At 73.7% G+C, this 56,973-nt stretch carries 56 protein-coding genes (2 of these 56 running past the window's edge); 32 read left to right on the top strand and 24 right to left on the bottom strand.

From position 1 onward, the window contains the following. The 3 genes from BJ968_RS11375 to BJ968_RS11365 all read left to right on the top strand — a co-directional run. Positions 1-315, top strand: partial view of a beta-ketoacyl synthase N-terminal-like domain-containing protein gene (locus tag BJ968_RS11375; RefSeq protein WP_179751899.1) — the 3' portion only. It extends 909 nt beyond the left edge of the window; the window shows 315 of its 1,224 coding nt (coding positions 910-1,224); its start codon lies beyond the left edge, outside the window; the stop codon is at positions 313-315. 83 nt (positions 316-398) lie between these two features. Next, positions 399-1,259: a hypothetical protein gene (locus BJ968_RS11370; RefSeq protein ID WP_179751897.1), complete on the top strand. Its 861-nt coding sequence runs from the start codon at positions 399-401 to the stop codon at positions 1,257-1,259. 106 nt (positions 1,260-1,365) lie between these two features. Next, positions 1,366-2,160, top strand: a complete 795-nt coding sequence (locus BJ968_RS11365) for an LGFP repeat-containing protein (RefSeq protein ID WP_179751895.1) — start codon at positions 1,366-1,368, stop codon at positions 2,158-2,160. A gap of 17 nt (positions 2,161-2,177) precedes the next feature. Here BJ968_RS11365 and BJ968_RS11360 read toward each other — a convergent pair whose 3' ends face one another. The 6 genes from BJ968_RS11360 to BJ968_RS11335 all read right to left on the bottom strand — a co-directional run bounded on the left by BJ968_RS11360 (position 2,178) and on the right by BJ968_RS11335 (position 8,284). Next, positions 2,178-3,062: an alpha/beta fold hydrolase gene (locus BJ968_RS11360; protein WP_179751893.1), complete on the bottom strand. Its 885-nt coding sequence runs from the start codon at positions 3,060-3,062 to the stop codon at positions 2,178-2,180. A gap of 65 nt (positions 3,063-3,127) precedes the next feature. Continuing rightward, positions 3,128-4,735 (bottom strand): alpha-amylase family glycosyl hydrolase, encoded by a 1,608-nt coding sequence (locus BJ968_RS11355; protein WP_179751891.1) that lies wholly within the window; start codon positions 4,733-4,735, stop codon positions 3,128-3,130. Continuing rightward, on the bottom strand, positions 4,732-4,956 hold the full coding sequence (locus BJ968_RS11350) for a hypothetical protein (RefSeq protein WP_179751889.1): 225 nt from the start codon (positions 4,954-4,956) through the stop codon (positions 4,732-4,734). The genes BJ968_RS11355 and BJ968_RS11350 overlap by 4 nt, the downstream gene beginning before the upstream one ends. 23 nt (positions 4,957-4,979) lie before the next feature. Beyond that, complete coding sequence (locus BJ968_RS11345) at positions 4,980-5,882, bottom strand: carbohydrate ABC transporter permease (protein ID WP_246314103.1); 903 nt, start codon at positions 5,880-5,882, stop codon at positions 4,980-4,982. Between the two features lies 1 nt (position 5,883). Further along, positions 5,884-6,900: a carbohydrate ABC transporter permease gene (locus BJ968_RS11340; RefSeq protein ID WP_179751886.1), complete on the bottom strand. Its 1,017-nt coding sequence runs from the start codon at positions 6,898-6,900 to the stop codon at positions 5,884-5,886. Positions 6,901-6,979: 79 nt separating this feature from the next. Beyond that, the gene (locus tag BJ968_RS11335) at positions 6,980-8,284 is read right to left on the bottom strand and encodes an ABC transporter substrate-binding protein (RefSeq protein ID WP_179751884.1); all 1,305 of its coding nucleotides are present in this window, start codon (positions 8,282-8,284) and stop codon (positions 6,980-6,982) included. Between the two features lie 355 nt (positions 8,285-8,639). Here BJ968_RS11335 and BJ968_RS11330 point away from each other — a divergent pair, with 355 nt between their 5' ends. Further along, complete coding sequence (locus tag BJ968_RS11330; RefSeq protein WP_218885004.1) at positions 8,640-9,632, top strand: LacI family DNA-binding transcriptional regulator; 993 nt, start codon at positions 8,640-8,642, stop codon at positions 9,630-9,632. 10 nt (positions 9,633-9,642) lie between these two features. Here the strand turns inward: BJ968_RS11330 and BJ968_RS11325 are convergent, their stop codons facing one another. Then, positions 9,643-10,266, bottom strand: coding sequence for a TetR family transcriptional regulator (locus BJ968_RS11325; RefSeq protein ID WP_179751880.1), 624 nt, complete (start codon positions 10,264-10,266; stop codon positions 9,643-9,645). 113 nt (positions 10,267-10,379) lie between these two features. On the opposite strand from BJ968_RS11325, the gene BJ968_RS11320 reads away from it, so the two are divergent. Then, a complete protein-coding gene (locus BJ968_RS11320; protein WP_179751878.1) occupies positions 10,380-12,380 on the top strand; it encodes a glycoside hydrolase family 3 protein in 2,001 nt (666 codons plus the stop codon). A 51-nt stretch (positions 12,381-12,431) separates the two neighbouring features. Here the strand turns inward: BJ968_RS11320 and BJ968_RS11315 are convergent, their stop codons facing one another. From BJ968_RS11315 to BJ968_RS11285, 7 genes are all read right to left on the bottom strand, one after another. Further along, positions 12,432-13,214: an SDR family oxidoreductase gene (locus BJ968_RS11315; protein WP_179751876.1), complete on the bottom strand. Its 783-nt coding sequence runs from the start codon at positions 13,212-13,214 to the stop codon at positions 12,432-12,434. A 63-nt stretch (positions 13,215-13,277) separates the two neighbouring features. Further along, complete coding sequence (locus BJ968_RS11310) at positions 13,278-13,829, bottom strand: NADPH-dependent FMN reductase (protein WP_179751874.1); 552 nt, start codon at positions 13,827-13,829, stop codon at positions 13,278-13,280. Further along, entirely contained in the window at positions 13,829-14,353 is a 525-nt protein-coding gene (locus tag BJ968_RS11305) for a flavin reductase family protein (protein ID WP_179756565.1), read from the bottom strand. The genes BJ968_RS11310 and BJ968_RS11305 overlap by 1 nt, the downstream gene beginning before the upstream one ends. Positions 14,354-14,385: 32 nt before the next feature. Continuing rightward, entirely contained in the window at positions 14,386-14,670 is a 285-nt protein-coding gene (locus BJ968_RS11300; protein ID WP_179751872.1) for a hypothetical protein, read from the bottom strand. 62 nt (positions 14,671-14,732) lie between these two features. After that, positions 14,733-15,251, bottom strand: a complete 519-nt coding sequence (locus BJ968_RS11295) for a riboflavin kinase (protein ID WP_218885003.1) — start codon at positions 15,249-15,251, stop codon at positions 14,733-14,735. Positions 15,252-15,337: 86 nt separating this feature from the next. Then, a complete protein-coding gene (locus tag BJ968_RS11290) occupies positions 15,338-16,648 on the bottom strand; it encodes an NtaA/DmoA family FMN-dependent monooxygenase (protein WP_218885002.1) in 1,311 nt (436 codons plus the stop codon). 2 nt (positions 16,649-16,650) lie between these two features. After that, a complete protein-coding gene (locus BJ968_RS11285; RefSeq protein WP_218885001.1) occupies positions 16,651-17,958 on the bottom strand; it encodes an NtaA/DmoA family FMN-dependent monooxygenase in 1,308 nt (435 codons plus the stop codon). Positions 17,959-18,330: 372 nt separating this feature from the next. Here BJ968_RS11285 and BJ968_RS11280 point away from each other — a divergent pair, with 372 nt between their 5' ends. Genes BJ968_RS11280 through BJ968_RS11225 form a run of 12 tightly spaced genes read left to right on the top strand, consistent with a single transcriptional unit; the run spans position 18,331 to position 33,004 of the window. Beyond that, on the top strand, positions 18,331-19,134 hold the full coding sequence (locus tag BJ968_RS11280) for an ATP-binding cassette domain-containing protein (RefSeq protein WP_218885000.1): 804 nt from the start codon (positions 18,331-18,333) through the stop codon (positions 19,132-19,134). After that, positions 19,131-20,249, top strand: coding sequence for an ABC transporter permease subunit (locus BJ968_RS11275; protein WP_218884999.1), 1,119 nt, complete (start codon positions 19,131-19,133; stop codon positions 20,247-20,249). The genes BJ968_RS11280 and BJ968_RS11275 overlap by 4 nt, the downstream gene beginning before the upstream one ends. Beyond that, positions 20,246-21,133, top strand: a complete 888-nt coding sequence (locus tag BJ968_RS26600) for an ABC transporter permease subunit (RefSeq protein ID WP_179751866.1) — start codon at positions 20,246-20,248, stop codon at positions 21,131-21,133. Before BJ968_RS11275 ends, BJ968_RS26600 begins: the two co-directional genes overlap by 4 nt. A gap of 44 nt (positions 21,134-21,177) precedes the next feature. Continuing rightward, positions 21,178-22,854: an ABC transporter substrate-binding protein gene (locus BJ968_RS11265; protein WP_179751863.1), complete on the top strand. Its 1,677-nt coding sequence runs from the start codon at positions 21,178-21,180 to the stop codon at positions 22,852-22,854. Next, on the top strand, positions 22,851-24,179 hold the full coding sequence (locus BJ968_RS11260; protein WP_218884998.1) for an NtaA/DmoA family FMN-dependent monooxygenase: 1,329 nt from the start codon (positions 22,851-22,853) through the stop codon (positions 24,177-24,179). The genes BJ968_RS11265 and BJ968_RS11260 overlap by 4 nt, the downstream gene beginning before the upstream one ends. 11 nt (positions 24,180-24,190) lie before the next feature. After that, positions 24,191-25,501, top strand: coding sequence for an NtaA/DmoA family FMN-dependent monooxygenase (locus BJ968_RS11255; protein WP_179751861.1), 1,311 nt, complete (start codon positions 24,191-24,193; stop codon positions 25,499-25,501). Between the two features lie 23 nt (positions 25,502-25,524). Then, positions 25,525-26,817, top strand: coding sequence for an NtaA/DmoA family FMN-dependent monooxygenase (locus tag BJ968_RS11250; RefSeq protein WP_179751859.1), 1,293 nt, complete (start codon positions 25,525-25,527; stop codon positions 26,815-26,817). 5 nt (positions 26,818-26,822) lie between these two features. Continuing rightward, positions 26,823-28,223 carry an MFS transporter gene (locus BJ968_RS11245; RefSeq protein ID WP_179751857.1) on the top strand — a complete coding sequence of 467 codons (1,401 nt, stop codon included), beginning with the start codon at positions 26,823-26,825 and terminating at the stop codon, positions 28,221-28,223. A gap of 28 nt (positions 28,224-28,251) precedes the next feature. Continuing rightward, positions 28,252-29,541: an NtaA/DmoA family FMN-dependent monooxygenase gene (locus BJ968_RS11240; protein ID WP_179756554.1), complete on the top strand. Its 1,290-nt coding sequence runs from the start codon at positions 28,252-28,254 to the stop codon at positions 29,539-29,541. Between the two features lie 12 nt (positions 29,542-29,553). Beyond that, positions 29,554-30,792 (top strand): LLM class flavin-dependent oxidoreductase, encoded by a 1,239-nt coding sequence (locus BJ968_RS11235; protein WP_179751855.1) that lies wholly within the window; start codon positions 29,554-29,556, stop codon positions 30,790-30,792. Then, positions 30,789-31,715, top strand: coding sequence for an LLM class flavin-dependent oxidoreductase (locus BJ968_RS11230; RefSeq protein ID WP_179751853.1), 927 nt, complete (start codon positions 30,789-30,791; stop codon positions 31,713-31,715). Before BJ968_RS11235 ends, BJ968_RS11230 begins: the two co-directional genes overlap by 4 nt. After that, positions 31,715-33,004 (top strand): NtaA/DmoA family FMN-dependent monooxygenase, encoded by a 1,290-nt coding sequence (locus BJ968_RS11225; RefSeq protein WP_218884996.1) that lies wholly within the window; start codon positions 31,715-31,717, stop codon positions 33,002-33,004. The genes BJ968_RS11230 and BJ968_RS11225 overlap by 1 nt, the downstream gene beginning before the upstream one ends. A 16-nt stretch (positions 33,005-33,020) precedes the next feature. Here BJ968_RS11225 and BJ968_RS11220 read toward each other — a convergent pair whose 3' ends face one another. Next, complete coding sequence (locus BJ968_RS11220; protein ID WP_179751850.1) at positions 33,021-33,863, bottom strand: GntR family transcriptional regulator; 843 nt, start codon at positions 33,861-33,863, stop codon at positions 33,021-33,023. Between the two features lie 125 nt (positions 33,864-33,988). Here BJ968_RS11220 and BJ968_RS11215 point away from each other — a divergent pair, with 125 nt between their 5' ends. Continuing rightward, complete coding sequence (locus BJ968_RS11215; RefSeq protein ID WP_179751848.1) at positions 33,989-34,864, top strand: ATP-binding cassette domain-containing protein; 876 nt, start codon at positions 33,989-33,991, stop codon at positions 34,862-34,864. Between the two features lie 28 nt (positions 34,865-34,892). Here BJ968_RS11215 and BJ968_RS11210 read toward each other — a convergent pair whose 3' ends face one another. After that, a complete protein-coding gene (locus BJ968_RS11210) occupies positions 34,893-35,813 on the bottom strand; it encodes a serine/threonine dehydratase (protein WP_179751846.1) in 921 nt (306 codons plus the stop codon). 176 nt (positions 35,814-35,989) lie between these two features. Between BJ968_RS11210 and BJ968_RS11205 the strand changes: the two genes are divergently transcribed. From BJ968_RS11205 to BJ968_RS11175, 7 genes are all read left to right on the top strand, one after another. Beyond that, positions 35,990-37,576, top strand: coding sequence for an APC family permease (locus BJ968_RS11205; RefSeq protein WP_179751844.1), 1,587 nt, complete (start codon positions 35,990-35,992; stop codon positions 37,574-37,576). Next, positions 37,573-38,400, top strand: a complete 828-nt coding sequence (locus tag BJ968_RS11200; protein ID WP_179751842.1) for an urea amidolyase associated protein UAAP1 — start codon at positions 37,573-37,575, stop codon at positions 38,398-38,400. Before BJ968_RS11205 ends, BJ968_RS11200 begins: the two co-directional genes overlap by 4 nt. Further along, a complete protein-coding gene (locus tag BJ968_RS11195) occupies positions 38,397-39,077 on the top strand; it encodes an urea amidolyase associated protein UAAP2 (protein ID WP_425491488.1) in 681 nt (226 codons plus the stop codon). The genes BJ968_RS11200 and BJ968_RS11195 overlap by 4 nt, the downstream gene beginning before the upstream one ends. Beyond that, the gene (gene uca / locus BJ968_RS11190; protein WP_179751840.1) at positions 39,074-42,679 is read left to right on the top strand and encodes an urea carboxylase; all 3,606 of its coding nucleotides are present in this window, start codon (positions 39,074-39,076) and stop codon (positions 42,677-42,679) included. The genes BJ968_RS11195 and uca overlap by 4 nt, the downstream gene beginning before the upstream one ends. Beyond that, a complete protein-coding gene (gene atzF / locus BJ968_RS11185) occupies positions 42,676-44,355 on the top strand; it encodes an allophanate hydrolase (protein WP_179751838.1) in 1,680 nt (559 codons plus the stop codon). Before uca ends, atzF begins: the two co-directional genes overlap by 4 nt. Continuing rightward, entirely contained in the window at positions 44,352-45,059 is a 708-nt protein-coding gene (locus BJ968_RS11180) for a TetR family transcriptional regulator (RefSeq protein ID WP_218884995.1), read from the top strand. The genes atzF and BJ968_RS11180 overlap by 4 nt, the downstream gene beginning before the upstream one ends. Before the next feature lie 144 nt (positions 45,060-45,203). After that, complete coding sequence (locus BJ968_RS11175) at positions 45,204-45,497, top strand: hypothetical protein (RefSeq protein WP_179751836.1); 294 nt, start codon at positions 45,204-45,206, stop codon at positions 45,495-45,497. A 2-nt stretch (positions 45,498-45,499) separates the two neighbouring features. Here the strand turns inward: BJ968_RS11175 and BJ968_RS11170 are convergent, their stop codons facing one another. Further along, a complete protein-coding gene (locus BJ968_RS11170) occupies positions 45,500-45,925 on the bottom strand; it encodes a hypothetical protein (RefSeq protein WP_179751834.1) in 426 nt (141 codons plus the stop codon). A gap of 293 nt (positions 45,926-46,218) precedes the next feature. Here BJ968_RS11170 and BJ968_RS11165 point away from each other — a divergent pair, with 293 nt between their 5' ends. Both BJ968_RS11165 and BJ968_RS25665 read left to right on the top strand, forming a co-directional pair. Continuing rightward, complete coding sequence (locus BJ968_RS11165) at positions 46,219-46,374, top strand: hypothetical protein (protein ID WP_179751832.1); 156 nt, start codon at positions 46,219-46,221, stop codon at positions 46,372-46,374. Between the two features lie 188 nt (positions 46,375-46,562). Then, positions 46,563-46,691, top strand: a complete 129-nt coding sequence (locus tag BJ968_RS25665) for a hypothetical protein (RefSeq protein ID WP_281372706.1) — start codon at positions 46,563-46,565, stop codon at positions 46,689-46,691. Between the two features lie 193 nt (positions 46,692-46,884). Here BJ968_RS25665 and BJ968_RS11160 read toward each other — a convergent pair whose 3' ends face one another. Then, positions 46,885-49,149: an NB-ARC domain-containing protein gene (locus tag BJ968_RS11160; RefSeq protein WP_179751830.1), complete on the bottom strand. Its 2,265-nt coding sequence runs from the start codon at positions 49,147-49,149 to the stop codon at positions 46,885-46,887. Between the two features lie 813 nt (positions 49,150-49,962). Here BJ968_RS11160 and BJ968_RS11155 point away from each other — a divergent pair. Both BJ968_RS11155 and BJ968_RS11150 read left to right on the top strand, forming a co-directional pair. Next, complete coding sequence (locus BJ968_RS11155; protein WP_179751828.1) at positions 49,963-50,193, top strand: FitA-like ribbon-helix-helix domain-containing protein; 231 nt, start codon at positions 49,963-49,965, stop codon at positions 50,191-50,193. After that, positions 50,120-50,572: a type II toxin-antitoxin system VapC family toxin gene (locus BJ968_RS11150; protein ID WP_343077964.1), complete on the top strand. Its 453-nt coding sequence runs from the start codon at positions 50,120-50,122 to the stop codon at positions 50,570-50,572. The genes BJ968_RS11155 and BJ968_RS11150 overlap by 74 nt, the downstream gene beginning before the upstream one ends. Positions 50,573-50,725: 153 nt before the next feature. Here BJ968_RS11150 and BJ968_RS11145 read toward each other — a convergent pair whose 3' ends face one another. The 3 genes from BJ968_RS11145 to BJ968_RS11135 all read right to left on the bottom strand — a co-directional run bounded on the left by BJ968_RS11145 (position 50,726) and on the right by BJ968_RS11135 (position 52,805). Next, a complete protein-coding gene (locus tag BJ968_RS11145) occupies positions 50,726-50,980 on the bottom strand; it encodes a hypothetical protein (RefSeq protein ID WP_179751824.1) in 255 nt (84 codons plus the stop codon). A gap of 112 nt (positions 50,981-51,092) precedes the next feature. Then, complete coding sequence (locus BJ968_RS11140; protein WP_179751822.1) at positions 51,093-51,467, bottom strand: VOC family protein; 375 nt, start codon at positions 51,465-51,467, stop codon at positions 51,093-51,095. A 297-nt stretch (positions 51,468-51,764) separates the two neighbouring features. Further along, positions 51,765-52,805 carry a substrate-binding domain-containing protein gene (locus BJ968_RS11135; protein WP_179751819.1) on the bottom strand — a complete coding sequence of 347 codons (1,041 nt, stop codon included), beginning with the start codon at positions 52,803-52,805 and terminating at the stop codon, positions 51,765-51,767. A 133-nt stretch (positions 52,806-52,938) separates the two neighbouring features. On the opposite strand from BJ968_RS11135, the gene BJ968_RS11130 reads away from it, so the two are divergent. From BJ968_RS11130 to BJ968_RS11120, 3 genes are read left to right on the top strand one after another with little or no spacing between them, the layout of a single operon-like run. Beyond that, positions 52,939-53,793, top strand: a complete 855-nt coding sequence (locus tag BJ968_RS11130; RefSeq protein WP_179751817.1) for a phytanoyl-CoA dioxygenase family protein — start codon at positions 52,939-52,941, stop codon at positions 53,791-53,793. Continuing rightward, positions 53,790-55,229, top strand: a complete 1,440-nt coding sequence (locus BJ968_RS11125; protein WP_179751815.1) for a sugar porter family MFS transporter — start codon at positions 53,790-53,792, stop codon at positions 55,227-55,229. The genes BJ968_RS11130 and BJ968_RS11125 overlap by 4 nt, the downstream gene beginning before the upstream one ends. Positions 55,230-55,287: 58 nt before the next feature. Then, positions 55,288-55,719: an arsenate-mycothiol transferase ArsC gene (locus tag BJ968_RS11120; RefSeq protein ID WP_179751813.1), complete on the top strand. Its 432-nt coding sequence runs from the start codon at positions 55,288-55,290 to the stop codon at positions 55,717-55,719. A 43-nt stretch (positions 55,720-55,762) separates the two neighbouring features. On the opposite strand, the gene BJ968_RS11115 is transcribed toward BJ968_RS11120, so the two are convergent. The 3 genes from BJ968_RS11115 to pknB all read right to left on the bottom strand — a co-directional run. Beyond that, complete coding sequence (locus BJ968_RS11115) at positions 55,763-55,960, bottom strand: hypothetical protein (RefSeq protein ID WP_179751811.1); 198 nt, start codon at positions 55,958-55,960, stop codon at positions 55,763-55,765. 85 nt (positions 55,961-56,045) lie between these two features. Next, positions 56,046-56,867, bottom strand: a complete 822-nt coding sequence (locus BJ968_RS11110) for a metallophosphoesterase (protein WP_179751809.1) — start codon at positions 56,865-56,867, stop codon at positions 56,046-56,048. Then, positions 56,864-56,973, bottom strand: partial view of a Stk1 family PASTA domain-containing Ser/Thr kinase gene (gene pknB / locus BJ968_RS11105; RefSeq protein WP_218884993.1) — the final stretch only. The gene runs 1,879 nt beyond the window's last position; the window shows 110 of its 1,989 coding nt (coding positions 1,880-1,989); the start codon falls outside the window, past its right edge; its stop codon occupies positions 56,864-56,866. Before pknB ends, BJ968_RS11110 begins: the two co-directional genes overlap by 4 nt.

Genomic DNA, 56,973 nt, shown 5'->3' with positions numbered 1-56,973 from the left:
ACCTCCACCCAGCTCAACGACGCCGCCGAGGCCCGCGCGCTGCGCACCCTCCTGGGGCGCTCGCGCACCCCCGTGACCAGCGTCAAGGGCGTCACCGGGCACGCCTTCGGGGCGGCCGGCGCCGTCGAGGCCGTCGCCGTCGCCCTCAGCGTCCGCACCGGCCTCATCCCGCCCACCGCCGGGCACGAGCACCTCGAGGACGGGCTGGACGTCGACGTCGTCACCGAGGCGACGGAGTGGGTGCCGGCCCCCGTGCTGTCCAACAGCTTCGGCTTCGGCGGCCACAACGGCTGCCTCGTCCTCAGCCCCGCCTGACCCCCGGCCGGTGTGGCGCACCGGACACCCCCCGCACCCGCGCGGGCCTCGCGCCCACCAGCCGGTCGCAGGACGATGGACCCGTGGCGGTCGACGGGTCGGCGGGTGGTTCTGCCGGGCCCGCACGGGCGCAGGACGGTTTCGGCGTCGGCGCGCTGCGGTGGTGGCGCCGGGCGGCGGGCGCCGGGCTGGTCGCCCTGGCCGCGCTGGCCCTCGGCGCCCTGGCCACCGGTGAGGACGGCACCGACCGGGACGCGGGGTTCTGGGCGCTGCTGGTGCTGGCCTGCACCTGGGTGGGTGTCGCCGTCTCCGCCGCCGTCTCCGGGCGGGCCCGCGGCCGCGCGCTCGTGGCCCGGCACGCGGCCGCCGGCGCGGGGGTCGGCCTGCTGCTCGCCGCGGCCCTGACGGTGTGGTTACGGGACCCCGGCTGGCTGTTCCTCTGGCTCCTGGTCTGCCTGCCGGCCGGCGCGCTCGCCGGCGCGGTGACGGCCGCGGCGGCGCTCGCGGTCCCCCGGCGGGCGGCCCCGGCCGTGGCGCTGCTCGGCGTCCTGGCCACCGCGGCCCTGGGCTGGCTGACGTTCCGCCCGCAGCCGCCGTACGACCTGCTCGCCGTCGACGCCACCGGGCCCGTGGTGGCCGCGGGCGGGGCCGCCGGGCTGGCCGACCGCGTCGCCGGGGCGGTGCGGGAGGCCGGGGCCGGGGGCGACCTGCGCGCGGCGCCGGTGTGGGAGGCCGCCGCGACCGGGGTCTTCGACGGGTTCGCCGACGCCCGCCCGCACGTGACCTCCACCGCCGCGCAGGATCTCCCGACCTCGGCCGCCTCCGGTGAGCGGGTCCGGGCCGTCACGGTGCGGGTCCGCGGCGGGGGTTCGGCGTGCCTGGTCGTGGGGGCCGGCACCACCCGGGTCAGCGACGGCCCCTGCGACGGGCTCGTCCGGTCCTGAGCCGCCCGGCGCTGCCGGCGTTGACCTGAACGGGGCCCCCACCGGTCGTTCGCCGGACAGGAGCGCCTGCCCTGGCTAGGTTCGGCAGCCACGTGGAGTGCGAGCTGTGGGGGAGATCGTGAGGAAGTTCTCGACGGTGCTGGTGTCAGCGGCGCTGCTGCTGGGGGTGGCGTCACCGGCGCAGGCCGACCCCCGGGTGGGCGGGGAGATCGGGTACGCCTACGACTACAGCTACGGAGGTTCCGGGGGGTTCCTCGGCAACCCCACCACGGGGGAGGTCCGCACGCCCAACGGCAAGGGCGCGTACGTGGTCTTCCAGGGCGGGTCCGTCTACTGGTCGCCGTGGACGGGTGCGCACGAGGTGCACGGGGAGATCCGCAACGGCTACGCCCGGACGGGCTGGGAGAACGGTCTGCTGGGGTTCCCCGTCACCGACGAGCTGACGTCGGACTCGCGGCGGGCCAAGTTCCAGCGCTTCGAGGGTGGCGTGGTGCTGTGGACGCCGTGGACCGGTGCGCACGAGATGCACGGGGCGATCCGTGCCGCGTACAACGACTTCTACACCTACGGCGAGGGCTACGACGTCGCGGAGGCCGAGGACGTCCTGGGTTTCCCGACCTCCGACGAGATCCGCACCCCCGACGGGCGGGGGGCCTACAACACCTTCCAGTGGGGGTCGATCTACTGGTCGCCCGGCAGCGGGGCGCACGCCGTCTACGGCGCCATCCGGGACGCGTGGGCGGGCCAGGGCTACGAGAACGGCAGGCTCGGTTTCCCCCTCGAGGACGAGTACGTCTACGAGGAGGGGATCGTCGTCCAGAACTTCGAGGGCGGTCTGATCGCCTTCGACCCCTTCGAGGGACGGGCCCACGTCTTCCCTGGTGAGCACCTCTGGGACTGAGGTCCCCCGCCCGGACCTCAGCCGGCCGTGCGCGCCCGGGCGGCGTGCGCGTCGAGCCACTGCACGACGCGGCGGGTGACCTCGTCGCGGTTGGTCTCGTTGAAGACCTCGTGCCGGGCGCCGGGGTGGACCTCCACCTCGACGTCGCGCACGCCCGCGTCCCGGTAGCGCCGACCGAGCAGTTGCAGCAGCTCACCGCCCCCGGCCAGCGGGTCGTCGCTGCCGCTGACGACGAGCAGCGGCAGGTCCGGGGAGATGCCCGCGAGCGCCTCGGGGTCGCCGGTCCGCTGCAGGGAGAACAGGGCCGCCATGACCTCCGGCGCGCTGTCCTGCCCGCACAGCGGGTCGGCGACGTAGGCGTCGACCTCGGCCTCGTCGCGGCTGAGCCACTCGTACCCGGTGCGGTGCTCGAACCCGGCGTTGAAGGCCGACAGGTCCCCGCCGCTGCCGTCCTGCGGTGCCGGGGCGCTCGCGGCGAACACGTCGAGGGCGGTGGAACCGGTCAGGACGACGCCGTCGTAGCGCGCGGAGTGCTCCAGCAGGACGACCTGCACCGCGAAGGAACCCATCGAGTGCGCGACGACGAAGTGCGGCAGGCCGGGCCGCCGCGCCTCGACGAGGGCGGAGAACTGCGTGACGTCCGAGAGCAGCCCGTCCCAGCCGCCGGCGCCGAAGCTGACGTGCGGGGTCCGGTCGTCCACCGACGCCCCGTGGCCCCGGTGGTCGTGGGCCCACACGTCGTACCCGGCCGCCACCAGTTCCCGGGCGAGCCGGTCGTAGCGCGGCGCGTGCTCGCTGAGGCCGTGCACGACCTGCACCGTGGCGCGGGGTTCCGGCGCCGGCCAGTGGTAGCCGTGGACGACCAGGCCGTCGGCGTCGGAGGGGAACGTCAGGTGCTCCATGGTCACTTCCTCGTCGTCGGGGGGTGCGGCGACAGCCCAGGACCGCCGCCGCCGGCGCCGGGCCGTCAGGTCCGCGACCAGACGGTGCTCTCCCCGGGCACTTCCCGCAGCCCGGGACCCCCCGGGTCGCCGTCGCTGCACAGCACGACCTCGCCGGGCGGCAGCGGCACGGGGGACGTCGTGAAGTTCGTGACGCACACCCAGCCCCCCGGGCGGCGGAACGCCACGACGCCCTCGGGGGTGTCGAGGAACTCCAGCCCCTCACCGGACTGCAGTTCCCGGCGGCGGGCCAGCGCCCGCCGGTAGAAGTTCAGCGTGGAGGTCGGGTCGGCGTCCTGGACCTCGACGGCGTACCGCGCGAACCACGACGGCTGCGGCAGGTGGGCGGGCAGCCCGCCGGGCGGCCCGAAGCCGAAGGTGTCGCCCCCGGCGGTCCACGGCAGCGGGACCCGGCAGCCGTCGCGGCCCTTGGCGGTGCCGAGGGAGCGGATCCAGGTGGGGTCCTGCAGCACGACCCCCGGCAGGTCCGCGACCTCGGGCAGCCCGAGCTCCTCGCCCTGGTACAGGTACGCGCTGCCGGGCAGGGCGAGCAGGAACCCCGTCGCCGCGCGGGCCCGGCGCAGCCCCTGGGCGAGGTCGAGCTGCGGTTCGGTGCCGTCGGTCCGCAGCCACTCCACGTACGAGGTGCCGTCCGGCAGCCCGTAGCGCGAGGCGTGCCGGACGACGTCGTGGCTCGAGAGCACCCACGTCGACGTCGACCCGGCCCGGGCGGCGAGGTCGAGGTTGCGCTCGACGACCCGGCGGAACTGCCGGGCGTCGAAGTCGGCTTCGAGGAGGTCGAAGTTGAACGCCTGCCCCAGGCCCGCCGCCGACGCGTACGCCGGGCGCCGGTGCGTGCGCACGACGGCCTCCGCGACGGCCGCCTTCGGCGGGTCGTACTCGTCGAAGACCTTCCGCCACGACCGGTAGATCTCGTGGACGTCGTCGCGGTCGTCGAAGGGGTGCAGCCCCTCGGGGCAGTCGGCGAGCTCGGCCTGCGAGGGCAGCGGCCCGCTGAGGTCCTTCGTGAGGTAGTGCGCGACGTCGATGCGGAAACCGTCGACGCCGCGGTCGGCCCAGAACCGCAGGGTGCGCTCGTGGTCGGCGCGGACGTCGGGGTGGTCCCAGTTCCAGTCCGGTTGCTCGGGCGCGAACATGTGCAGGTACCACTCGCCGTCGGCGACGCGTTCCCACGTCGGGCCGCCGAAGCTGGCGACCCAGTCCGTGGGCGGGGTGTCCCCGGCGCGGAAGACGTACCGCTCGCGCTCGGGGGAGCCGGGCCCGGCGGCCAGCGCGGCGCGGAACCACGGGTGCCGGTCGGAGGAGTGGTTGGGGACGATGTCGACGATGAGCTTCAGCCCCGCGGCGTGCAGGGTGGCGACCAGGGTGTCGAACTGCTCGAGGGTGCCGATCCGCGGGTCGACGTCGCGGTGGTCGTCGACGTCGTACCCGCCGTCGGCCAGGGCCGAGGGGTAGAAGGGGGAGAGCCAGACGGCGTCCACGCCCAGGGCCACGAGGTGGGGCACGCGGTCGGTGAGGCCCTCCAGGTCACCCGTGCCGTCGCCGTTGGCGTCGGCGAACGAGCGCGGGTAGACCTGGAGGACGACGGCCTGCCGCCACCAGTCGGCGTTCACCGGTCCTCGGCGCGGGCGCGCTGGGACCGTGCGGCCTTGACGACGACCACGTCGGCCACGAGGAGCAGGACCAGGACGCCCACGAGCTTCAGCGCGGGCCTGCCGGTCACCTCCGCGTGCACGGTGACGCCGAGCACGAGCACCGTCATGGCGATCAGCAGGCCGCTGAACGTCTCCAGGTGCTGCGCGTTCCTGCGGTGGCGGGTCGTGTTCGCGGTCACGGTGGTCTCCTGCTCGCGGTTCGTCAGCTCTTGACGCCGCCGGCCGTCAGGCCGGAGACGATGCGGCGCTGGAACACCAGCACCAGGACGATCAACGGGACGGTGACGATCGTCCCGGCGGCCATGACGGCCGTGTAGGGCTCCTGGTGGGGCTGGGCCCCGGCGAAGCTGGCGATGGCGACCGTCACGGGCTGGACCTTGTCCCCGCCGAGCTGGCTGGCCAGGAGGAACTCGTTCCACGCCGCCGTGAACGCCAGGATGGCGGTGGTGAAGATGCCCGGGGCGGCCAGCGGGAGGATGACCTTGCGGAACGCCTGGCCGGGGGTGCACCCGTCCATGCGCGCCGACTCCTCCAGCTCCCACGGCATCTCGGTGAAGAACGCCGTGAGGGTGTAGACCGTCAGCGGCAGCACGAACGAGATGTCGGGGATGATGAGCGCCTGGTAGGTGTTCAGCCAGCCGATGTCCGTGAAGAGCTGGAACAGCGGCGTGACGAGGGCGACCCCGGGGAACATCGACGCGCCGAGGATCAGCCCCAGGACGTAGAACTTCCCGCGGAACTCCAGCCGGGCCAGGGCGTAGGCGGCGAAGACGCCCACGACGATGCCGATGACGGTGGTCGCGATCGCGATGACGAGGCTGTTGACCAGCGCCCGGCCGAAGTGGTTCCCGCGGGCCGTCGAGAAGGCCGTCGTGTAGTTGTCGAGCGTCACGTGCGTGGGCCACGGCGTCGTGTCGAACGTGAAGCCGACGTCGCGGAAGCTCGTGACGATCATCCAGTAGAACGGCAGCAGCCCCCACAGGCAGATGAGGACGACACCGGTGTAGGTGAGGATCGTCGACCGGGTGTGCCGGGGCTGGACGACCTCGACGCCGGAGCTGGTGACCTGGGCTCGGCCGCGCTGGTGGGACGTGGTGGTGGCCATCTCACACCGCCTTCTTCGCCTTGGGGGCGCGCTGCTCGGTGACGTTGGCCCCGAGGAACTTGATGAAGATGAACGCGACGAGGAACACGATGAGGAACGTGATCGTCGACAGGGCCGAGGCGGCGTTGAACCCCGATCTGACCTGGTCCACCACGAGCATCGACAACGTCGACGTGTCGCCCGCCCCGCCGGTGAGGATCTTCGGCAGGTCGTACATGCGCAGGGTGTCCAGGGTGCGGAACAGCACCGCGACCATGAGGGCCGGCTTCACCAGCGGCAGCGTGATGTGGACGAACCGCTGCCACGCGCCCGCGCCGTCCATCTTCGCGGCCTCGTAGACGCCCTCGTCGATGACCTGCAACCCGGCGAGGATGAGCAGCGCCATGAACGGCGCGGTCTTCCAGGTGTCGGCGATGATGATGGCGAACTTCGGCGCCCAGCCGTCACCGGTCCAGAGGATCTCGGTGCCCAGGAGCCGGTTCGCGATGCCGTCGTAGGCGAAGATGAAGTACCACAGCTTCGCGGTGATGGCGGTGGGGATCGCCCACGGCACCAGCACGCTGGCCCGCAGGATCGCCCGGCCCTTGAACTTGCGGTGCATGACGAGCGCGAAGACCATCCCGAGGACGGTCTCCAGGGTCACGGCCACGGCGGTGAACAGGAACGTCACCCCGGTCGCCGTCCAGAACTGGGACCCGAGCGTCCCCGGCGGGCAGCTGAAGGCGCCGCCGCCGCAGTCCTGCAGCAGCCACAGCTTGTAGTTCGAGACCCCGGCGAACCCGCCCTCGACGAACATCCCGGTGTTCGGGTCGAGGCCGGCGTCCTTGGTGAACGACTGGGACACGGCCGAGACGACCGGGTACAGGATGACGACCGCGAGCAGCACGATCGTGGGGGCGATCAGGAGCGTGGCGCGCCGGCCGGAGCCGTCGTGCAGGCTCGGCCTCCTGCCCCTGGGGTTCAGCGGGGGCCTGCCCTGGGCGAACTCGCCGGTGGCGACACCGGAGGTGGAGCTCATGTTCCCTCCTCGGGGACGGTGCACCGGGGGCGGGCCGTTGCCGCCCCGCCCCCGGTCCGGGTGTCCGGGTCCTGACGGGTCACTGACCGCCGCTGATGGCGTTCTGGACCGCCTCCTGCATGTCGCTCAACGCGGCGTCGGTGGTCTTGCTGCCGGACAGCGCCGAGAACGCGTTGTCCTGGATGGCCTTGGTGACGGCGGGGTAGAACGGCGTCACGGGCCGCGGCACGGCGTTCTCGATGGACGTCTTCAGCTGGGGCAGGTACGGGAACTGCTCCACGAGCGCGGGGTCGTCGTACAGCGAGGAGATGACCGGGGCCGCCGACCCCTGGGTCAGCCAGTCGCGCTGGATCTCCTCGGACTGCAGGAACTTGATGAACTCGAACGCGGTCTTCTTGTGGTCGGAGTAGACGCTGATCCCGGCGGCGTGACCACCCAGGCTCGACGCGCCGGGGTTCCCGTCACCGTTGCCGGGCAGCGGCGCCACCCCGAAGGTCTCCTTGACCGTCGAGGAGCCGTCGGTCTTGGCGAGGCTGTAGACGTAGGGCCAGTTCCGCAGGAACAGCAGCTTGCCGTCCTCGAAGGACTGCCGGCCCTGCTCCTCCTGGTAGGTGGTGGCCTGCTTGGGGATCTGGCCGCCCTGGAACGCCTTCACGAGGTTGTCCAGGCCCGCCTTGGCCTCCGGGGTGTCGAGGGTGGCCGTCTTGCCGTCCTCGGACAGGATCGACCCGCCGGCGGTGTTGATGGCCTCGGCCACGTTCACGGTGAGGCCCTCGTACTGCGCGTACTGGCCGGCGTAGCAGTCGATGCCGTTCTGGGTGGCGATGCTGCACATCGACATCATCTCCTCCCACGACGTCGGCGGGGTGGGGACGAGGTCCTTGCGGTAGTAGAGCAGGCCGCCGTCGGAGGTGGTCGGCGCGGCGTAGAGCGTCTTGTTGTACGTCTCGGCCGTGACGGTGGGTTCGAGCAGCGTGGAGGTGTCCAGGGCGTACTCCCCGGTGAGCGGCTGCAGCCAGCCCTTGGCGGCGAACTCCGACGTCCAGATGTTGTCGACGCTGACGACGTCGTAGTCGGCGTTCTTGGCCTGGAAGTTCTGGACCAGGTCGTCGTGCTGCTGGTCGGCCTGGTCGGTCTGCTCCTTGAGCGTGACCTTCTCGTCGGGGTGCGCGGCGTTCCACTTGTCGATGGCGGGCTGGACGATGCCGCTGTTGTCCTTGCCCTGCACGTAGGTGATGGGCCCGGTGGAGTTCCCCTCGCCCGCGGCGTCCGAGGAAGCACCGCTGTCGCCGCCTCCGCCGCAGGCGCCCAGCGCCAGGACGCCGGTGGCCGCGAGGGCGATGGGGAACGTGACCCTGCGGGTCAGACTGGACTTGCCGAACACGGCGTTCTCCTCTTCGTCGAGAGCGGGCGGGGACGACCGGTTCCCCCCGGGGACGCATCCCCCAGCCGGGCTCCTCGGCGAACCCGGACCGACGGCTGAACTACACACCCGGGGAACGGGGCCGTCAACGCGCAACCCGCTTTCACGCAAGCGTTTGTGGGGACGTCGGTGCAGGTCACGGCAGCGCAAACGCTTTGGTTGCAAGTTGGTAACGCACGCGATTGGGGGAGCCCCGGACGGCGTTCCCCGCTGGACCCGGGGGTGGTCGCGGTGCTGGAATCAGCCCATGGCCGCGACGTCGCGATACCCACCCCGTGCTCCCCGGAAACCCCCTCCCCCCACCTCCGAGGTGCGCATGGCGGACGTCGCGGCCCGGGCCGGGGTCTCCCTGGGCACGGTCTCCCGCGCCCTGCGCGGGCTCGACGGCGTCAGCCCGGGGACCCGTGACCGCATCCGTGAGGTCGCGGCCGAGCTCGACTACGTCGTGAACCCCGAGGCGGCGGCGTTGGCCGGGCGGTCCACCGGCCGGGTCGCGGTCGTGCTGCACGACCTGCCCAGCTGGTACGGCAGTTCCGTCGTCCTCGGGCTCGAGCGCGTCCTGCGGCCGGCCGGTCTCGACCTGCTCGTGCGGTGCGTCGACGACCCCGAGGACCGGGTGCGTTTCTTCGCCTCGATGCCGTTGCGGCGCAAGGTGGACGCCGTCGTCGTCGTCGCCATCGCCCTCACCTCGGCGGAGGTGGCCAAGCTGCACGACGGCGGGGTGGCCGTCGTCGCGGCGGGCAGCCACAGCCCCGACGTGCCCTTCGTCGCGATCGACGACGTCCTGGCCGCCCAGCAGGCCGTCAACCACCTGCTCCAGCTCGGGCACCGCCGCATCGCGCTGCTGAACACCGTCGCGGCGACCGACCGCGCGTGGCAGGCCCAGCGCGACCGCGAGCAGGGTTTCCGGCTCGCGATGGAGATGGCGGGGATCCCCGTCGACGAGGAGCTCGTCGTGTCCTGGTCGGGGGGTTCCCGCGGCGGCGCGCAGGGCATGGACAGGCTGCTGTCCGGCCGGCGCCTGCCCAGCGCCGTGTTCGCCTTCTCCGACGAGGTCGCCCTCGGGGCCATGCGCAGCCTGCGCCGCGCGGGCATCGGGGTGCCCCGGCAGATCTCCGTCCTCAGCATCGACGACCACCCGCTGGCGGAGCTGACCGACCTGACGACGGTCGCGCAGGACCCCGTGGCCCTCGGCCGCGCGGCGGCCGAGCAGGTGCTGGACCTGCTCCACGGCCGGCCGGTGCGCGAGGTCGGGCCCTTCCCGACCCGGCTCGTCGTGCGCGGCACGACGGCGCCGCCGCTGGAGTGAGCCGCCCGCCTCAGGTCAGGTCGAGGGTCGTCACCGACACCAAGTGCGCGCGGACGTCGGCGGCCATGTCGAAGCTGCGGCCCGACAGCAGCCACTGCACCTGCAGCCCGTCCATGAGCGCGACCAGGCCCCGGGCGCAGCGGGCGGGGTCGACGCCCTCGCGCAGCTGCCCGAGGTCGCGCAACTCCCCGAGCACGTGGTGCAGCCGCCCGACGACGCCGGTGTAGCGCGTCTGGAAGTACTCGTGCGCCGGGTGGCCGGCGGTCGTGGCCTCCGCCGACAGGGTGCAGTGCAGCTCGACGAGCCCCGGGCTGCCCTGGTTGCGCTCCAGCAGGTGCAGGAGGGCCCGCAGGTAGTGCTCGGGTCCGGCCTCGTGCGGCTCGAAGAGGTCCCGGTCGCGCTCGCCGCGCGCGTGCAGGACCGCGCCGAGCAGCGCGTCCTTAGTCGGGAAGTGGTACGTCAGCCCCTGCTGGGAGATGCCGATGCGGTCGGCGATCTCCCGCAGCGAGGCGTTGCGGTACCCGGAGGCGGCGAACACCGTCAGCGCGGCGTCGAGGATCTCCTGCCGCCGCAGGGCCGACTTGGCGTACTCGCCGCGCTCCTTCCGGGGGCGGCTGGTGTCGGTGGGCGGCACGTCCCCACCCTCCCACGGCCACCAATTTCTGAGTGGACTGAGAATTTCGTGTACGGTGCCGGTGCCCGGCGGTACCGCCGGGCGGGTACGCCCCACCGGTTCGAAGGAGAATCATGGACGGACACCTCACGACCCCCCGGTCCCGCCGTCGCGTCTCGCGGGCCGCCGCCGCGCTCGCCGGGCTCATCGCCGTCACGGTCGCCGGCACGACCACCTCCACCGCGGCACCGGCCGCCCCCGCCGCCGCGAGCGCGCAGCCGACCCTGTCCACCCGCGGCGTCCAGCTCCTGCAGATCGGCGGCCTGCAGTTCCGCGACCTCGACCGCGACGGTCAGCTGACCCCCTACGAGGACTGGCGGCTGACCCCCGAGCAGCGCGCCGACGACCTCCTGGGGCGCATGGACCTGGACCAGCGCGCCGGCCTGCTCGTCCACGGCAACCTCACCTCCTCCGGCACCACCTACGACGTCGCCGCGACCGTCCGCGACGTCGTCGACCGGCACGTCACCACCCTCATCACCCGGCTCTCCGCCGAACCCGGCCAGATCGCCGAGGCGAACAACCTCGTGCAGCTCATCGCCGAGCAGCAGCCGCTCGGCGTCCCGGTCCTCGTCTCCAGCGACCCCCGCAACGGCTTCTCCGTCACCGAGGGGCAGACCGTCGCCCGCACCGGCACCACCGCCGTCCCCGACGCGACCGGCCTGGCCGCCGCCGGCGACCCCGAGCTGACCCGCCGCGTCGCCGACGTCGTGCGCCAGGAGTTCCGCGCCACGGGCATCGCCGAACTGCTCGGCCCGCAGGCGGACCTGGCCACCGAACCGCGCTGGACCCGCATCAACGGCACCTTCGGCTCCGACGCGGACACCGCCCGCGACCAGGTGCAGGCCTACGTCGACGGCACCCAGGGCGGCAGCACCGGCCTGGACCGCGACAGCGTCGCCACCGTCACCAAGCACTGGGCCGGGTACGGCGCCCAGGTGAACGGCTACGACTCCCACTACGCCTACGGCCGCTACGCCGCGTTCCCCGGAGGGGACTTCGAGGAGCACCTGGTGCCCTACGACGGCGCCTTCGAGGCCGGGACCGCCGGCATCATGCCGACCTACTCCATCCTGCAGGACCTGGTGCGCGACGGCCACGAGGTCGAGCAGGTCGGCGCCGGGTTCAACTCCTACCTGCTGCAGGACGTCCTGCGCGGGGAGAAGGGTTTCGACGGGGTCGTCCTGTCCGACTGGGGCATCACCGGCGACTGCCCGCAGGAGTGCCTCGACAACCGGCCGCCGAACAGCTTCATCGGCTCCTGGGGCGTCGGCATGCCGTGGGGGATGGAGGACGCCACCCGCACCGAGCGGTTCGCCAAGGCCCTGAACGCCGGCGTGGACCAGATCGGTGGGGACTCCGACTCCACGCAGGTCGTCGCGGCCGTCGAGCAGGGGCTGCTCAGCGCCGAGCGCGTCGCGCAGGCCGCCCACCGCGTCCTCGTCCAGAAGTTCCAGCTCGGCCTGTTCGAGAACCCGTTCGTCGACCCCGCGGCCGCCGACCGGATCGCCGGCAACGCCCGGTTCCAGCGGATCGGCGACGAGGCGCAGGAACGCTCGCTGACCCTGCTGCAGAACACCGACGACCTGCTGCCCGTCAGCCGCGCCTCCGTCCGAACCGTCTACCTCGCCGGGGTCGACCCCGCCGTGGCGAAGGCCCGCGGCCTGCGCGTCACCGACGACCCGGCGAAGGCCGACCTCGCCGTCGTCCGCATCGCCGACCCGCGCTCCGGGGACGACCTCACCGGCCTGGAACCGACCGAGGAGCAGGAGGACGTCCGCCAGCTGCGGGCCGCGGCCGCCGCCGGGACCCCCACCGTCGCCGTGCCCAAGCTCGACCGCCCGCTCGTCCTGACGGGCGTGGCCGCCGTCGCCGACGCCGTGCTCGCCAACTACGGTGTGTCCGACGAGGTGCTCCTCGACACCGTCCTGGGCCGGCGCGCGCCGGGCGGGCGGCTGCCGTTCGAGCTGCCGTCCTCCGAGGCCGCCGTCGCGGCGCAGCTGCCCGACGTGGCCGACGACTCGGCCGACCCGCTGTTCGCGCGGGGTGCGGGCCTGTCGTACGACCGGCGCTGACCGCCCCCCGGCGGGTCCCCCGCGGGTCCGCCCCGGGGGACCCGCCGGGCCTCAGCGCGCCGACCAGCCGCCGTCGGAGGCGACCGTCTGGCCCGTCACCCAGGCCGCCTCGTCGCTGAGCAGCCACCCCACCAGCCGGGCCGCGTCGGCGGGGGTCCCCCACCGCCCGCCCGGGTTCGCCGCGGCCACCGCGGCCCGGCTCTCCTCGTCGGCGTACCCGGTGTCGTTCGGGCCGGGGTCGACGCAGTTCACGGTGATCCCGCGCGGGGCCAGGTGCACCGCCAGGCTGCGGGTCAGCTCGTGCAGCGCCGCCTTCGTGGCGATGTAGGGCAGTTCGGCCGGCATCGCCCCGTGGTACTGCCCGGAGGTGAACCACACGACCCGGCCCCCGGCGCGGGCGTCGTCGTGCTGCGCGGCGAAGGCCTGCACCAGCAGCAGGCTCGCGCGGACGTTCACCGCGTGGCTCAGGTCGACCTCGGCCGCGGTCAGCGCCTCCAGGTCCTGCCCGCTGCTGCGGGCGTGGTTCACCACGGCGGCGTCGAGGTGCCCGAACTCGGCGCGGGCGGCCTCGACCAGCGCGCGGGGCGCCTCCGGGTCGGCCAGGTCGGCGCTCACGTGCAGCACCCGCGCCCCCGCCGCCCGCAGTTCCCCGGTCAGCGCGCGCGGGCCGTCCTCGTCCGCGCCCCAGGGTTGCTCCGCGTCGTGCGGGGACCAGGTGTGCAGCACCACCGAGGCGCCGTCGGCGGCGGCGCGGCGGGCGACCGCGGCTCCGATCCCGATGCGCCGGCTCGCGCCGGTGACGAGGACGACGCGGTCCTGCAGGGGTTTCGCCATGACCGGATCATCGCGGGGCCGCGCGGGCCCGCGCACCGGGTTTGCGCCGCGGCGGGGGACCGGTCAGGGGGTCAGGGACCCCTCGCGCGCGCGACCGGCGGCCGCGGTGGCGCGCAGGGTGGGACCCCAGCGCTCGGCGTAGGCGGCGAGGGCGGGCGTGCCCGCACCGTGCTCCTCGGCCTCGCGGTCCAGGAGGGACAGCCCGGGGGCGGGGCAGGCCGCGCCGAGCTCGGCCAGCACGGGTTTGAGCAGCAGGTCCGGCGCGAGCGCGTGCGCCGGGCCGGCACCGAGCATGAGGGGGACGGCCACGACACCGCGCAGCCCCTCCCCGCCGGCGAACTGGTCGAGGAACAGCTTGAGCAGGCCGGTGTAGGTGGCCTTGAAGGTGGGGGAGGCGACGACGAGGAGGTCGGCGGCGGCCACGTCGGCGACGGCCTGCCGGACACCGGGGTCGCCCCACCCGAGCAGGCCCGGCCCGAGGGTGGTGACGTCGACGACCTGGTCCACCCCGGCCGGGGCGGGACCGTCGGCGGCGAGCAGCCCGGCGGCGGCGACCGCGGCGGTCAGGGTCCGGGAGGCGGGTTTCGGGTTGCCGCAGACGACGACCGTGCGCATCAGGCGCCGACCTTCGGCGTGAGGGTGCGGAAGCCGGAGGAGTGCCACACCAGGGGTTCGGTGCCGGGGGCACCGCCGAGGCTGTGGACCTGGAGGAGGACGACGTCGTGGTCGCCGGCGGGGGACTGCGAGTGGACCGAGCACTCCAGCCAGACGGGTGCGCCGTGCACGAAGTGGGCCCCGGAGTCGAGGGTGGTGGTCGTGATCCCGGCGAAGCGGTCGCCGGCCCGGGAGGCGAGCTGGCGGGCGGCGAGGTCGTGGGCCTCGCCCAGCACCGAGACGCCGATGCGGGTGCCGGTCTCGGCGGCGGCCTTGAGCCGGGGCCAGCTGGTGGAGGTGTGCTGGACGGCGAACAGGACCAGCGGGGGGTCCAGGGAGATGCCCACCTGGAAGGAGGAGGCGACCAGGACGACCGGCTCGGGACCGTCCTCGCCGGGCACGACGGCCGACAGCGCGGCGACGCCGGAGGGGAACAGGGCGAAGGTCGAGCGCAGCGCTGCGGGGTCCTCGCCGGCGGGGACCATCGGGACGGCGGTGGGGGCGGTGGGGGCGTGGTTCACGGGTGGTCGCCTCTCGGGTGCGGGGTGGGGGTCGTGCTCGGGGTCGTGCGGGGGGCGGGGTGGGCGGCGAGGGCCAGGTCGCCGGTCGTGGGGTAGGCCCAGCGCAACCGCCCCAGGGGCAGGCCGGTGCGCCCGGCGACGTCCTCGTGCGTGAGCCGGCCCTCCCGCAGCAGCGCGTCCACCGCCGCGGCCACGAGGAGCGCCTGGCGCTCGGTGCGCCGGGAACGCCGGCCGGCCAGGACCTCCGGGCGCTCGGGGCTGCGGCGCGCGGAACGGCGCACCGGGTGGCGGCGGCCGGCGTGGGGGGTGCGGGCGGGTGCCGGTCCCGGGCTCGTCGGGGGTGTCACCGCGACCGCGCGCCCGGGTCGCCCAGCAGGTGCTCCAGGCCCGCGCCCACGGCCCACCGCCGGGTGTCCTCGACGTCGCGGCGCAACTGGTCCACGAGTTCGGCGGACCCCTCGTAGCGGCGCTGCGGGCGCAACCTGACGTGCAGGTCGATCCGGATGCCGCGCCCGTAGAGGTCCCCGTCGAAGTCGAGGAGGTTGGCCTCGAGCAGCCGCTCGCCGTCCTTGCCGTAGTAGGTGGGTCGGTGCCCCACCGAGACGGCGGCCACGTGCGTCGTCCCGCCGGTCCCGTCCGGGCCCGGCGCGATCCGCACCGTGCCGGCCCACACGCCGTCCTTCAGCCCGTGCGGGGGGACGGCCACGTTCGCGGTGGGGAAGCCGAGCAACCGGCCCCGTTCGTCACCGTGCTCCACGACCCCCTCGACGCGCAGGGCGGCGCCGTGGTCCCGGGGGACGGGGACGTCCGTGCGCGGTGCCGCGGACACCTGCTCGGGGTCGTTCGTCGTGGTGGGGCGCACGTCGTTCTCCTCTCGCGGTCTTCCTGGTGGTCTTCCTGGTGGTCGGTCCTGGTGGGTCTCGGTGCGCCGGTGCGGCGGGGCGGCGCTCACGCGCCGTCGCCGAGGTGGCCGGCGAGGGTCGTGGCGGAGTACTCGCGGCGCGCGTGGCCCGCCCGTTGCAGCGCCGGGACGACCCCGTCGACCACCTCGTCCACGAACCGCATCGTCAGCTCGCCGGAGCCGGAGTAGAAGAGGAAGCCGTCGCCGCCGGTCGCCTCGAGCGCCTCGACCATCTGCGCCGCGACGGTGTCGGGGGACCCCACGAGCTCGACGCTCTCCGTCTGGTCCTCGGCCAGGGCGTCGCGGAACGTCTTGCCGGCGTGGCGGCGGGCGAACTCGGCGGTGGTGCTCTGGCCGTCCTGGGCCAGGGCCGGCAGCGGCGCGTCGAGGTCGTAGCCCGACCAGTCGACGCCGCCGCCGCTCATCATCGCCAGCCGCCGCAGCGCGCGCTCGTCGCGGCGGGCGAACTGCCGGTCCCGCGACGCCCGCGCCTCGGCGTCGGTCTCGGCGATCGTCGGCGTCACGATGAACAGCACCTTGCACGCGGCCGGGTCGCGGCCCGCGGCCTCGGCCGCCCGGCGCACGTCGTCGACGTGGGCGCGCATCTGCTCGACGCCCTTGGGCAGGGCCACGACCGTGTCGGCGTGACGACCCGCGAACGCGCGGCCGCGCGCCGAGCCCCCCGCCTGGCAGATGACGGGCCGGTACTGCGGGCTGGGCGGGGAGTTCAGCGGGCCGCGGGAGGAGTACCACTTCCCCTCGAAGTCCACGGTGCGGACCTTGGCGGCGTCGACGTAGGTGCCGGTGGCGCGGTCGGCGACGACGGCGTCCTCCTCCCAGGACTCCCACAACCGCACCACGAGGTCGACGAACTCCTCGGCCATGTCGTAGCGCAGGTCGTGGGCGGAGACCCCGTCGCGCAGGGCGTCGTCCCGGATCCCGAAGTTCGCCAGCGCCTGGTCGGGGGCGCCCGTCACCACGTTCCACCCGGCGCGTCCCCGGCTGAGGTGGTCCAGGGTCCGGATCAGGCGGGCCAGCAGGAACGGGGGGTAGAAGGTGGTGTTCGCGGTGACGACCAGCCCGAGGTGACGGGTCTCACGCGCGATCGCCGCGGCCAGCGGCATCGGGTCGTTCTTGGGGGCCCGGACCACCTGCTGGAGCTCCAGCTCGAACGACCCGCCGTAGGTGTTCGAGACGTAGCTGGAGTCCTCCAGCAGCAGGTAGTCGAACCGTGCCTCCTCCAGCCGGCGGGCCAGGTTGACGTGGAAGTCGCCCGACATCCAGGTGTCCGCGGCGCGGCCGGAGAACTCCGCCTTCCAGGACGGGGGGAGGTAGTTCGTGAACCATCCCAGGTGCACGGTCAGAAGGCCATGAGGTTGTCGCGGAACAGCTCGTGCTCGTACCGGCGGCGCACCCGGCCGAGGTCGGCGAGGGCGCCGACGAGACCGTCGGTGAGCTCGGCGATGGCCTTGCGGCTGCCGCCACCGGTGATGAGGTACCCGTCACCCCCCACCTCGTCGAACTCCTCGGCCATCGCCGCGGCGACCTTGTCCGGGGTCCCCACGAACGCCGGGTTCGTGTAGCGGGTGGCCCACGCCCCGGTCGCCTCCCGCAGCGTCGAGCCGAGCGCGAGGAACTTCTCCAGCGTCGTGCGGTGACCGTTGGTCTCCAGCGCACCCAGGGGCGCGTCGGGGTCGACGGCGGAGAAGTCGATCTCGGTCAGCGCGCCCATGTGGCCGAGGCTGACCTCGACGGCCGCCTCGCCGGGGTGGCGCATCTCCTCGTGGATCCGGTCGGCCTCGGACTGCGAGGCGGCGACGATGGGGAGGGTGATGTACATGACCTTGATCGAGTCCGGGTCGCGCCCGGCGCCCTTGGCGCGGCTGCGGATGTCGTCGCGGAACTCGCGCATGTCGCGCACACCCTGTGCGGCGCAGATGATCGCGTCGGCGTGCCGGGCGGCGAACTCGCGCCCGCGCGGTGAACCGCCGGCCTGCAGGTACACCGGGCGGCGTTGCGGGGACGGCAGGGTGTTCAGCGGCCCGCGCACCTTGTAGAAGCGGCCGTCGTGGTGGATGGGGGCGACGTGGTCGGCGTCGACGTAGGTGCCGGTGGCCCGGTCCGCGACGAGCGCGCCGTCCCCCCAGGAGTTCCACAGCCCCTCCACGACCTCGACGAACTCGTCCGCCCGGTCGTAGCGGCTGTCGTGCTCGTGCAGCACGTCCATGCCGAAGTTCTGCGCGGCCCTGTCCTCCGAGGAGGTCACGATGTTCCAGCCGGCCCGCCCGCCCGAGAGGTGGTCGATGGTCGACAGCGAGCGGGCGAGCAGGAACGGCGGGTAGAAGGACGTCGACGCCGTCGTGACGATGCCGATGTGCCGCGTCTCGCGCGCCAGCACCGGGGCCAGGGCGAGCGGGTCGTGCTTGGGGGCGTAGAGGGAGTGCTTCAGGTCGGCGTGCATCGTGCCGCGGAACCCGTCGGACACCATGGAGGAGTCCTCGAGCATCATGAAGTCGAACCTCGCGCGTTCCATCGCACGGATCCAGTCGACGTGGTAGTCGCCGTTGGTCCACTCGCGGGCCTCGTCGGCACTGACCCACGGGGTGGTCCAGGCGGGGCGCGTGAAGTTCATGAACCAGCCGAGGTGCATCTTCCGGGGAGCGCTCAAGGGGTCGAGTCCTCACTCGTCGGAGGTGAGTTGTTCGACCGAGTGTCACCGACGCCGTGTTTCCGCCGGACGTCACGACCATTAACGCCCTGTTTCGCCACCGCGGTGAGCACGGAACCCCCGAACAACGCCACCCGCCCCGCGGAGCCGGTGCCGCGGCCCGGTGGGCCGGTGGCGTTAATGGCGTCTGCACGCCCCTGACCTGCGGTTCCGTCCGGCGAAATGTGTCCGACACGTGTTCGGAAGACGCCTGAAACCCGCGGCCTGCATGCTCGCCACCACGCAGCCCCGGACACCGCCGTACCGACTGCACCCGGACCGGCGCCGCCGGTCCGGGCCTGCCCCCCCGAGCACGTCGACGCAGGAGGTGCCGTGAGCGAAGACCGACCAGCGACCCTGACGCAACTGGCCGCCGACCAGGTCGTGAAGACCTACCGCCGCGGGGCCGCGCCGGCCGTGGCGGGGATCGACCTGGAGATCGGGCCGGACACCGCGCTCGGCATCGTGGGCGAGTCCGGGTCCGGCAAGTCGACCCTGGCGCGCATGCTCGCCGGGCTGGAGACCCCCACCAGCGGCAGGGTGCTCCTCGACGGCGAACCCGTCGTGAACCTGCTGCGGTCGCGCACCGGACGCAGCGACCTGCGCCGCGCGGTGCAGTACGTCGCGCAGGACACCAGCTCCTCCTTCGACCCCCGGCGCACCCTGCGCGACTCCGTCCGGCTGCCGCTGCTGCGGCTGCTGCGGCTGGACCGCGCCGCCGCCGACGCCCGCGTGGACGAGGTCCTGACGTCCCTGGAGATCGCCCCCGCCCTGGCGGACCGGCTGCCCCGCAACGTCTCCGGCGGTCAACGCCAGCGGTTCGCGATCGCCCGCGCCCTCGTGGTCTCCCCCCGCGTCCTCATCTGCGACGAGGTGGTCTCCGCGCTGGACGTCTCCGTCCAGGGCGCGGTCCTGAACCACCTGCGGCGGCACACGGTCGCCACCGGCTGCGGCCTGGTGTTCGTCTCCCACGGCCTGCCCGCGACGGCCTTCATCTCCTCGCACCTGCTGGTCGTGCAGGGGGGACGGGCCGTCGAGCACGGCACGGTGGAGGAGGTCGTCGGCTCCCCGCGGCACGACTACACCCGCACGCTGCTCGCGGCCCACTCCGGGCCCGGTCTGCGGGCCGCCTCGTGAGCACCGGGCTCCAGCCCCAGGTCGCCGACCCGCCGGCGACCACCCGCCCCGGCGCGCGCTCCGGGTCGGCCGCCGGCCGGCTGATCGCCCGCCACCGCTGGTGGATCACCCGCCTCCTCGCGCTGCCGCTGCACCTCCTCCTCTTCGCCGTCGCGACCTTCTTCCTGGTGCGCCTGATCCCCGGCGACCCCGCCCGCGAGGTCGTCGGGCCCGAGGCCACCCAGGAGGACTACCTCGCCACCCGCGAGCGGCTGGGACTGGACGGGAGCCTGCCCGACCAGCTCGCGACCTACCTCGGCCGCCTGCTGCACCTCGACCTCGGCGAGTCCATCGCCACCGGCCGGTCGGTCACCGCGGAGATCGGCGACCGCCTGCCGGGCACGGTGGAACTGGCGGTCACGGCGTTCACCTGGCTCGTGCTGGTGACCCTGGTCCTGTCGACCGTGGTCGTCGCCCGGCCCCGCTCCCTCGCCGCCCGCCTCGTGCGGGGCTACGCCCAGGCCGCCGGTTCCGTGCCCGAGTTCGTCGTCGGCGTCTTCGGCATCTTCCTGTTCTACGCCACCCTGCACGTGGTCCCCGCGCCCACCGGGCGCATCCGCCCCGGGCTGGTGGCCCCCGAACCCCTCACGCACTTCCCGCTGCTCGACGCGGTGCTGCGCGGGGACCTGCCCGTCGTGAACTCGATGACCTCCCGGCTGCTGCTCCCGGTCTGCGTGCTCGTCGTGTCGGTCTGCCCCGTGCTGCTCAAGCAGCTGCTCTCCTCCCTGGAGGAGGCGACCGCCTCGCAGCCCACGAGGTTCATGGCCGCGGCCGGCGCCCCGCGCCGCTCGGTCTGGGCGGCGACCTACCGCCGGGCCCTGCCGCCGGTGGTGACCATGAGCGGCAACGTGTTCGGCTCGCTCGTGGGGGGTGCGGTGATCCTCGAGACGCTGTTCGGGCTCGGGGGGATGGGCAGCTACGCCGTCGACGCCGTGAGCACGACCGACTTCGTCGCCCTCCAGGGTTCGCTGCTCGTGGTGGGCGCGCTGTCGATGGTCGTGTTCCTCCTCGTCGACGTGGTCAACATGACCCTCGACCCGCGCCGCAAGCCGGGCAGGAAGGTGGCCGGCTCGTGACCGACCTCAAGACCACCGGCGGTGCGCCCGCCGTCGTCGGCACCGCCACCCCGGCGCCGCGGACGCGGCGCCGGGTGCGGGCGGGCACCGTCCTCGTCGCCCTGCCCGTGCTCGCCGTGCTCGTCCTGGCGGTGATCGGCCCCTGGGTCGCGCCGCTGGACCCCACCCGCGTCGTCGGGACCCCCTCCTCGGCCCCCGGCGGGGAGTTCCTGCTCGGCACCGACAACTCCGGCCTCGACGTGTTCTCCCGCACGCTGGCCGGCGCCCGCGTCGACGTCGTCATCGCCGCGCTCGCGACGCTGCTCGCGACCTCGGCCGGCGTCGCCGTGGGCCTGGTGGTGGGCATGAACGAGTCCCGCGGCGGGATCGGGGGACTGCTCGCCCGCGGCACCGCCCGCGGCATGGACCTGCTCGAGGCCGTCCCCACGATCATCGTCGCCCTCGTCGTCGTGTCGTTCTTCGGCACGAGCACCCCGACGATGGTGCTCACCCTCGCGATCGTCCTGGCCCCGCTGCAGGCGCGCCTCGTGCGCACCGAGGTGCTGCGGGTCCGGCACGACGCCTACCTCGACGCCGCGCGGCAGGCCGGGCTCACCGAGCTGGAGCTCGTCGTCCGCCACGTCCTGCCGAACTCGGTCACCCCCGCCTTCCAGAACGCCCCCGTGCTGTTCGGGGTGACGATCATCCTCACCGCGGCGCTCGGGTTCCTCGGCGTCGGCCTCCCGCCGCCCACCCCGGAGTGGGGCGCCATGATCACCCGCGGGGCGGGTGACGCGGCCGTCGGGAAGTTCTGGGCCGCCGGTGCCCCCGCCGTCGCCCTCTGCCTCACCGTCGCGAGCGTCTCGCTGCTCGGGCGCCGCCTCACCGCCGACCTCCGGCGCTGAACACCCCCCCTCCTCGTCCTCCCGCCGTCCCGCAAGGAGAGCGCATGTCGCCGTCCCGTCCTCACCCCACCGCGCCCGGACCCAGCCGGCGCCGGGCCCTGCAGTACCTCGGAGTCGGCGGAGCCGTCGCCGGCGTGCTCTCGGCCTGCTCCGACGAGGCCCCCGCCGACGAGGGGGGCGGCACCGCCGCGCGCACGGAGATCGTCGTGGTGACCCCCGACCAGGCCTCGAACGTGGTCCGCGACTACGGCTACACCGCGGGCACCGACAACCAGGACGTCACCAACAACCTGCACGCCCAGCTGCTGCGCAAGCCGTACGTCGAGGACGGCAACGCGCTGAACCAGGACCTCTACACCTTCGAGCCGTACCTGGCCGAGAGCTACGAGACGAGCCCGGACGGGCTGACCTTCACCTTCCACCTCAAGCAGGGCGTCCTGAGCCAGCAGGGCAACGAGCTCACCGCCGACGACGTGCTGTGGTCCTTCGAGCGGAAGTTCGCCACCCCCGGCGGGGGCATGGCCGGCTACTACAAGCCCATGCTCACCGACCCGGCGACGCAGATCCGCAAGGTCGACGACCACACGGTGACCTTCACGGTCGCCAAGGCCGGTTACGGCCTGACCCTGCTGGCCAACCTCGCCGAGAACATCGGCTCCATCTACGACAGCACCCACCTCAAGGCCAATGCCACCCCCGACGACCCCTACGCGGTCCAGTGGGGCGCGGCCGACATGATGCGCGGCAACGTCGGGTTCGGGGCGTACGAGCTGGAGTCGGTGACGGCCGGGCAGGAGATCGTGATGGTCTCCAACCCGGACTTCGTCCTCGGGCCGCCCGCCATCACCCGGATGACCCGCCGCCTCGTCGAGGACGCGGCGACCCGCGCCAACATGGTCCGCCAGGGCGACGCCGACATCGCCCTCGGCCTGCGGCCCTCCGACCAGCAGTCGCTGGAGGCGGACAGCGCGGTCACCGTCCCGGACACCCGGACGAACAGCTACCTGCTGCTGGCGATGAACACGACCCGCCCGCCCTTCGACGACCCGGCCGTCCGCTACGCGATGTCCTTCGCCGTCCCGTACGACAAGATCATCTCCGACGTCTACTTCGACCGCGCCTACCAGTACAACCACATCCTCGACGACACCGCGCCCGGCTACGAAGACAGCGCGCTGCCGGAGTTCACCTTCGACCCCGACCACGCCAAGCAGCTCCTGGCCGCCGCGGGGGCGAGCGACCTCTCCTTCACCCTGAGCGTCAACAACCAGCTGCCGTCGGTGCAGGACACCGCCATCCAGATCCAGTCCGCCCTCGCCGACGCCGGGATCACCGTCCAGATCGCCGAGCTGCCGGCGGCGCAGCTGAACCAGGACTCCCTCGACGGCAAGCTGCAGGCCAGCCTCGCCGTCGGCGCCGCCGTGACGAACACCCCGCCCTACATGCTCTCGCTGCTCACCCAGCCCGGCGGCGGGTCCAACACCGCCCTGTGGAACGACCCGGAGTTCCTCGCCGAGGTCACCGCCGGGCTCGACGCCGGTGACGCCCTCGGGGCGCCGGCGATGGCGCACTGGCAGACCGCGGAGCTGCGCATGGTGACGCAGGCCCCCTACGTGATGATCGCCCGGGTCAAGCCCGCGGCGGTGCTGCGCTCCGACATCGACGGCTTCGCCCAGCGCACCGACTTCCGCATCGACTACTCCAACCTGAAGATCGCGTGAGCCCGCTGCCCGCGGGGACCCGGAAGTTCCACCTCGGCTGGTTCGGCGCCTACGTCCCGCCGGGCTGGAACCAGCCCTTCGAGGGGACCGAGCGCAGCCACCGCGACTGGCTCGACGGCAGCTTCTACGTCGACTTCGCCCGCCAGCTCGAACGCGCCTGCTTCGACGTCCTGCTGCTGGAGGACTCCTCGATGGTGTCCGACACCTACGGCGGGACCGCGGAGGCGACGCTGGCCCGGGGCGTGTGGGCGCCCAAGGGCGACCCGATCGCGCTGGCCCCGCTGCTGACGGCGGCCACGAAGCACCTCGGCGTCTCGATCACGGCCTCCACGAGCTTCTACCCCCCCTACCTGCTGGCCCGCGCGGTGTCGACGCTGGACCACCTGTCCGGTGGCCGGATCGGCTGGAACGTCGTCACCTCCAGCGAGGACCGGGCGGCGCAGAACTTCGGCATGGACCGGCTGCCCCCGCACGACGAGCGGTACGAGCGGGCGCAGGAGCACGTCGAGCTCGTCGACGCGCTGTGGGCGTCGTGGGAGCCGGACGCCCTCGTCATGGACCGCGCCACGAACACCTACGTCGACCACACCAAGGTCCACCCGATCGACTTCCGCGGCAAGCACCACTCCTCGCGCGGCCCGCTGAACACCCTGCCGCCCCCGCAGGGCCGGCCCGTCGTCAGCCAGGCCGGGGGGTCACCCCGGGGGCGCGAGTTCGCCGCCCGCAACGCCGACCTGGTCATGGCGCTGCCCAAGGGCGTCGCGGCGATGAAGGAGTACCGCGACGACGTCCGGGCCCGGGCGGAGGCGTTCGGCCGCGACCCCGACGACGTCAAGGTGATGTTCATCGTGTCCCCGGTCCTCGGCGCCACCGAGTCCGAGGCGGCCGAACGCCTCGAACGCAAGCGCGAGGCCGTGCGGGCCGACCCGACCGGGCAGCTCGTCGGCTGGTCGGGCAGCATGGAGATCGACTTCTCGCAGTTCGACCTCGACGAACCGCTCCCGGCCACCGCCCGCACCAACGGGCACCAGTCGACGCTGGACACCTTCCGGAAGTGGTCCGGGGACCGCACCCTGCGCGAGGCCGTCCACGACTACCGGACCGAGGCCCTCGAGCTCGTCGGGACCCCCGAGTCCGTCGCGGACCAGATGGAGGCCGCCATGGCCGAGGTCGGCGGCGACGGGTTCATGCTCTGGATGCAGCCGCCCACCCGGCAGTACGTGGCCGAGGTGACCGACGGCCTCGTGCCCGCGCTGCAGCGACGCGGCCTCGTCCGCACCGAGTACACCCACAAGCACCTGCGCGACAACCTCCTCGAGTTCTGAAGGGCCACCACATGACTACCCCGAAGTTCCACCTCGGATGGTTCCTGGGTGCCGGGTTCGGCGTCCAGAGCTGGAACCAGCCCTGGTCCGGCACCGGCGCGCAGGACTGGATGATGCCGGACCAGTACGTCGACCTCGCGCACAGCCTCGAACGGGCCTGCTTCGACTTCCTCATCATGGAGGACTCCGTCCAGGTCTCCGACACCTACAAGGGGTCGATGGAGTACTACCTGCGCACCGCCTCCGCCGCGCCCAAGCACGACCCCGCCGTGCTGGCCGCGATCCTGGCCCACGAGACGAAGCACCTGGGCATCGTCCCGACCCTGACCACGACCTTCTACCACCCGTACACCGTGGCCCGGATGATGACGACCCTCGACCACATCGCGCGGGGCCGCATCGGCTGGAACGTCGTCACGGGGTCCAACACCCGGGCCGCGCAGAACTACGGCTTCGAGATGCCCGAGCACGACGTCCGGTACGAGATGGCCGACGAGTTCGTCGAGCTCGCCCACAAGCTCTGGGACACCTGGGAGAGCGACGCGGTCCTGGCCGACGTCGAGAACGGCGTCTACGCCGACCACGAGAAGGTTCACCGCCTCGACTTCCAGGGCAAGCACTACGCCTCGCGCGGGCCCCTGAACACCGTCCCCAGCCCGCAGGGCTCGCCCGTCGTCCTGCAGGCCGGCGGCTCCAGCGCCGGCAAGGCGTTCGCCGCCCGCTGGGCCGAGGCGATCATCTCCAACCCGCACGGCACCGACAAGATGCGCGCCTACCGCGAGGAGATCCGCACCCTCGCCGCCGAGCAGGGCCGCGACCCCGACGACGTGAAGGTCCTCTACCTCATCTCCCCGGTGTTCGGGGAGACGACGGCCGAGGCGCAGGCCAAGCTGCAGCGCCGCAAGGACGCCCAGGCCAGGAACATCGACGGCCTGCTCGCCGGCCGGTCGCACCTGTCCGGGATCGACCTGTCGCAGTACGACCTCGACGCCCCGCTGCCCGCCGACCTGGAGAGCAACGGGCACCGCAGCAGCTTCGCGGAGTTCAAGGGCGACGGCACCCAGACCTTGCGCGAGCGGCTCATCGCCCACTCCGCGATCGACACCATCGAGTTCGTCGGGACCCCCGAGGACGTCGCCGACCAGATGGCGGGCGTGGTGCAGGAGGTCGGCGGGGACGGGTTCCTCATCGCCGGGGCCCCGATGAACCGGCGGTACGTCGCCGAGGTCACCGACGGCCTCGCGCCCGTCCTCAAGCGGCGCGGCCTGACCCGCGACCGGTACGAGTTCGCCCACTTCCGCGACAACCTGCGCGCGTTCTGAGCCCAGAGGAGGCGGGAGAGACGATGTTCCACCTGGCGTGGTTCCTCAGCTGGCAGGTGCAGAGCTGGAACGGCACGTGGTCCGGGGAGGGGGGGAACGAGTGGAACCACCCCGACCTGTACGTCGACATGACCCGATCGCTCGAACGGGCCGGATTCGACTACGTCATGTTCGAGGACGGCGCCTTCGTCCCCGACAGCTACGGCGGCGGCCACGACTGGTGGCTGGCCCGGGCGCGCTCGGTCCCCAAGCAGGACCCCATGCAGCTGCTGCCCATCCTGTCCCAGCACACCGAGCGCCTCGGCCTCGTCGGCACGATGTCGACGTCGTTCTACCCGCCCTACATGGCCGCGCGCACCATGGCGACGATCGACCACCTCAGCCACGGCCGGGCGGGGGTGAACCTGGTGACCTCGCACAACACCCGCACCGCGCAGAACTTCGGGCACGAGGACATCTTCGAGCACGACCTGCGCTACGAGATGGCCGACGAGTGGATCGACCTGGTCAAGCAGCTGTGGGGTTCGTGGGACGCCGACGCGCTCGTCCAGGACCGCGCGCGCAACGTCTACGTGGACGGTTCGCGGGTCCGCCCGATCGACTTCCGCGGCACCTGGCACTCCAGCCGCGGCCCGCTGAACACCCTGCCGCCGCCGCAGGGCCACCCCGTCATCTGCCAGGCCGGGGGTTCGACCGCCGGCCGGGCGCTGGCCGCGAAGCACTGCGACACGCTGCTGGCGCAGGTCGAGTCGGTCGAGGCCATGAAGGAGTACCGCGCCGACGTCCGCGCGCGGATGGCCGAGGCCGGCCGGGACCCCGACTCGTGCAAGGTCATGTTCATCGTGTCCCCCGTCCTGGGCGAGACGCAGGCCGACGCCGAGGCGAAGAACGCCCGCGCGCTCGCCGGTTTCAAGGCCGACATCTCGGTCAACCTGGCCAACATGTCCTACGCCAGCGGCGTCGACTTCGCCCGGTACGACCTCGACGCGCCCTTCCCGGACCTGTCCGGCACGAACGCCACCCGTTCGTCCATGGTCATGATGTCGGCCAACGCGGCCGGCATGACGCTGCGCGAGGCCGCCGAGTCGAACGTCCGGCGCTCCGTCGACCTCGTCGGGACCCCCGACGCGGTCGCCGCGCAGATGGGTGAGATCGCCGAGGAGGTCGGCGGCGACGGGTTCCTCATCTCCGGCAACGTCAACCGGCGCTACATCGCCGAGATCACCGACGGCCTGGTCCCCGAGCTGCGCAAGCGCGGCCTGGTCCGCGACGGGTACACCCACGAGCAGTTCCGCGACAACCTGCTGGAGTTCTGATCCGCGTGCCCTCGGACCGCCCCGCGCCCGTGCGGATCCCCCGCGCGGCCTGGCTCACCGTGTCCTCCACGGCCCTGGGGCTCGTCGTGGCGTTCTCCAGCGTGAGCATGGTCCCGGTCGCCCTCCCGGCGATGATCGAGGACCTCGACGCGAGCGGGGTGCAGGGGCAGTGGTTCCTGCTCGCCTACCTGCTGGCGTGCTCGGCGCTCATCCTCGTCGCCGGGCGGGTGGCCGACGCGTGCGGCCGCCGCCCGGTGTACCTGACGGGGCTGGCCCTGTGCACCCTCTCGGTCGCGGGCACCACCTTCGCGTCCGACCCCTGGCTGGTCGTGGCGCTGCGGGGGGTGCAGGGGCTCGGGGCGGCCTGCGTCATCACCAACTCCACGGCGCTGCTGGTGGAGGTCTTCCCGCCCAGCCGGCTCGCCGTCGGGATCGGCGCGAACATCGGCATCATGTCCGTCGCGACCGCGATCGGGCCGCTCGTCAGCGGGGTCCTCACCGAGGCCGTCGGCTGGCGCGCGGTGTTCGCGGTGGGCGCCCCGCTGGGGCTCGTCGGGCTCGTGTGGGCCGGGTTCGCCCTGCCGCGGGTCCCGCGCGCGCCCCGCCGGGCCGGCCGGCCCGACGTGGCCGGTGCCCTCGCGTCGGCGACGCTCATGGCCGCGGTGGTGTTCGGCGCGAACCAGGCCGGTGCGTCCGGGTGGACGCCGACGGCGGTCGGCGCCCTCGTGGTGGCCGCGGCCGCCGGCGCCGTCCTGCTCCTGGTGGAGCGCCGCGCCGGTGACCCGGTCGTCGACCTGGGCCTGCTGCGGGAACGGTTCCGCGGGTCCGCCTACGGCGCCACCGGTCTGTCGACGCTGGCCGAGGGGTCGGTCGCCGTCGTCGTCGTCTGGCACCTGCAGCAGGACGGCGGGTCCTCCCCGCTGGAGGCGGGGGTCCAGGTGACCGCGCTGGCCGTCGGGACGGCGACCGCGTCGCTGGTGGCCGGGCGGTTGTCGCCGCTGTTCTCCGGCCGGGCCCTCACCACCGCCGCCGTCACCGGCTCGACCGTCGTGCTGGCGCTCATCGCACTGCACTTCGCCGGCCCGGCGGAGTCCGTCCCGCTGTGGGCGCTGCTGTGCGCGATCGGCCTCACCGGCGGGATCTTCAAGACCGCCAACGCGGCCGCGCTCAACGTCGGCGGCGACGCGGGGCAGGCCGGGATGGTCAACGGCCTGCGCGTGGCCGTCGACAACACCGCCGTCACCGTCGCGGTCGCGGTGGGCCTGGCGATCACCGGTTCGGCCGGTGTCGTCGTCTGCTTCGCCGTCCTGGCCTGCCTCTCGCTGCTGGCCGTCGTCCCCGCCTGGAACCGCGGTCTGCACGCGGAGGAACCGTTCCGCGTCCGCGCCACCCAGCTCGCCGCCTGACCCGACGACCCGAGGAGTCCCCGTGCCGATGTTCCACCTGGGGTGGTTCACCAACTTCAGCAACCCGCCGTGGAACCACCCGTGGGCCGGTACCGAGGGCCGCGACTGGCCCCGCGGCGACGCCCACGTCGAGTTCACCCGCGCCCTGGAGCGCGCCTGCTTCGACTACGTCATGCTCGAGGACTCCTCGATGGTCAGCGACGCCTACGAGGGGTCGATGCGGGCCGACCTCAAGCACGGCCTCTACGCCCCCAAGCACGACCCGGTGGTGCTCGCCCCGCTGCTGGCCGCCGCCACCGAGCGCATCGGCATCGTGGCGACAGCGTCCACGTCGTTCTACCCGCCGTGGCTGCTGGCCCGCCGGTTCGCGACGCTGGACCACATCTCCCACGGGCGCATCGGCTGGAACGTCGTGACCTCCAGCGAGGACCGCGCCGCGCAGAACCACGGCATGGACGCCCTGCCCGCGCACGACGAGCGCTACGAACGGGCCGACGAGTTCGTCGACGTCGTCGGCCGGCTCTGGGACAGCTGGGAACCGGACGCCCTCGTCCTGGACCGCGAGCGGGGCGTGTACGTCGACCACGAGAAGGTCCACGTGCTGGACCACCGCGGCAAGCACTTCGCGACCCGGGGCCCGCTGAACCTCACGCGCCCCCCGCAGGGCCGGCCCGTCCTCTGCCAGGCCGGGGGTTCCCCCCGCGGGCGCGACTTCGCCGCCCGGAACGCCGACACCGTCCTGGCGATGCTCTCGGACCCGGACGAGATGAAGGAGTACCGCGACGACGTGCGGGCCCGCATGGTCGCGATCGGCCGGAACCCGGACGACTGCAAGATCATGTTCATCACGACCCCCGTGCTGGGGGACACGGAGGAGGAGGCGCGCGCCAAGGCCGAGGTGGTGCGCACCCCGACCGAGACGAAGATCGAGGTCTCCCTGGCGCACATGTCCGCCGTGAGCGAGGTCGACTTCGCCGCCTTCGACCTGGACACGCCGATCGCCGACCTCGACGTGCGCACCAACGGCCACCAGTCGTCCCTGGCGAGCTTCCTGAGGAACGGGAGCACCGTCCGGGAGGCGGCGATCGCCTCCATGAACAAGGTGCTGCACTTCGTGGGAACCCCCGAGTCGGTCGCCGAGCAGATGGGCGAGACGATGGAGCACGTCGGCGGCGACGGGTTCCTGTTCACCGGCAACATCGGCCGGCGCTTCGTCGGCGGGATCACCGAGGGACTCGTCCCGGCCCTGCAGCGGCGCGGCCTGACCCGCACCGCCTACACCCACGAACGGTTCCGCGACAACCTGCTCGACTTCTGACGGAGGACCCCTGTGCCCCGACCCTTCACCGTCGGCTGGTTCACCAGCTACCTCGTCCCCGACTGGACCGGCCCCTGGGCCGGTGACGCCGGTGAGGAGTGGATCGACGGCACCTTCGCGATCGAGACCGTCCGCGAACTCGAACGCGCCGGCGTGGACCTCGTCGTGCTGGAGGACATCAGCTACCTCGCCGACATCGTCGGCGGCACGTTCGAGGCGGAGCTGCGGACGAACTCGCGGGCCCCGAAGTCCGACCCGCTGCCCTTGGTGGCCCGCCTCGCGGCCGAGACCTCGACGATCGGGCTCATCGCCACCGCGTCGAGCACCTTCTACCCGCCGGAACTGCTGGCCCGCAAGTACGCCGCGCTGGACCACCTCTCCGGTGGCCGGGCCGGCTGGAACGTCGTGACGTCGACGGGGGACCGGGCCGCGCAGAACTTCGGCATGGACGTCCTGCCGCCGCACGCCGAGCGCTACGCCCGGGCGCAGGAGTACCTGGAGACGGTCCACGCCCTGTGGGGCTCCTCGACCCCGCCGGTCGGGGACCGCCCGGTGATCTGCCAGGCCGGCGCCTCCCCCGCGGGCATCGAGCTCGCCGGCCGCTTCGCCGACGTCGTCGTCGCCGCCCCGCACGGGGTGGCCGCCATGCGCGAGTACCGCGAGCGGGTCCGCGACGCGGCCGTCGCCGCGGGACGGTCCGCCGACGACGTGCAGGTGCTGTTCATGGTGACCCCGCTGGTCGCCGAGACCGACGAACTGGCGCAGCAGTACGCCGAGAGGTTCTACGCCCCGACCGGGGCGGCCCTGTGGCGGCGGATCGTGCAGCTGTCCGGTGACATCGACTTCTCCGCCTTCGACCTCGACGCGCCGCTGCCGGAGTCCACGAGCACCCAGGGCAGCCGCAGCATCCTCGACAACCTGCGCCGGATGGCCGCCGGCCGGACGCTGCGGGAGGTGCTCAGCACGCAGCGCACCGAGTCGGTGCGCCTCGCCGGGACCGCCGAGGGCGTGGCCGACCGCATGGTCGAGGTCCTCGACGAGGTCGGCGGCGACGGGTTCCTGCTGTTCGGCGGCGGTGGCGGCGTCCTGACCCGCCGCTACGTGCGCGAGGTCTGCGACGGGCTGATGCCGGAACTGCGCCGCCGCGGGCTGGCCGGCCGCGGTGTCCCGGGGGAGGGGCTGCGCGAGCGGCTGCGCCGCCGGCGGGGCGTCACCGACGCCGCGGGGGTCGCGCTGGGGGTCGCGCCGTGACCGGGTCCGCCCGCTGGCGCTGGGGAGCCGTGACGACCTTCCCCCGCTGGGCCGCCGACGGTGACGCCGCGGTGGAGCTGCTGCGCCGCCTCGGGCGCGCCGGGGCCGGTCTCGTCCTCGTCGACCCGGCGGGGGAGGGCCCGCAGCTGGAGGGGTCGGCGCTCGCGGCGTTCGCCTCCGCCGTCCCCGCGGCACCCGCGGTCCTGGCCGGGACGCGCAGCGCGGAGGTGCCGCCGTACCTGCTCGCCCGGGAGCTCGTGACCCTGGACCACCTCACGCACGGCCGGTCGGGGTGGTGGTGCACCGACACCGCCGCCGACCCCGGCCGGGTCGACGAGCACCTCGACGTCGTGGCCCGGTTGTGCGCCTCGTGGGAACCCGGCGCCGTCGTCCGGGACCGGGTGAGCGGCGCCTACGCCGACCACCGCAAGGTCCACCCCGTCGACCACGCGGGGACCCACTACCGGGTGCGGGGGCCGCTGAACACGGTCCCCCCGCGCCGCCAGCCCGTCGTCGTCCTCGACGGCGCCGCGCCCGAGGTCGTCGACGTCGCCGCCCGGCGGGCCGACGTCCTCGTCCTGGCCACCGGCGACGACGGCGTGCACGCGGCGCGCGACCGGCACGCCGACGCCGTCGCGCGGCTGCGCGCCGGGCTGGTCGCGGCCGGCCGCGCCGTGACGGCCTGCACCGTCCTGGTCCGTGTTCCCGCCGGCACCCGCCCCGCGGACCTCCTCGCCGCCGTCCGCGACCGCGGTGCCGACGGTTTCCTGCTCGACCTGCCCCTCGTCACGGGTCCGGCGCTCGACCGCGCGCTGGCCGACGTCACCGCCGGCCTCGTCCCCGACCTCGTCCGGGCCGGTGTGCTCGGCCCCGCCCGGAACCCCGGGACCACCACCCTGCGAGAACACCTGGAGATGGACTGATGCACCTCGGATGGTTCGCCACGACCGGTTTCGGCGTCTACGGCTGGAACCAGCCGTGGAGCGGGAACCAGCCCCAGGACCTGGGCAGGCCCGGCCTGTTCGTCGACATGGCGACGACGCTGGAACGCGCCGGTTTCGACTACGTGATGCTCGAGGACTCCTCGGTGCTGCCCGACGTGTTCCGCGGCACCTTCGAGAGCTCGGTGGCGCGGGGCGTCCAGGTCCGGTTCGACCCGCTGCCGCTGGTCCCGCTCATGGCCGCCGCGACGCGGCACATCGGGATCATCGCCACGGTCGCGACGACCTTCTACCCGCCGTTCCTGGCCGCCCGGCTGTTCCAGACGCTGGACCACGTCACGGGCGGCCGGGTGGGGATCAACCTGGTGACGGCCTCGGCCGACGGCGCGGCCCAGAACTACGGCCTGGACAAGCACGTCCAGCACGACCTGCGCTACGAGATGGCCGACGAGTGGGTCGAGGTGTGCCGCAAGCTGTGGGCGTCCTGGGAACCCGACGCGCTCGTGCTCGACCCGCGGTCCGGGGTGTTCGCCGACCACACGAAGATTCACACCGTCGACCACGTAGGGACCCACTACCGCTCGCGCGGGCCGCTGAACCTGCCGGCCGGCCCGCAGGGCGGCCCGGTGCTCTGCCAGGCCGGCGCCTCGCCGGCGGGCCGGGCCTTCGGCGCGAAGCACGCCGACACGATCATCGCGGCCCAGACCGGCGTCGCGGCCATGCGCGACTACAAGCTCGACATCGCCAAGCGGCTCGTGGACAACGGCCGCGGTGCCGACGACGCCAAGGTCATGTTCCTGGTGAACCCGATCCTCGGCGACACCGACGACGAGGCGCTCGCCAGGCGGGACCGGCTGCGGGAGGCGCAGCGGTCCAACGTCGACGGGGTGCTGGCGGCCCTGTCGTACTTCACCAGCACGGACTTCTCGCAGTTCGACGTCGACGCACCGCTGCCGGACCTGTCGGGCAACAACGGCCACCAGGGGACCGTCGCCGACATGTTCCGCAACGGGAAGACGTTGCGGGAGATCGCGACCAACCACCGCACGACCGAGTCGGTGGAGCTGTGCGGCTCGCCGGACACCGTCGCCGAGCGCATGGGGGAGATCATGGAGGAGGTGGGTGGGGACGGGTTCCTCATCGCCGCCCCGGTCACCCGGAAGAACCTCACCGAGATCGGCGACGGCCTCGCGCCGGCCCTGCGCCGGCGCGGTCTGCTGCGGGACCGGTACCCGCACGGCACGTTCCGCGAGAACCTGCTGTCGGCCTGAGGTGCTGCCCGAGGTGCTACTGCAGGGGGAGGTCGACGTCGGCGAAACCCCCGGACCCCACGGCGCGCTGGGGGCCGTGGTCCCCGCCGAGCAGCGCGACGCGGTCCCCCCGGAAGTGGGTGAAGCTCAGCTCCCGGGGGGTCCCGTCGGTCTGGCGGGTCGTGAGCTCGCGCAGCAGCACCGGGGAACCCTCCGGGACCCCGAGCAGACCCGCCGCCCGCTCCTCGCAGGACACCGCCTCGACGACCGAGCTGCTGCCGCCGTAGGGGACGTCGAAGAGGCTCTCGAACACCTCCGCGATCGGCGGGTAGCGCACGTGGTTCTCCTCGATGCGGGTGGTGAACTCCTCCGCGGTGAGGTCCGTCACGTTGTACCCCACGCGCAGGTACAGCGGGGCCCCGCCGACGAACCCGACCTGCTCCAGGAGCAGCACGGACACCACGTCCGTGCCCAGGCCCTGCTGCACCACCGGCGGGGTGCTGATGCGCCGGCACTCCAGGGTGCTGACCCGCAAACGCCCCTCGTCGGCCGCGCCCTCGTAGGCCCGCGGGCCCACCTCGCCGTCGTGGACGGCGACGATGTCGTGCAGGACGCTGGTCCCGGCCCGGCGCTGGCGGACCACCACCCCGTCGTCGGCCAGCATCTGCAGCGCGCGGCGCACGGCGTTGCGGCTCGCTCCCAGGTGCCGGACGAGTTCGGCCTCGCCCAGCGCCGTGTCCGGGGACGCGGTGCCGCGGCGGATCATCGAGCGGATCAGTTCGTAGACGCGCCGCGGCGACGTCTGCACCTCCTCGGTGCGGGCCCGGCGCGCGCGCTCGAACTCGGCCCGGCGGGCTTCCTGCGCGTCACCGGTGGGCATCCGCCGTCCTCCTCCCCGACTCTTCCGGAATTCCGTATCGCCGCTCAGAATAGGCACCGTGCGCCGGGGCGTGGACCCCGTTCCACGTGCCACCCGCACCCCGTCCCCCAGGAAGAGGTGGTCCCGTGACCCCGGTCGTCCCCCAGCAGAACCCCGCCCGGCCGCTGCTGCGCGTGCGCGGTCTCGACGTGCGCTACCGCACCCCCGGGGGTGCGGCCCACCCGGCCGTCTCGGGGGCCACGTTCGACCTGCACGCCGGTCAGCGCATGGCGCTGGTCGGTCAGTCGGGGTCGGGCAAGACGACGCTCGCCCTGGCCGTCACGGGGCTGCTGGCCTCCGCGGCGGCGGACGTCGAGATCACCGCGGACGAACTCACCGTCGACGGCCGTCCCGTCGTCCCCCGCGGCCGCGGCGCGATCCCGGTGCGGACGCCGGGGACCGCCGTGGTGTTCCAGGACGCCATGAACGCGCTGGACCCCGTGCGCCCGGTCGGCAAGCAGCTGGGCGCCGTCCTGGCCGGGGCGGGGACCCGGGGCCGCGCCGCCCGCGACGCCGCCGGCCACTGGCTCGAGCGGGTCGGGCTGCGCGACGTCTCCCGCGTGCTGCGCGCCCGGCCCGACGAGCTGTCCGGGGGCATGCGGCAGCGGGTCATGATCGCGGTCGCCCTCGCCGGCGGCCCGCGGCTGCTGGTGGCCGACGAGCCGACCAGCGCGCTCGACGCCTCGCTGGCCCGGGGGGCGATGGAGCTGCTCACCGAGCTGACCCGGTCGGAGGGCATCGCGCTCCTGGTCATCAGCCACGACATCCTGCTGTGCCTGGAGCACACCGACGTCGTGGGCGTCATGTACGACGGGGAGCTCGTCGAGCTCGGCGCCTCGGCCCGGCTGGCCGAGCACGCCGAGCACCCCTACACCCGCGCCCTCGTCGAGTGCGTCCCGACGATGGCGGACCGCACCCGGCAGTGGCTGCCGACCCTCGCCGACGTGGCGCCGGCCCCCTGAGCGCGCCCGGCGCCGCCCCGCGGGGGGTTCACCCCAGGTCGGCCGGGTCGGTGTTCGCCCCGCACACCACGACGACGACCCGTTCCCCGTCGGCGGGCCGGTAGGCGTCGAGCCCGGCCCAGGCGGCCGCGGCCCCGTGCTCGGCGGCGATCCGGAAGCGGGACCACAGGTCGCGGCGCGCGGCGACGACGGCGTCGTCGTCGACGAGCAGGCTGACGGGGCGGGTGCGGCGGGCGACGTCGAAGCCGATGTCGCCGATGCGGCGGGCGCCCAGGGAGTCGGCGGCGACCCCCGAGACGGGGACGTCGACGGGCCGGCCGGCGGCCAGGGCCTCGTGCAGCGTGGGGGCGCCCGTCGGCTCGACCGCGACGACGCGGGCGGAACCCTCGACGGCGGCCGCGACCCCGGCGAACAGCCCGCCGCCCCCGACGGCGACGACGACGGTGTCGACGTCCGGCACGTCCTGGAGGACCTCCACCGCGAGGGTGCCGGCGCCGGCGGCGATCTCCGGCTGGTCGTAGGCGTGGCAGAAGACCGCGCCCCGCTCGCGCGCGTGGGCGACGGCCGCCTCGTAGGCCTGGGCGTACTGCTGCCCCACGAGCCGCACGTCCGCGCCCAGGGCCCGCAGCTTGCGCACCTTCACCGCCGGTGCGGTCTCGGGGACGAAGACGGTGGCGGGCACGCCCAGCTCGGCCGCGGCGTGGGCGTGGGCGAGCCCGGCGTTGCCGCCGGAGGCGGCCACGACCCCGCGGGAGGGGTCCAGCTCCCCGCGCTCCAGGGCCAGCAGCTGCCGGTTGAAGGCGCCGCGGGCCTTGAAGGTGCCGGTGTGCTGCAGGAACTCCAGCTTCAGCCACAGGCCGGGCCCGACGGGCAGGACGGGAGTGCGGCGGACGCGGCCGGCGGTGCGGGTGACGGCGGCGTGGACGTCCGCGGCGGTGGTGGTGTGCACCCCCCGATCCTGCCTCGCGGCCCGGCGGGCGGGTCGTCGGGCCCCCGCGGCGGCGTGCGGGAAGTTTGACGGTCCGGAAACACGTGGAAACACGCTTGAAACACCGTCCGGCCAGACTCGCAGCCATACCTGTCGCTCGACAGGTATCCCCGCGCCACCGACCGGAGGGATCGACGATGTCCGTCCCCGTGCCTCGCGCCCGTCCCGACAGCGCCCCCGACAGCGGCGACCTCGGCAGCTTCGGCTACGGCCAGCACCTGCGCCGCAGCGTCGGCCCCTTCGCCTCGTTCGCGGCCGGCTTCTCGTTCGTCTCGATCCTCACGACGGTGTTCCAGCTCTTCGGGCTCGGGTTCAGCTTCGGCGGCGCCGGGTTCTTCTGGACCTGGCCGACGGTGTTCGCCGGGCAGCTGCTCGTGGCCCTCTGCTTCGCCGAGCTCGCCGCCCGCTACCCGATCTCCGGAGCCGTGTTCCAGTGGTCCAGCCGGCTCGCCGGCACGGACGTCGGCTGGTTCACCGGCTGGGTCATGGTCGTCGGCCAGGTCCTGACCGTCGCCACCGCCGCCATCGCCCTGCAGGCCGTGCTCCCCTCGATCTGGTCCGGTTTCCAGCTCGTCGGCGGCCCCGGCGCGGACCCCTCGCCGCTGTCCGCGACGGGGGCGCACAACGCCGTCGTGCTCGGCGTCCTCCTGCTCGTCGCCACGACCGTCGTCAACGCCGTCGGCGTCCGGCTCATGGCGGTCATCACCTCCGCCGGGGTCGTCGTCGAGATCGTCGGCGTCGTGGTCCTCGTCGTCGCGCTGCTCGGCCACGCCGAGCGCAGCCCCTCGGCCGTCCTGACCACCCAGGGGGCCGGGGAGGGCGGCTACCTCGGGTTGTGGCTGGCCAGTTCCCTCATGGCGGCCTACGTCATGGTCGGGTTCGACTCCGCCGGGGAACTGTCGGAGGAGACCCGCGCGCCGCGGGCCACGACGCCGCGGACCATCCTGCGCGCTCTCGTGCTCTCGGGCGTCGGCGGTGCGCTGCTGCTCGTCGGCGGGATCGTCGCGGCCCCCAGCCTGGTCGACGGTTCCCTCGCCGGGGGCGGGCTGGCGTACGTCCTGACCGCGCGCCTGGGTGACGTCGGGGGCCGGCTGCTGCTGGCGTGCGTCGCCGTCGCCGTCGTCGTCTGCACCCTCGCCGTCCAGACCTCCGGTTCGCGGATGGTCTACTCGATGGCCCGCGAGAAGGCGTTCCCCTTCGCGGGTGTCCTGGGGCGGGTCTCCCCGCGCACCGGGACCCCCATCGGCGCGGCCGTCCTCGTCGGCGTCGGCGCGGCGATCGCCCTCGCGGTGAACTGGGAGCAGAGCGCGGTGTTCACCGCCCTGGCCAGCCTGTGCATCGCGATGCTCTACCTGGCCTACCTCGGGGTGACGCTGCCGCTGCTGGTCCGCCGCCTGCGCGGGGAACTGCCCACCGGCGGCGTCGACGAGTTCGGCAGACCGCTGTTCTCCCTCGGCCGGTGGGGGGTCCCCGTCAACGTCCTGGCCGTCGTCTACCAGACCGGCATGGTGCTGAACCTGGCCTGGCCGCGCGCCAGCGTCTACGACCTCACCGACGGCACCTGGTGGCTGCAGTACAGCGCCCTGCTGTTCATCGGCGCGACGCTGCTCGTCGGGGCGCTCGTCCACCGCGGCAACCGGATCCGCCACGGCGGGTCGATCGTCCTGGGGAAGCTGCAGGTCGGCGCCCCGCACCAGCCCGCACCCGTGGAGGAACCCGCGTGAGGAACACCTCGACCGTCTCCGCCGCCCGCGACGACGCCCGCGCCCAGGCCGGGAACCTCGCCGAGGCCATGCCGTACCTGCCGGCCTCCAGCTCCCCGTTCGCCCCCACCGACGTCGACCCCGCGCTGCTCACCTGGGCCGAGACCGTCGCCCCCGGCGGCTACACCTCCAAGGTCGTGGCCCGCGGGACCCGGCTGCGGTTCACCGACGTCACCGGCGACGCGTGCGCGAACGTCCTGCTGTTCTCGGCGCTCGCGACGTGGGAACGGCTCAACGTGGCCGACACGCAGAAGATCCCCTGGCAGGCCTACCTGGGGGAGGGTCACCCGCTGCTGTCGGGCGACGGGCGGGTGCTGGCGACGATCGTGGCCGACACCTCGGGGCGGCACGACGCGTTCTGCGGGACCACCTCCGACGCCTGGAACACCCGCAAGTACGGGGACGCGGCCCCCGAGGGGCCCAGCCCGTCCGGGCGCGCCCTGCTCACCCTGGCCGCCGCCAAGCAGGGCCTGGGACCGCGCGACCTGCCCCCGAGCGTCAGCTTCTTCCAGGGCGTCCGCGTCGAGGCCGACGGCGCGTTCCGCTGGCTCGGCTCGGCCGGGCCCGCCGAGGTGGAACTGCTCGCCGAGCTGCCGCTCACCGTCCTCGTGGCGAACACCGCCCACCCGCTGGACCCGCGGCCGGGGTTCACCGTCGGGCCGCTGCGGGTCCACGCCTGGCGCTCGGCGCCGACGGGCCCGGACGACGAGCGGTTCACCCGCACCCCCGAGCTGCACCGGGCGTACCTGAACACGATCGAGCACGCGGAGGCACGAGGACTGTGACGATCACCGACACCGACCCCGGGACCGTCCTGGACTGGGGCGGACCCCTCGTCGAGGGCGAGGTCGTCCTCGACGACCGCATCCCCGCCCGCGCGCCGTGGTCGGCCGTCGTCCGCGCCGGGCACGTCCTGACGATCGTCGACGTCGGCGGGAACCAGTCCGCGGACTGCCTGCTGTTCTCCGACGCCGACCGCACCGTGCGCTACAGCGTCCCGGACACCCTCGCCTGGCAGGGCAACGCCTACGTCCGCACCGGCACCGTGCTGCGCAGCCAGCACGGCACTCCGCTGGCCACCGTCGTCGCCAACGAGGTCGAGCGCCAGGACACCATCGGCGGCGCGTGCGGCAAGGAGTCCAACACCCTGCGGTACGGGCACCACACCGAGCACCAGCACGGGTGCCGGGAGAACTTCCTCGCCGAGGGCGCCCGGAACGGGCTGTCGGCCCGGGACCTCGTCTCGAACCTCAACTGGTTCATGAACGTGCCCGTCGAGGCCGACGGCACCCTCGGGATCGTCGACGGGATCTCCGGTCCCGGCAAGCGCGTCGCGTTCCGCGCCGAGGTCGACCTCCTCGTCGTGATCTCCAACTGCCCGCAGGTCAACAACCCCTGCAACGACTTCAACCCCACGCCGCTGCGCACGATCGTGACCGCGCCGACGGGAGGACCGCAGTGAGCTTCGACACCCTCCTCGTCGCCAACCGCGGCGAGATCGCCCGCCGCATCCTGCGCTCCGCGAAGGGCCTGGGGCTGAGGACCGTCGCGGTGTACTCCGACGCCGACCGCGCCGCCCCGCACGTCCGCGAGGCCGACACCGCCGTGCGCCTGGGCCCCGCGCCCGCCCGCGAGTCCTACCTGCGCACCGACGCCCTGCTGGAGGCCGCCCTGGCCACCGGCGCGGGCGCCGTCCACCCCGGCTACGGGTTCCTGTCCGAGAACGTCGACTTCGCCCGCTCCTGCGAGCAGGCCGGGATCGCGTTCGTCGGCCCCACCCCCGAGCAGATCACCGCGTTCGGCAGCAAGCACACCGCCCGCGAGCTGGCCGGGCGGGCCGGTGTCCCCATGCTCGCCGGGACCGGTCTGCTCGGCTCCGCCGACGAGGCCGTCGCGGCGGCGGAGGCCGTCGGGCTGCCCGTCATGCTCAAGGCCACCGGCGGCGGCGGCGGGATCGGCATGCAGGCCTGCGCCACCGCCGCGGAGGTCCGCGAGGCGTACGACCGCGTCGTGCGGCTGTCCGCGGCGAACTTCGGCACCGCGGGCGTCTTCCTCGAACGGCTCGTCCGGCCCGCCCGGCACGTCGAGGTCCAGGTCTTCGGCGACGGCCACGGCCGCGTCGCCGTCATCGGCGACCGCGACTGCTCCCTGCAGCGCCGCAACCAGAAGGTCGTCGAGGAGGCCCCCGCGCCCGCGCTGCCGGACCGCGTCCGCGAGCAGATCGCCACCACGGCCGCCGGGCTCGCGGCCTCCGTGCGGTACCGCTCCGCCGGCACCGTCGAGTTCGTCTACGACCCGGTGCGCGAGGAGGCCGCGTTCCTGGAGGTCAACACCCGGCTGCAGGTCGAGCACCCCGTCACCGAGCTCGCCTACGGCGTCGACCTCGTCGACCTCATGCTGCGCCTGGCCCGCGACGGTCACGACGACCCCGCCGTCCGGGACGCGATCGAGCGCGAGTGGGCGCCGACCGGTGTCGCCGTCGAGGCCCGCGTCTACGCCGAGGACCCCGCCAAGCAGAACGCGCCCAGCCCCGGGCTCGTGACCCGCGCGCGGTTCCCCGAGCTGGACGGCGTGCGCGTCGACGGCTGGGTCGAGACCGGCTCGGAGGTCACCCCCTTCTACGACCCGATGCTCGCCAAGGTCATCGCGTCGGCCCCCGGCCGCGACGCCGCCCTCGACCTGCTCGGGGAGGCCCTGACCGCCTCCCGCGTCGACGGCGTCGTGACGAACCTGGGCCTGCTGCGCTCCCTCGTCGACGACCTGCCGCTGCGCACGGCCACGCACTCCACCTCCACCCTCGACGTCACCGACGACCCCGACCCCCGCATCGACGTCCTGACCCCCGGCGCCATGACGACCGTGCAGGACCTGCCCGGCCGCCTCGGCCACTGGCAGGTCGGCGTCCCGCCGTCGGGGCCCATGGACCCGTGGTCGCTGCGGGAGGCGAACCTCGCCGTCGGCAACCCCGTCGGGGCGCCCGGCCTGGAGATCACCGCGACCGGCCCCGCGCTGCGGTTCTCCGTCGACACCGTCGTGTGCGTCACGGGCGCACCCGCCGACGTCACGGTCGACGGGGCGGCCGTCCCGATGTGGGAACCCGTCGAGGTCCCCGCCGGCGGGACGCTCGCGATCGGCACCGCCACCGGGCCGGGGCTGCGGCTGGCCCTGGCCGTCCGCGGCGGCTTCGACGTCCCCCGCTACCTGGGCAGCGCGTCCACGTTCACCCTCGGCGGGTTCGGTGGCCACGGCGGCCGGGCCCTGCAGGCCGGGGACGTGCTGCGCCCGGGGACGCCCGAGGGGGAGGGGTTCACGACCATCGCCGGGCCCGTCCCGGCCGACCGCCGCCCCGAGTACGCGCACGAGTGGACCATCGGCGTCACCGAGGGCCCGCACGGCGCCCCGGAGTTCTTCACCCGCGCCGACCTCGACGAGTTCTACGCCACCGACTACGAGGTGCACCTGAACTCCGCCCGCACCGGTGTCCGGCTGACCGGCCCCCGCCCGCGCTGGGCCCGCACCGACGGCGGCGAGGCCGGGCTGCACCCCTCCAACATCCACGACACCCCCTACGCCGTCGGCGCGATCGACTTCACGGGCGACACCCCGATCCTGCTGGGCCCCGACGGCCCGTCCCTGGGCGGTTTCGTCTGCCCGGCCGTCGTGACGTCCGGGGAGCTGTGGAAGCTCGGCCAGCTCCGGCCCGGTGACCGGGTGCGGTTCCTGCCCGTGCGCGAGGCCGAGGCCGCGCGGCCCCGCCTCAAGCGCCTGGACCCCACCTCCGGCGGCGACGGCGACGACGGGGTCCTCGCCCGCGTTCCCGGCACCCCCACCCGGCCCGCGACGACGTACCGCCGCGACGGCGACGACAACGTCCTCGTCGAGTTCGGCGACATGGTCCTCGACCTCGGCCTGCGGATGCGCGTCCACGCGCTCATGACCGCGCTGGAGGAGAACCGGCCCGCGGGCATCCTCGACATCACCCCCGGCATCCGGTCCCTGCAGGTCCACACCGACGCCAGCGTCCTGCGCGCCTCGCAGCTCGTGGGGCTGCTGCGCGAGCTCGACGACGCGCTGCCGCCCACCAGCGACCTCGTCGTCCCCTCCCGCCGCGTGCGGCTGCCGCTGTCGTGGGACGACCCCGCCACCCACCTGGCCATCGAGCGGTACATGGCCGGGGTCCGCGACGACGCCCCGTGGACGCCGTCGAACCTGGAGTTCATCCGGCGCGTCAACGGCCTGGACTCGGTCGACGACGTGTTCCGCACCGTGTTCGAGGCCAGCTACCTCGTCCTCGGGCTCGGCGACGTGTACCTGGGGGCGCCCGTCGCGACACCGCTGGACCCGCGGCACCGCCTCGTCACCACGAAGTACAACCCGGCCCGCACCTGGACGGCGGAGAACTCCGTCGGCATCGGCGGCGCGTACCTGTGCGTCTACGGCATGGAGGGCCCCGGCGGGTACCAGTTCGTCGGCCGGACCACGCAGGTCTGGAACCGCTTCCGCCGCGGCGGGCTGTTCGAGGAGAACCCGTGGGCGCTGCGGTTCTTCGACCGCATCGAGTGGTACCCCGTCTCCGCCGCGGAACTGCTCGAGCTGCGCGAGGAGACCGCCGCGGGCCGGGGCCCGGTGGACGTCGAGGAGGGCACGTTCTCCCTCGCCGAGCACGAGGTGTTCCTCGCCGAGAACGCCGTGTCCATCGCCGCGTTCCGCGCCACCCAGAGCGCGGCGTTCGAGGCCGAGAAGGAGGCCTGGCGCGCCTCCGGGGAGTTCGACGTCAAACCCGAACCGGCCCCCGCGGTCGCCGCCGGGCCCGTCGACCTGCCCGCCGGGTCCGTCGGCGTCGAGGCGCCGTTCGCCGCCACCGTCTGGCAGGTCTCGGCCGAACCCGGCGCCACCGTCACCGACGGCGAGCGCGTCCTCGCCCTGGAGGCCATGAAGATGGAGACCGCCGTCACCGCACCCGCCGCGGGCGAACTGCTCGAGGTGTACGTCAAACCCGGTGAGGCCGTCACGGCCGGCCAGGTCCTGTTCGCCGTCCGCCCGCTGGAAGGTGCCGCCGCGTGAACCCGCTGGAGCAGAAGGTCCGCCGGGCCTACGCCCGCATCGCCGAGGCCGACCGGCCCGAGGTGTGGATCACGTTGCGCGACGTCGAGGACGTGGCCGCCGAAGCCGCCACGGTCGACCCGGCCGCACCGCTGGCGGGGCTCCTCGTCGCGGTCAAGGACAACATCGACGTGGCGGGGCTGCCCACCACCGCGGCCGCGCCGTCCTTCGCGTACGACCCCGCGCAGGACTCCACCGCGGTCGCCCGGTTGCGGGCCGCCGGCGCCCTCGTCCTGGGCAAGACGAACCTGGACCAGTTCGCCACGGGCCTGGTCGGCACCCGCAGCCCCCACGGCGCCGTCCGCAACGCCTTCGCCCCCGACCGGATCTCCGGCGGGTCCAGCTCCGGGTCCGCCGTCGCCGTCGCCCTCGGTCTCGTCGACGTCGCCCTCGGCACCGACACCGCCGGGTCCGGGCGCGTGCCCGCCGCCCTGCACGGCATCGTCGGGGTCAAACCCACCCGCGGGCTCGTCCCGAACACCGGCGTCGTCCCGGCCTGCCGCAGCCTCGACTGCGTCACCGTCTTCGCCCGCGACCTCGCCACCGCCCGCCGCGTCGCCGAGACGGTGACGGGCCCCGACGGGCGCGACCCCCTGGCCCGCGCCGACGCGCCCCTGCCCGCGCCCCCGGCCCGGCCGCGCGTCGCGGTCCCCACCGCCGAGCACCTCGAGGGCCTGGCCGACGGCTGGGCGCAGGCGTTCGCCCGGTACGTCGAGCGGGTCCGCGCCACGGGCGCCGAGGTCGTCGAGGTCGACGTCGCGCCGCTGCTGGCGGCGGCCGAGCTGCTGTACGGCGGCGCGTTCGTCGCCGAGCGCACGGCCGCGGTGGGCGAGCACGTCGCCCGGCACGCCGACCTGGTCGGCACCGACCTGGACCCCACGGTCGCGGCCATCGTGCGGGCCGGGGAGTCCGTCACCGCCGTCGACGTCTTCCGCGACCGCGAGCGCCTGGACCACCTCGCGGCGCGCGCGGCCGAGCTGCTCGCCGGGACGAGCGCGCTGCTCACCCCGACGACGACGTGGCACCCCACGCTCGCCGAGGTCGCCGCCGAGCCCGTCGCGGCGAACTCCCGGCTGGGGCGGTTCACGAACTTCGCGAACCTGCTCGACATGGCCTCCCTCGCCGTCCCCGCCGGGACCGTCGACGGGCTGCCGTTCGGGGTGATGCTCACCGGCCCGGCGTTCAGCGACCGGGTCCTGGCGGCGCTGGCGGACCGGTGGGCCGACCCGGTCGTCGACCTGCTCGTCGTCGGCGCCCACCTCAGCGGCCAGCCGCTGAACCACGAGCTCGTCGCCGCCGGCGCGAGCCTGGTGGGGCCGGTCAGCACCGCGCCGCAGTACCGCCTGTTCGCCCTCGACACCGTCCCGCCCAAGCCGGGCATGGTCCGCGACGCGGACGGGGCGAGCATCGAGGGGGAGGTGTGGCGGCTGCCCGCGCGCGGCTTCGGGACGTTCACCGCGGCGCTGCCGCAGCCCATGACCATCGGGGCCGTCACCCTGTCCGACGGGCGCGTGGTCCGCGGCTTCCTCGCCGAGCCGGCGGCCCTGGCCGGGGCGCGGGAGATCACGGCGTCCGGGTCGTGGCCGGCCGCCCTGCGCTCGGCCTCGCGGGGGGTCGTGGAAGCATCGGCGGGGTGAGCGCCAGGGTGGGCACCGGACGGGTCGGCCGTCCCCGCACGGGCGGCGGGGGCGGGGACGGCCGTTCCCCGCGGCAGGAGATCCTCGACGCCGCGGCGGCGCTGTTCGCCGAGAACGGCTACGCCGCCACGTCGACGCGCGCCATCGCCGAGGCGGTGGGGGTGCGGCAGGCCTCCCTCTACCACCACTTCGCGGGCAAGGACGAGATTCTGCTGGAGCTGCTCGAGGCGTCCGTGCGCCCGACGCTGGACCTCGCCGAGGCCCTGCGCGCGGCCGCCCCGGACGCCGCCGCGGCCCTGCACGCGCTCGTCGTGGCCGATGTCGGCACCATCCTCGCCGGGCCGCTGGGGATCGCCGCGCTGTACGTCGCGCCCGAGGCGCAGCAGCCGCGCTTCGCGCCGTTCCACGCGCACCGCCGGCAGCTGCGGGCGGTCTACACCGACCTCGCCGCCGACGTCGCCGCCGGCCTGGCCCCCCCGGGGCACCCGGTGAGCCCGGAGGTCGTCGGCGCCACCTGCCTGCACCTGGTCGAGATGGCCCCGTCCCTGCCGCGGACCCCCGACGTCGCCGGGCAGGTCGCGGCCGCGTGCCTGGGGGCCGCCGGCCTCACCGGGGAGCGCGCCGCCCGCGCCGCGCGCGACGGCGCACGGCTGCTGGACGGTCCGCGGGCCGCGGCGGCGGTGACCGGGCGCAGCGGAGCCTGAGGAGCCTGCTCCGTTCAGGGTGAAAACGGCCACGACCGGTGTGGACCCGCCCGGCCGCTGCCGATGTGCGGGGGAGTGGTGACCGGACCGGTCACCGACCCACGTGGAACGGCACGACCGATCACCTGCACGCCGAGGAGCGCGATGAAGACTGTCCTGGCCATCGAGACGACGAGGCCCATCGGGGTGCGTGACCTCAACGGCTTCATCTCCGGCATCTCCGAACGCGTCCCCGGCTGCTTCGTGTCCCAGGGCCCCAGCAGCCGCGGGAAGGTCACCGTCACGATCCTCGCCCCCTCGGCCGTCTCCCTGGAGACCGCCGAGGAGGTGCTGGAGTCGCTGCCGGAGCTGTGCGACGCCATCAGCGGCATCTCGCTGCAGGAGGCCGTCCGCCGCCCGAACCCGCGGGCGCAGCCCCGCCCGGCCCCCGTCGGCTGACCTCACAGGACGCGCTCGGCGCGTCCGCTCAGCACGACGTGCACGCCCAGGACCCGGGACCCCTCGGCGGCGCACGCGGCGACCAGCCCCGTCGCCCACTCCAGGTCCGCGGCCCCCACGTCCCGGGCGGTGCCGGGGCACAGGGCGAAGGCCGCGGTCCCGGCGCCCGCGGTCTGCTCGGCCAGCACGCGGGCGACCAGGCCGGCGAGGTTGCGCAGGAACGGCTCCTCGGGCCGGTCCGGGACGTCCTCGACGACTACCAGGGCCGACTGCTGGTGCCCGTCGACGTCGAAGACCTGCACCCACAGGTCCGTCCGCGGCCACGCGCGGACGGTCAGGTCGCCCTCGGCGGCGACGAGCAGCCAGCGGGCCGTGAGCTCCTCGGCCGTGCGGACGGGGGGCAGGAGGGCGCGGTGCGGGATCGACATGCGGACAGCGTGCGGTCCGGCCGGGGCCCCTCCCCGGCGCCGTCCACAGCGGCGGCCGCCCACCCTCGGCCCGGCGGCCTGTGCACCCCGGGGGACCTCCCGCCCGCCCCTCCACAGCACGGGCGGTGAGCGTCTCGGTCGGCCCGTGACGACCTTGCGTCCACGGGTCGGTCCTCGGGGAGACCACCGGGGGCGGCCGGCCTGTCGAGAGCCCTCCGGCGCTGGACCGGGACCGGGCAGCCTGAACTGCGACGCGCAAGGTCGAGGCGACCTCCGCGCGCCACTCTCGGCGGGTGCAGGAGCCCTACGTCCCCGTCGCCCTGCGGGTCGTGGCCGAGTGGGGCGTGCACGACCCCGTCCGGGATATCAACGCCGACCACCGCTGGCCCGACGCCGGGCAGGAGCAGGCCTGGCACGATGAGGTCTCGCACTCGGCCCACCAGCTGTAGGACGAGCTGCCCGACGTCGCGATCAGCTGCCTCGAGGACGGCGGCGACCGGCCCTGAGGCAGCAGCGCCGCGGTCCCTGACGCGAGCGCCCGATCCCGCCCCCGAACGACCGGCGCACCCCCGAGGGGCAGCAATGCGCGCACCAGCCGCAAGCGGTCGACCCGGACGGGGCGCCCGTCCCGCCAGCGGTGAGCACCCGGACCCGCGCGGCGAGCACCGCCCCGTGCACGACGGCGACCAGCGGGGTGATGCGCCGGGAGTGGGCGGCGTGGACCTGCCCCCACGAGGCCGCCGGCGCCGCCACCAGCGCCGGGTAGGCGACCAGGGTGATCGTCGCTTGGAAATCCGCGTGCACACCGGCAGCGGGTGTGGCAGGTCAACGGGAGGAGGTGGTCGGCCGTCCGCGGTCACCTGCCCGACAGGTCGGGCCGTGCCCGGCACGTCGCGGTCTGATCTGACCCACGTCGCATGGAGGTCGCCGTGGCCTCCACCGGCTACCCGGATCCCGAACTACATCGAGTCGAGCCCTCGCATGTCGCTCGACGGCGGGTGCTGCCCGATGGCCGGCGCAGCGACGCGCCCGCGCAACGGTGTCGGCGTGCGACGGAGGTTCTTCGACCTGCCTGCGGGATGACGTCGTCTGGCTGCACGCCAAACGTACGCAGCCGCCCGCAGTGGATGACCTTGCTTCCGGCTCGTCTGCGCCAGGGAGAACAGCGCCTTCACCTCCCCGTCGCGGTACCCGACCAGGGAGAACACGTGAAGACTCAGTTTCAGCAGCTCCTCACCTCTCCTGGGGTCACCCAGCCGCGACGCCGAAACGCCCGCGTTCCTCAGGGCGTGTCCTTGCCCGATTCGGTTGTTCACCAGCACGAAGGCCTGCAGGCTCGACGAGTGAGCGTCCTGGGCTTCCAGAACCCTACCTCGACGCCCAAGTACGGCCCCCAAGTTGCTCATGATCCAGCCGTACTCCTTCAAGGAGCTCAACGTCGGGTTCTGAGTCGTTTCGGCTCGGCGAAGAGCTTCTCGCGCCATCTCCTCGGCTCCATCGAGGTCTCCCTCCTCCTTCAAGAGGATCGATAGGTTGCTCTGGACCTCACTGAGACCGAGCCCCGGGTCGGCGGCAGCCATCAGATCGGCTGCGTGTTCGTAGCGGCGCCAGGCCTCGTCGCGGTTTCTGCTCTCCCGGAGTACGTGACCTTGCTGAGTGACGGCGTGTGCCGTCCCCCGGCGGTTTCCCTGAGCTGCGAGGAGGTCTTCACTCTCCACGAGGGACCGCATCGCGTCGACCGGTCTTCCCATGTGACGGTACGCGTTGCCCAAGGCGTACGTGAGCACCGCTCCTCGTTCGCGGAGACCGGCTTCCTTCGCGAGTTCGGCAGCAACCTCGAGGGGTTGGACACGCGCCTGGTGGTTGCCCAGGAGGGACCACACAGAGTCGCGGCTCAAAGTCACGTCGCAGAGCGGTTCGATCAACCTGAGCTCACCCGCCAGAGCGAGGAGGAGGTCGATGGTGTTCTGCTCCGCCATGAACCACGACAGGACGCCTCGTTGGTGCTCCACAGCCTCCATGACGCGGGAGTCGACCGTGACTGATTGGATCCTCATGACCGGAAACGGTGGAGCAGCCGGCGCGGCAGTCTCTTCCCTGCCGTCTTCCGGGACCTCTCGCTGAGCCGCCAGCGGTAGTCCTTCGACGTCCAGGGAGTTCGAATCCCACGCCCAGTCGCGGTGGCCGACCAGGACTCTCCTCTTCCCCAGTGCTTCCACGCCGTACGCGGTCAAGATCTCCTTCTGCAGCGCCAGTCTCGCGGCGGGGGGTTCGTGGGACCCCTCTTCCAGCGCGTAGAGCCGGATGAGGTCGTGCATGCCCCAACGGTCACCCGACAGGGCGTCGATTAGCTGGCATTCGAAAAGGCCGTCGAGGGCTGCTCGAGAGGATTCCGCGTCACGCGGTGACAATCGACGAGCCACTGCATCGGGCAAGGTCGACGCGTTTACGACGCCCCACCTGCGGAACACTTCTGCTTCAGCGTCGGTGAGCGCGGCCACGCTCACCGAGAGAGCAGACCTGAGGTCGAGGTCCTCACTCGTCCGGAGCTTGCTCAAGCGCGTGGACTCGTCCCGCAGCTCCCGCGCCAGAGCCGATGCGGACGTGGTTGTCCTTCGGCGCAGGATGGCAGACACGATCACCAGAGCCAAAGGCAGGCACCCGACCTGCGTGGCGAGCTCGACGACCTGCTCCCTGAGGAGGGTGCCTGGTTCTCGACCGCTCAGGTGGATCAGCAAGTCCGATGCCTCCGCTTCGGTCATCACGTCGATCCGACGCGGAACCAGTTCCACGATGTGCGAGAACTTCGTCCGTGCTGTGATGACGACCGGTGTTCTGGCCCCAGGGAGAAGGGCCGCCAAGTTCTGATCCTTGCCGGCGTCGTCGAGCAGCAACAGGGTCGGATACGCGCTGAGAACGCGGCGGTACATAGCCTGGCGCGCACCGTCCGAAGAAGGGATCGAGGCGACGTCCTCACCCAGGGAGGTCAAGACCTCCTCGATCACGGCGCGCACCGTCTTTGGGCGGTGCGTAGTACCTCCCAGGTTCACGTACACGCTGCGGAACCTGCCCGTCGCGACCAGCCGCTTCGCGACGTGCACCGCTATCGCAGATTTCCCGCACCCGGGCTTGCCGTGCAACAGCACGGCGGGGTGACCCTCCGTGCGGCGACGAGACCCGACTAGTAGTTCCTCGAGGGCGGTGGTGTCGGACTTGCGGCCCACGAAAGTGCTGGCGCCTCGAGGCAGGTCCGACCCTGTGGTGAGTCGGGCCGTGGAAGCGGTGGATGCCGATCTGGCGTCCTTGGTGATCTCCCGTAGAGCGGCATCAAGGGTGGGACCGGCATGACCTTCGCTCGAGTCTCGACCAGCGAGGTGCGTTTGCACGGCAATCAGCGCAGAAATCGCGGTGACAACTCCGAGGAGTACCCATGACGACGTGAGGTGGTCAGCCAGCAGACGTGGTCTAGTGGCGCCGGTCGTGATGTTGATTAAGATCGTGAGGAGAACGAGGAGGAACGAAGGGATGGCCACCAGCAACAGGTGCTTCCAACGGTTCCCCATGATCACCGCCCATCACGGGATCGACATCAAACCGATGTCCACGTCGTGCGGATCTGACCATCGGCGTCTGGGCGCAACACTACAGTCATGCGTCGTGAATACCAGGCGTCGAACCTCCTGAGCGGAAGTTCGGCACGTCCGCGGTCACGGCGCCGTCCACGTCCTCGACGGCTCGCGGTCGTGCCGTTCTCCGGACGGTGTGCGGTCCGGCCGGGACCGCTCCCCGGCGCCGTCCACAGCGGCGGCCGCCCACCCCGGGACCGGCGGCCTGTGCACCCCGGGGGACCTCCCGCCCGTCCCTCCACAGCACGGGCGGTGAGCGTCCCGGTCAGCCCGTGACGGCCCACGGGTCGCGGGGAGCGGGTCGGCCCGCCTCGCTGCCGGGAGCCGCGGCACGCCCTCACCCGCCGGTACGTCGCGGGTGCCGGAGAGCAAGTGCTTGCAGAGCACATGTCCTAGCGCCAACATGGCGCCATGCCCAGCGTGCAGATCAAGGACGTCCCCGACGAGACGCACGCCGTCTTGCGGCGTCGCGCCGCCCTCGCTCACCAGTCCCTGCAGGAGTACCTCCTCACCAGACTCATCGAGGAGGCCAGCACCCCCTCCCTGGACGAAGTCCTCGAGCGGGCCGGTGGACGAGCCGGCGGCAACCTGTCCTTCCGCGACGCCGTCGAGGCGGTGCACGAAGACCGTGATCGTCGTTGACGCCAGCGTCCTGGCACCGGCACTCGCCGACGACGGACCCGACGGGGACCGGGCTCGGGAGCGTCTGCGCCGAGAGGTCCTCACCGCTCCCGAGGTGATCGACCTCGAGGTGGCCTCCGTCCTACGTCGCGCGGCCGCGAGCGGACGCCTGCCCGACCGCCGCGCCGACCTCGCTCTGCGCGACCTCGTCGACGTGCCTCTGCGACGAGCCGCACACCGCGCCCTCCTGCCCCGCTGCTGGGAGTTGCGGCACACCGTCACCAGCTACGACGCCGCCTACGTCGCCCTGGCCGAGGCCCTGGACGTCGTGCTGGTCACCGCCGACGCGCGCCTGTCCCGTGCACCGGGGATCACGTGCGAGGTGGAGGTCCTGACCTGACACCCGCGCACGTGCGTCCAGTGCGCGGTCACGGGCGACCGGTGACGTCACGCTCTCGCGTCCGATCGCGCGGTGCCCGGGCGCACGGTCGCGGCCCTCTCCGTGCTCGACGACCTCGTGGTCCGACCGCTGGTCGGACGGTGCGCTCCTGGATCAGGCCTCGCGCCATCGCGTGAAGGCCTCAGCCAACCGCCGCACGTCCTCCTCCGGCATCCCCCGCAGCGACCACCGGCGCAGGTGTCCCTGGACCGGCAACCGGATCGAGGGCTCCTCGTCCCAGCGTCCTCGCACCCTGACGTCCACCACCTCGGACCAGGCGACCAGCGGCCCGAAGCGCAGGGAGGAGCGGATCCGCACCCCCTCCGCGGTGAAGGCGACGGCAGGGGGCCGGGCGAGGAGGACGAGCACCAGGACGAGGCCGACGAGGGCCGGGACCAGGCCCCGCAGGACGTCGGCGAGGTCGTGCCGGTCCTGGACGGCCCGGGCGTTCTGCGACCGCCCGGCGGTCCTGCCGGGCGCCTCAGAGGTAGGGGCGGGTCAGCAGTTCGATCCCGTGCCCCGCCGGGTCCATGACGTAGACGCCACGGCCGCCGTGCTCGGTGTTCCACCGGCCCGGCTGCTGCCGTCGAGGGTCGGCCCAGTGCTCGACGCCGCGCTCGACGAGCTTGGCGTACGCGCGGTCGAAGTGCTCGTCGTCGACGAGGAAGGCGTAGTGCTGCATCTGGATCTCCACCGGCGGCTCGGCGAACTGCAGCAGGACGCCGTCCCCGATCAGCAGGTTCGTGAAGATCCCCCAGGACGGGGCGTCCTCGGCTTCGAGGAGGTCGCGGTACCAGGCGGCCGACTGCTCGCGGTCGGTGCTGACGATGATGGTGTGGTTGAACGAGGCGGTCACGGGTGCTCCTGCGCGGGGATCGCGGGGTGGGGTGCGCGGGAGCGACGGGCCGGTGCGAGGTGCACCTGACGACGAGCCCCCGGGCGGCGGGGAACCGGCCGGAACGTCGTCCAGCCGGGAGGGTTTCCTCCTTCGTCTCGCCCATCGGGGGCTCCCGGCCAGCGTAGCCAGCACGTGCCCGCTCACGTCGAGGAGCAGCCGCACCGCCGCGCGGGCCCGGGGCCCTCCCACCGTCGCGAGGGGACCGACCCCGGCTGACGACGGACGGGCGCGGCCCGTCGACCGTCACCGGGGTGCTCAGGCGGGACCGGTGCCCTGCGACGTCTCCTGCGCGCCCGCCGTGCTCTCCCGCACGACGAGCCGGTGGGGGACGACGATGCGTTGCGCCGCAGCGGGTCCGCGCCGGCCGATCCGGTCGGCCAGGCACGCCAGGGCGCGGTCGGCGATCTGCCGCTTGTCGGGGGAGACGGTCGTCAGCGACGGGGTCGCGTAGCGGCCGTCCTCGACGTCGTCGAACCCGGCGAGGGCGACGTCCTCGGGCACCCGCCGCCCGCTGCGCAGCAGCACCCGCAGCGCGCCCAGGGCCAGGCCGTCGCTGAAGCAGAAGACGGCGTCGGGCGGGTGCGGGCCGTCCAGCAGGGCGTGGGCCGCGCGGGCGCCCTCGGCGCGGTGCAGCGTCGCCACGGGCACCTCGAGGGCCTCCTCGTGCGGCAGGCCCGCGTCGGCGAGGGCCTGCCGGTAGCCCAGGAGCCGTTGCGCGGCGGTGCCGTTGGCCAGCTGCGGTTGCAGGCCGACCGCGGCGATGCGCCGCCGCCCCAGCCCGACGAGGTGGGTGGTGACGGCGTGCGCGGCGGCGACGTTGTCGACGGTGACGTGGTCGGCGGTCCCGGCGGGGTCCCGCTCGCCCAGCACCACCAGCGGCAGCCGGTCGGCGTGCGCGGACAGCTCCTGCGGCGGCAGGGCCCAGGGGCTGACGACCAGGCCGTCGAGCATGCGGCTGCCGCCGCCGGTCAGCAGGCGGCGCTCGCCCTCGGCGGTGCCGCCGGACTCGTTGACGACGACCGTCCAGGACCGGTCGAGGGCGCTGGCGACGACGAGCCCGGCCAGCTCGGCGAAGTAGGCGGAGGTCAGCTCGGGCACGACGAGGCCGACGACGCCGGTCCGGCCGCCGCGCAGGTGCCGGGCGGCCAGGTTGGGCCGGTAGCCGACCTCGTCGAGGACCTGCTGGACGCGGGCGCGGGTGGCGGGGGCGACCGGGCCGGCCCCGCTGACGACGTTGGACACCGTCCGCACCGAGACCCCGGCCCTCGCCGCGATCTCCCGCAGGTTCGCCGTCACCCAGCACCTCTCCCGTCCGTCCCACCGCGTTGCCCGCCGATCGTCGCACGGGTGGTCGCCCTGTCCGCTTGCCACGTGGCATGCCACGTTGCAGACTGGGGCGAACCCCGTACTCGACGAAGAGGTGGACGTCATGACCGCGGAAGCTCAGCACGTTCCGGACCAGACGCAGGACCAGGGCCCCAGCACCGAGGAACTCGTCGCGACCATCCACCGCGACGGCATCGTCGCCCGCAAGGGCGCCTTCAGCACCGAGTGGGCCGACCGGCTCCGCGAGGACATCGAGGCCGCGTTCTCCGAGGCCCGCTCCCGCCCCGACGGCGCCGTCGGCCGCGGCCCCAACCGCTACTACGTGGAGATCCACCCCGAGCAGCTGCGCGGGTTCGTCGACCTCGTCGACCACCCGTGGGTCCGCCGGGTCTGCGAGGGCGTCCTCGGGCCGGACTACGAGATCGTCGAACTCGGGTTCGACGTCCCCTTCGCCGGCGCCGTGAACCAGCCCTGGCACCGCGACTTCCCCGCCCCCGAGGAGACCAAGCGCGACGGGCGCCTGACCTCCCTGGCCTTCAACCTCACCGCCGTCGACACCGAGGAGGACATGGGCCCGTTCGAGATCGCCCTCGGTACCCAGTTCGACGACGGGACGCAGTTCAAGCACGAGATGTTCCCCGACAAGGCCGACTACGGCCGGTACGAGGAACGCGCCGTCCGCAAGTACCCGCAGCGCGGTGACGTCTCGGCGCGCTCGGCGCTGACCATCCACCGCGGCACGACGAACCACTCCGAGAAGGCCCGGCCCGTGCTCGTCCTGGGCGTCGACGCCCCCGGCGCCGGCAACGCCGAGCACCACGACATGGCCGTCACGAAGCGGTACTGGGAGACCCTGCCCGAGCGGGTCAAGGCCCACCTGCACTGCCCCGTCGTCGACGAGCTCACCCCCATCACCCAGAAGCACACCATCGAGGGCCTCGTCATGGGTGAGGCGTGAGCGCCGCCGCCGCGGCGCCCGCGACCGGACAGCCCCGGCTCGTCTACGCCGTCGCCGCGACCTCCGCCCTCGGCGGGCTCCTGTTCGGCTACGACACCGGCATCATCTCCAGCGCGCTGCTGTTCCTCAGCCGCGACTTCGGCCTGTCCTCCCGGCAGCAGGAGATCGTCGTCAGCGCCATCCTCGTCGGCGCCATGGTCGGCGCCCTCGGCGGCGGCGCGCTGTCGAACCGCTACGGACGCAGGCGGATCGTCGCCGCCGTGGCCGTCGTCTTCGGCCTCGGCGCGGTCGCCGCCGCCCTGGCCCCCGACACCGGCTCGCTCATCGCAGCCCGGTTCGTGCTGGGCCTGTCCGTCGGCGGGGCCTCCGCGATGGTCCCCGTCTACATCGCCGAGATGGCCCCGCCGGGGATCCGGGGCCGGCTCATGGTCCTGTTCCAGCTCATGGTCGCCATCGGACAGCTCGTCGCCTACGTCTGCGGCTACCTGCTGGCCGGCAGCGGCGGCTGGCGGTGGATGTTCGCCCTCGCCGTCGTGCCCGCCGTCGTCCTCGTGATCGGCATGACGCGGCTGCCCGAGAGCCCTCGCTGGCTCGTCGAAGCCGGCCGCACCGACGAGGCCCGCCGGGTCCTCGCCCGGCTGCGCCGCCCCGAGGACGACGTCGACGCCGAGATCGCCGGCATCCACGCCGTGCAGGACCGGCTGCCGACCAACCCCTGGAAGGAACTGCGCCGGGGCTGGATCCGCCCCGCCCTCGTCGCCGCGCTCGGCATCGCCATGTTCTCCCAGCTCACCGGCATCAACGCGGTCGTCTACTACGCCCCGACCGTGCTGACCGACGCCGGGTTCGGCGACTCCGTCGCCCTGCTCACCGGCATCGGCATCGGCGTCATGCTCGTCGCCGCCGGGATCGCGGGGACCCTGCTCCTCGACCGCGTCGGCCGCCGCCGCATCCTGCTGCTGCTCATGCCGGGTTCGGCGATCGCGATGGGCGTCCTCGCGCTGTCGTTCCTGCCCGAGCAGACGTCCACCGCCCAGCAGTGGGTCATCGTGGGGGCGTTGTTCGCGTACATCGGGCTCAACGGCGTCAGCATGCAGTCGGTCGTGTGGCTGCTCGGGCCGGAGATCCTGCCGCTGGCGGTGCGCGGACCCGCGACCAGCCTGGCCGCCCTCACCCTGTGGGGTTTCGACCTGCTCATCGCCGTCACCGCGCTCACCGCCGTGAACACCATCGGCCGCACCGCCACGTTCGGCATCTACGCCCTCATGAACGTGCTGTGCATCGTGTTCGTCGCCCGGTACGTGCCCGAGCCCAAGGGCCGCAGCCTGGAGCAGGTCGAGCAGGCCCTGCGCCGGCCCGGCCGGTTCGTCGACAACGTCGCCGCCGCGCAGGTCCGCGTCCCGGACGCCCACGCGGTCGGGTCGCGCCGGGACTGAGGCGGTCCGTCACCATCGTGGGGACCGAGAACCCCCTCCCGCCCCCGGAGACCCCGCGATGACCACCACCGCACCCAGCGTCCTGTTCGTCTGCGTCCGGAACGGCGGCAAGTCGCAGATGGCCGCCGGCCTCATGCGGCAGCTCGTCGCCGCCCACCCCGACCACCCCGTCCGGGTCGGGTCCGCCGGCACCCGGGCCGGGACGTCGCTCAACGCGCAGGCCGTCGAGAGCCTGCGCGAGGTCGGCGTCGACATCGGCGACCAGCGGACGCGGCAGCTGACCGACGAGCTCGTCCAGGACGCCGACCTCGTCGTCGTCCTCGGCGACGAGGCCCGCGTCGAGCCCACCGGCGGGACCGCGGTGGAGGTGTGGGAGACCGACGAGCCCTCCACCCGCGGCATCGAGGGCGAGGAGCGGATGCGGCTGGTCCGCGACGACATCGCCGCCCGCGTCGAGCAGCTGCACCGGCGGCTGACCGGCCGGGGCTGACCGGCCGGGGCTGACCGGCCGGGACCGACCGGGGCGTGAGTCCTCAGGCCCCCGGGCCGGGCTGGTCGTGCCGGTACCCGCCGACCCCGCGCGACGTCGCGAGGTCCCAGTCGTCCCGGTGCGGGACGTGCCGCCAGGACCGGTCGCGGGCCCGGTCGCGCACCGTCAGCGCGACGATGAGAACCAGCAGGACGAGGGCCACGACGACGAGCGTGGCGGTGATGACGGCGAACGAGGTCACGACGCTGTTCCCTTCCTCCGGAGCACCTCACCGTCGCACGCCGTGACGGCCCGTCGCCACCGGTTCGGGCAGATCGGTCCCCGGCTCAGGCCGGCCCGGACTCGGCGACGATCCGCGCCACGGTCGCCTCGTCCAGCTCGAACAGCTCCTCCCCGTCACCGGGGGAGGGGACCGACAGGACGTGCGAGCGCACCCCGCGGTCGTCGACCTCGACGAGCAGCGCCCCCGACCCGCGCAGGATCCGCTCGCGCCCCGGGGCGGCGAACGGGTCGGCGCGGTTGGCGACGGCCGGGGCGACCAGCAGGGTCAGGCCCGAGGCCAGCGTCTGCGCCGCCGGGTGGTGGTAGTGCCCCGACAGCACGACCCGCACGTCCGACCCCTCCAGCGCGGCCAGCAGGCCGCCCGGGTCCTGCAGCTTCAGCCCCTCGTGCAGCACCGTGGGCGCCGGGACGGGGGAGTGGTGGACGACGACGGCGGACCCCCGCGGCGCGGGCGTCGCCAGCACCGAGCGCAGCCAGTCCAGCTGCTCGGCCCCCAGCGACCCGTACCCCATGCCGGGCACCGAGGAGTCCAGCACCACGAACCGGAACCCGTCGACGTCGTGCACCGAGCGCGTCGGGCCCAGCACCCGCGTGAACCCCTCGGGCAGGTCGTGGTTGCCCATCGCGAACACCGGCACGGCCCCGTGGGCGCGCGCGAAGGGGCCCACCAGGTCCCGGACCGTCTCGTAGGAGGCGACGGTGCCGTCGTCGGAGACGTCCCCCGACACCACGACGGCGTCGAGGGGCCCGACGCGGTGCAGCGACTCCAGGACGTGCCCGAGCGCCGCGGTGGTGTCGACGAGCCCGCCGTGCAGGGCACCGCCGGCCAGGAGGTGCGTGTCGGACAGGTGCAGGACGCGCGTCACTGGTCCTCGTCCCCGTCCCCGCCGCCGTTCCCGTTGCCGTTCCCGCCGCCGTTCCCGTTGCCGCCGCCGTTGCCGTTCCCGTTGCCGCGCGAGCCCGAGGGGACGC

It is taken from the genome of Kineococcus aurantiacus, assembly GCF_013409345.1.
In the GTDB taxonomy this organism is placed as follows: domain Bacteria; phylum Actinomycetota; class Actinomycetes; order Actinomycetales; family Kineococcaceae; genus Kineococcus; species Kineococcus aurantiacus.
This window is presented reverse-complemented; position numbering and strand designations above follow the sequence as displayed.

Bases quoted from the DNA above. Each gene is read 5' to 3' on its own strand.
- BJ968_RS11220 (WP_179751850.1), bottom strand. From the start codon at position 33,863: ATGCCCACCGGTGACGCGCAGGAAGCCCGCCGGGCCGAGTTCGAGCGC.
- BJ968_RS11120 (WP_179751813.1), top strand. From the start codon at position 55,288: ATGACCACCACCGCACCCAGCGTCCTGTTCGTCTGCGTCCGGAACGGC.
- BJ968_RS11240 (WP_179756554.1), top strand. From the start codon at position 28,252: ATGTTCCACCTGGGGTGGTTCACCAACTTCAGCAACCCGCCGTGGAAC.
- BJ968_RS11340 (WP_179751886.1), bottom strand. From the start codon at position 6,900: ATGAGCTCCACCTCCGGTGTCGCCACCGGCGAGTTCGCCCAGGGCAGG.
- BJ968_RS11360 (WP_179751893.1), bottom strand. From the start codon at position 3,062: ATGGAGCACCTGACGTTCCCCTCCGACGCCGACGGCCTGGTCGTCCAC.
- BJ968_RS11315 (WP_179751876.1), bottom strand. From the start codon at position 13,214: ATGGCGAAACCCCTGCAGGACCGCGTCGTCCTCGTCACCGGCGCGAGC.
- BJ968_RS11205 (WP_179751844.1), top strand. From the start codon at position 35,990: ATGTCCGTCCCCGTGCCTCGCGCCCGTCCCGACAGCGCCCCCGACAGC.
- BJ968_RS11265 (WP_179751863.1), top strand. From the start codon at position 21,178: ATGTCGCCGTCCCGTCCTCACCCCACCGCGCCCGGACCCAGCCGGCGC.
- BJ968_RS11250 (WP_179751859.1), top strand. From the start codon at position 25,525: ATGTTCCACCTGGCGTGGTTCCTCAGCTGGCAGGTGCAGAGCTGGAAC.
- BJ968_RS11255 (WP_179751861.1), top strand. From the start codon at position 24,191: ATGACTACCCCGAAGTTCCACCTCGGATGGTTCCTGGGTGCCGGGTTC.
- BJ968_RS11175 (WP_179751836.1), top strand. From the start codon at position 45,204: ATGAAGACTGTCCTGGCCATCGAGACGACGAGGCCCATCGGGGTGCGT.
- BJ968_RS11330 (WP_218885004.1), top strand. From the start codon at position 8,640: ATGGCGGACGTCGCGGCCCGGGCCGGGGTCTCCCTGGGCACGGTCTCC.
- BJ968_RS11305 (WP_179756565.1), bottom strand. From the start codon at position 14,353: ATGGTCCCCGCCGGCGAGGACCCCGCAGCGCTGCGCTCGACCTTCGCC.
- BJ968_RS11345 (WP_246314103.1), bottom strand. From the start codon at position 5,882: ATGGCCACCACCACGTCCCACCAGCGCGGCCGAGCCCAGGTCACCAGC.
- BJ968_RS11130 (WP_179751817.1), top strand. From the start codon at position 52,939: ATGACCGCGGAAGCTCAGCACGTTCCGGACCAGACGCAGGACCAGGGC.
- BJ968_RS11320 (WP_179751878.1), top strand. From the start codon at position 10,380: ATGGACGGACACCTCACGACCCCCCGGTCCCGCCGTCGCGTCTCGCGG.
- BJ968_RS11155 (WP_179751828.1), top strand. From the start codon at position 49,963: ATGCCCAGCGTGCAGATCAAGGACGTCCCCGACGAGACGCACGCCGTC.
- BJ968_RS11225 (WP_218884996.1), top strand. From the start codon at position 31,715: ATGCACCTCGGATGGTTCGCCACGACCGGTTTCGGCGTCTACGGCTGG.
- BJ968_RS11170 (WP_179751834.1), bottom strand. From the start codon at position 45,925: ATGTCGATCCCGCACCGCGCCCTCCTGCCCCCCGTCCGCACGGCCGAG.
- BJ968_RS11310 (WP_179751874.1), bottom strand. From the start codon at position 13,829: ATGCGCACGGTCGTCGTCTGCGGCAACCCGAAACCCGCCTCCCGGACC.